This window comes from Nonomuraea recticatena (genome assembly GCF_039533245.1).
Classification (GTDB): domain Bacteria; phylum Actinomycetota; class Actinomycetes; order Streptosporangiales; family Streptosporangiaceae; genus Nonomuraea; species Nonomuraea roseola.
In genome coordinates this window covers 1-41392 of sequence record NZ_BAAATE010000009.1, presented here as the reverse complement: position 1 = coordinate 41392, position 41392 = coordinate 1, and the positions used below count along the sequence as shown (strand labels likewise).

Annotated in this window: 36 protein-coding genes and 1 tRNA gene; 17 read left to right on the top strand and 20 right to left on the bottom strand. The window is 70.0% G+C overall.

All coding sequences use genetic code 11. The features are described 5' to 3' along the window. Nucleotides 1-197: 197 nt before the first annotated feature. The 3 genes from ABFX50_RS19250 to ABFX50_RS19240 all read right to left on the bottom strand — a co-directional run bounded on the left by ABFX50_RS19250 (nucleotide 198) and on the right by ABFX50_RS19240 (nucleotide 4315). Complete coding sequence (locus tag ABFX50_RS19250; RefSeq protein ID WP_346148162.1) at nucleotides 198-2168, bottom strand: chaplin family protein; 1971 nt, start codon at nucleotides 2166-2168, stop codon at nucleotides 198-200. Nucleotides 2169-2348: 180 nt separating this feature from the next. Beyond that, nucleotides 2349-2873 (bottom strand): hypothetical protein, encoded by a 525-nt coding sequence (locus ABFX50_RS19245; RefSeq protein ID WP_346148160.1) that lies wholly within the window; start codon nucleotides 2871-2873, stop codon nucleotides 2349-2351. A gap of 167 nt (nucleotides 2874-3040) precedes the next feature. Beyond that, nucleotides 3041-4315: a M20/M25/M40 family metallo-hydrolase gene (locus ABFX50_RS19240; protein ID WP_346148158.1), complete on the bottom strand. Its 1275-nt coding sequence runs from the start codon at nucleotides 4313-4315 to the stop codon at nucleotides 3041-3043. A 108-nt stretch (nucleotides 4316-4423) separates the two neighbouring features. Between ABFX50_RS19240 and ABFX50_RS19235 the strand changes: the two genes are divergently transcribed. Beyond that, nucleotides 4424-4509, top strand: a tRNA-Leu gene (locus ABFX50_RS19235). A gap of 364 nt (nucleotides 4510-4873) precedes the next feature. Here ABFX50_RS19235 and ABFX50_RS19230 read toward each other — a convergent pair. From ABFX50_RS19230 to ABFX50_RS19220, 3 genes are all read right to left on the bottom strand, one after another. After that, a complete protein-coding gene (locus tag ABFX50_RS19230) occupies nucleotides 4874-5050 on the bottom strand; it encodes a hypothetical protein (protein ID WP_346148156.1) in 177 nt (58 codons plus the stop codon). A gap of 79 nt (nucleotides 5051-5129) precedes the next feature. Beyond that, nucleotides 5130-6242 (bottom strand): hypothetical protein, encoded by a 1113-nt coding sequence (locus ABFX50_RS19225; RefSeq protein WP_346148154.1) that lies wholly within the window; start codon nucleotides 6240-6242, stop codon nucleotides 5130-5132. Nucleotides 6243-6549: 307 nt separating this feature from the next. Next, nucleotides 6550-7017, bottom strand: coding sequence for a DUF6010 family protein (locus ABFX50_RS19220; protein WP_346148152.1), 468 nt, complete (start codon nucleotides 7015-7017; stop codon nucleotides 6550-6552). 322 nt (nucleotides 7018-7339) lie between these two features. Between ABFX50_RS19220 and ABFX50_RS19215 the strand changes: the two genes are divergently transcribed. After that, on the top strand, nucleotides 7340-8311 hold the full coding sequence (locus ABFX50_RS19215; protein ID WP_346148150.1) for a GlxA family transcriptional regulator: 972 nt from the start codon (nucleotides 7340-7342) through the stop codon (nucleotides 8309-8311). Nucleotides 8312-9141: 830 nt separating this feature from the next. Here the strand turns inward: ABFX50_RS19215 and ABFX50_RS19210 are convergent. Next, nucleotides 9142-10305 carry an ice-binding family protein gene (locus tag ABFX50_RS19210; RefSeq protein ID WP_346148148.1) on the bottom strand — a complete coding sequence of 388 codons (1164 nt, stop codon included), beginning with the start codon at nucleotides 10303-10305 and terminating at the stop codon, nucleotides 9142-9144. Nucleotides 10306-12922: 2617 nt separating this feature from the next. On the opposite strand from ABFX50_RS19210, the gene ABFX50_RS19205 reads away from it, so the two are divergent. The 3 genes from ABFX50_RS19205 (at nucleotide 12923) to ABFX50_RS19195 (ending at nucleotide 16779) form a co-directional block, all read left to right on the top strand. After that, on the top strand, nucleotides 12923-14380 hold the full coding sequence (locus ABFX50_RS19205; protein ID WP_346148146.1) for an MDR family MFS transporter: 1458 nt from the start codon (nucleotides 12923-12925) through the stop codon (nucleotides 14378-14380). A gap of 313 nt (nucleotides 14381-14693) precedes the next feature. Beyond that, nucleotides 14694-15263 carry a hypothetical protein gene (locus tag ABFX50_RS19200; protein WP_346148144.1) on the top strand — a complete coding sequence of 190 codons (570 nt, stop codon included), beginning with the start codon at nucleotides 14694-14696 and terminating at the stop codon, nucleotides 15261-15263. Nucleotides 15264-15402: 139 nt separating this feature from the next. Further along, nucleotides 15403-16779 (top strand): PepSY-associated TM helix domain-containing protein, encoded by a 1377-nt coding sequence (locus ABFX50_RS19195; protein WP_346148142.1) that lies wholly within the window; start codon nucleotides 15403-15405, stop codon nucleotides 16777-16779. A gap of 21 nt (nucleotides 16780-16800) precedes the next feature. Here ABFX50_RS19195 and ABFX50_RS19190 read toward each other — a convergent pair whose 3' ends face one another. Beyond that, complete coding sequence (locus tag ABFX50_RS19190) at nucleotides 16801-17205, bottom strand: hypothetical protein (RefSeq protein ID WP_346148140.1); 405 nt, start codon at nucleotides 17203-17205, stop codon at nucleotides 16801-16803. A 99-nt stretch (nucleotides 17206-17304) separates the two neighbouring features. On the opposite strand from ABFX50_RS19190, the gene ABFX50_RS19185 reads away from it, so the two are divergent. Then, on the top strand, nucleotides 17305-18297 hold the full coding sequence (locus ABFX50_RS19185; RefSeq protein ID WP_346148138.1) for a GlxA family transcriptional regulator: 993 nt from the start codon (nucleotides 17305-17307) through the stop codon (nucleotides 18295-18297). Here ABFX50_RS19185 and ABFX50_RS19180 read toward each other — a convergent pair. Beyond that, nucleotides 18294-18788 (bottom strand): MarR family winged helix-turn-helix transcriptional regulator, encoded by a 495-nt coding sequence (locus ABFX50_RS19180; RefSeq protein WP_346148136.1) that lies wholly within the window; start codon nucleotides 18786-18788, stop codon nucleotides 18294-18296. The genes ABFX50_RS19185 and ABFX50_RS19180 overlap by 4 nt on opposite strands. A gap of 100 nt (nucleotides 18789-18888) precedes the next feature. Here ABFX50_RS19180 and ABFX50_RS19175 point away from each other — a divergent pair, with 100 nt between their 5' ends. After that, nucleotides 18889-20484 (top strand): DHA2 family efflux MFS transporter permease subunit, encoded by a 1596-nt coding sequence (locus ABFX50_RS19175; RefSeq protein WP_346148133.1) that lies wholly within the window; start codon nucleotides 18889-18891, stop codon nucleotides 20482-20484. 14 nt (nucleotides 20485-20498) lie between these two features. Next, on the top strand, nucleotides 20499-21644 hold the full coding sequence (locus ABFX50_RS19170; RefSeq protein WP_346148131.1) for a cytochrome P450 family protein: 1146 nt from the start codon (nucleotides 20499-20501) through the stop codon (nucleotides 21642-21644). 15 nt (nucleotides 21645-21659) lie between these two features. Here ABFX50_RS19170 and ABFX50_RS19165 read toward each other — a convergent pair whose 3' ends face one another. Further along, entirely contained in the window at nucleotides 21660-22322 is a 663-nt protein-coding gene (locus ABFX50_RS19165) for a response regulator (protein WP_346148129.1), read from the bottom strand. Continuing rightward, entirely contained in the window at nucleotides 22319-23455 is a 1137-nt protein-coding gene (locus ABFX50_RS19160; protein ID WP_346148127.1) for a sensor histidine kinase, read from the bottom strand. Before ABFX50_RS19160 ends, ABFX50_RS19165 begins: the two co-directional genes overlap by 4 nt. 176 nt (nucleotides 23456-23631) lie before the next feature. Here ABFX50_RS19160 and ABFX50_RS19155 point away from each other — a divergent pair, with 176 nt between their 5' ends. Together ABFX50_RS19155 and ABFX50_RS19150 are read left to right on the top strand one after the other, a co-directional pair. Beyond that, the gene (locus tag ABFX50_RS19155; RefSeq protein ID WP_346148125.1) at nucleotides 23632-23997 is read left to right on the top strand and encodes a hypothetical protein; all 366 of its coding nucleotides are present in this window, start codon (nucleotides 23632-23634) and stop codon (nucleotides 23995-23997) included. Next, nucleotides 23994-25514 carry a multicopper oxidase family protein gene (locus tag ABFX50_RS19150; protein ID WP_346148123.1) on the top strand — a complete coding sequence of 507 codons (1521 nt, stop codon included), beginning with the start codon at nucleotides 23994-23996 and terminating at the stop codon, nucleotides 25512-25514. Before ABFX50_RS19155 ends, ABFX50_RS19150 begins: the two co-directional genes overlap by 4 nt. Here the strand turns inward: ABFX50_RS19150 and ABFX50_RS19145 are convergent. The 3 genes from ABFX50_RS19145 to ABFX50_RS19135 all read right to left on the bottom strand — a co-directional run bounded on the left by ABFX50_RS19145 (nucleotide 25511) and on the right by ABFX50_RS19135 (nucleotide 29517). Beyond that, complete coding sequence (locus tag ABFX50_RS19145; RefSeq protein WP_346148121.1) at nucleotides 25511-27706, bottom strand: polysaccharide lyase 8 family protein; 2196 nt, start codon at nucleotides 27704-27706, stop codon at nucleotides 25511-25513. The two genes, ABFX50_RS19150 and ABFX50_RS19145, sit on opposite strands and share 4 nt — an antisense overlap. Before the next feature lie 159 nt (nucleotides 27707-27865). Then, nucleotides 27866-28486: an NAD(P)H:quinone oxidoreductase gene (gene wrbA, locus ABFX50_RS19140; protein WP_346148119.1), complete on the bottom strand. Its 621-nt coding sequence runs from the start codon at nucleotides 28484-28486 to the stop codon at nucleotides 27866-27868. A 107-nt stretch (nucleotides 28487-28593) separates the two neighbouring features. After that, entirely contained in the window at nucleotides 28594-29517 is a 924-nt protein-coding gene (locus tag ABFX50_RS19135) for a DUF5996 family protein (RefSeq protein ID WP_346148117.1), read from the bottom strand. A 229-nt stretch (nucleotides 29518-29746) separates the two neighbouring features. On the opposite strand from ABFX50_RS19135, the gene ABFX50_RS19130 reads away from it, so the two are divergent. Beyond that, complete coding sequence (locus ABFX50_RS19130) at nucleotides 29747-31504, top strand: DoxX family membrane protein (RefSeq protein WP_346148115.1); 1758 nt, start codon at nucleotides 29747-29749, stop codon at nucleotides 31502-31504. Between the two features lie 14 nt (nucleotides 31505-31518). Here ABFX50_RS19130 and ABFX50_RS19125 read toward each other — a convergent pair whose 3' ends face one another. Together ABFX50_RS19125 and ABFX50_RS19120 are read right to left on the bottom strand one after the other, a co-directional pair. Then, complete coding sequence (locus ABFX50_RS19125; protein ID WP_346148113.1) at nucleotides 31519-31728, bottom strand: hypothetical protein; 210 nt, start codon at nucleotides 31726-31728, stop codon at nucleotides 31519-31521. Between the two features lie 193 nt (nucleotides 31729-31921). Next, a complete protein-coding gene (locus tag ABFX50_RS19120) occupies nucleotides 31922-32491 on the bottom strand; it encodes a TIGR03086 family metal-binding protein (protein WP_346148111.1) in 570 nt (189 codons plus the stop codon). Nucleotides 32492-32550: 59 nt separating this feature from the next. Here ABFX50_RS19120 and ABFX50_RS19115 point away from each other — a divergent pair, with 59 nt between their 5' ends. Genes ABFX50_RS19115 through ABFX50_RS19105 form a run of 3 tightly spaced genes read left to right on the top strand, consistent with a single transcriptional unit; the run spans nucleotide 32551 to nucleotide 37478 of the window. Beyond that, complete coding sequence (locus ABFX50_RS19115; protein ID WP_346148109.1) at nucleotides 32551-35187, top strand: helix-turn-helix transcriptional regulator; 2637 nt, start codon at nucleotides 32551-32553, stop codon at nucleotides 35185-35187. Between the two features lie 3 nt (nucleotides 35188-35190). Then, on the top strand, nucleotides 35191-36075 hold the full coding sequence (locus ABFX50_RS19110) for an alpha/beta fold hydrolase (RefSeq protein WP_346148107.1): 885 nt from the start codon (nucleotides 35191-35193) through the stop codon (nucleotides 36073-36075). Next, nucleotides 36072-37478: an MFS transporter gene (locus ABFX50_RS19105; RefSeq protein ID WP_346148105.1), complete on the top strand. Its 1407-nt coding sequence runs from the start codon at nucleotides 36072-36074 to the stop codon at nucleotides 37476-37478. The genes ABFX50_RS19110 and ABFX50_RS19105 overlap by 4 nt, the downstream gene beginning before the upstream one ends. On the opposite strand, the gene ABFX50_RS19100 is transcribed toward ABFX50_RS19105, so the two are convergent. The 3 genes from ABFX50_RS19100 to ABFX50_RS19090 all read right to left on the bottom strand — a co-directional run bounded on the left by ABFX50_RS19100 (nucleotide 37399) and on the right by ABFX50_RS19090 (nucleotide 38331). Then, complete coding sequence (locus ABFX50_RS19100; protein WP_346148581.1) at nucleotides 37399-37869, bottom strand: MFS transporter; 471 nt, start codon at nucleotides 37867-37869, stop codon at nucleotides 37399-37401. The genes ABFX50_RS19105 and ABFX50_RS19100 overlap by 80 nt on opposite strands. A gap of 96 nt (nucleotides 37870-37965) precedes the next feature. Beyond that, nucleotides 37966-38112 carry a hypothetical protein gene (locus tag ABFX50_RS19095; RefSeq protein WP_346148102.1) on the bottom strand — a complete coding sequence of 49 codons (147 nt, stop codon included), beginning with the start codon at nucleotides 38110-38112 and terminating at the stop codon, nucleotides 37966-37968. Nucleotides 38113-38157: 45 nt separating this feature from the next. Then, nucleotides 38158-38331 (bottom strand): DUF3073 domain-containing protein, encoded by a 174-nt coding sequence (locus tag ABFX50_RS19090; protein WP_183653512.1) that lies wholly within the window; start codon nucleotides 38329-38331, stop codon nucleotides 38158-38160. A 76-nt stretch (nucleotides 38332-38407) separates the two neighbouring features. Here ABFX50_RS19090 and ABFX50_RS19085 point away from each other — a divergent pair, with 76 nt between their 5' ends. The 3 genes from ABFX50_RS19085 to ABFX50_RS19075 all read left to right on the top strand — a co-directional run bounded on the left by ABFX50_RS19085 (nucleotide 38408) and on the right by ABFX50_RS19075 (nucleotide 40714). Further along, nucleotides 38408-38749, top strand: coding sequence for an ArsR/SmtB family transcription factor (locus ABFX50_RS19085; protein WP_183653509.1), 342 nt, complete (start codon nucleotides 38408-38410; stop codon nucleotides 38747-38749). Nucleotides 38750-38918: 169 nt separating this feature from the next. Beyond that, entirely contained in the window at nucleotides 38919-39797 is an 879-nt protein-coding gene (locus ABFX50_RS19080; protein WP_346148099.1) for a 1,4-dihydroxy-2-naphthoyl-CoA synthase, read from the top strand. Next, a complete protein-coding gene (locus ABFX50_RS19075) occupies nucleotides 39797-40714 on the top strand; it encodes an aminoglycoside phosphotransferase family protein (RefSeq protein WP_346148097.1) in 918 nt (305 codons plus the stop codon). The genes ABFX50_RS19080 and ABFX50_RS19075 overlap by 1 nt, the downstream gene beginning before the upstream one ends. Nucleotides 40715-40789: 75 nt before the next feature. Here the strand turns inward: ABFX50_RS19075 and ABFX50_RS19070 are convergent, their stop codons facing one another. After that, complete coding sequence (locus ABFX50_RS19070; RefSeq protein ID WP_346148095.1) at nucleotides 40790-41248, bottom strand: rhodanese-like domain-containing protein; 459 nt, start codon at nucleotides 41246-41248, stop codon at nucleotides 40790-40792. Nucleotides 41249-41392 lie beyond the last annotated feature (144 nt).

Below are 41392 nucleotides of genomic sequence, written 5' to 3'. Positions count from 1 at the left end.
AAGCATCCACCTCCACCCGCACGGCGGAGTCAGGGTCAGGGCCGCGACGAGTCGCTGGGTGCGGGCGGAACGTCTGTGCTCCCTTTGCGGGAAACGGGCTTTGCCCGCCCCCTGGATGGGAGCGGGCAGAGGGTCCTCGGCTACTCACCCGCCGGCTGCGGGCGGTGCCGTACCGTGGTCAACCGATGCCGCGCCGCCTACTTCTTGCCGAAACGCAGACGGCGGGTCGTCGCGAACAGCGTCGCGGAAGCAGCGAACATGGCGCCCATGACCAGCGCGAACAGCGAGTTGGAGTTCATCCCCGTGACGCCGGCCGGCTGAGCGGCGCTCATCAGGCCGAGGTCACCGACGGGCAGGGCGCCGGTGGCGGAGCCGACCGCCCCGCCGACCGGGGTCGAGGAAACGAGGTCGGTGGCGGGGCCGAGGGCCGAGACGGGGCTGTTCGAGGCGGGAGTCGCCTTGCCCTGACGCTCGGTCGGCGTGGCGGGCTGGCCGGGCAGACCGGGCAGACCGGGCAGGCCAGGCAGTGCGGGCAGGCCGAGCGTGCTGGTGAGGTCACCGACGACGGGCAGCGCGGGCAGCCCCGAGCCGCGCATCTGCTGGGTGACGTTGCCCACATCCTTCAGCCCTGCCATGGCGGGGACGACAGGAAGAGCGGGGAGCAGACCGCTGGCCTTGGAGTTGGCGACCTTGCCGCTGGAACGCGTCCAGTGGTCGTACCCGTGGTCGTGCTCGTCGACCGGCTTGCCGACCCGGGCGCCACCGAGGCACCCAGCGGCGGCGTCACCCAGGACGGCCACCGCGTTGCCGCAGACGTTGACGGGAGCGGTGATCGGCGCGACCACCTGGTTGCCCGCGAGGACACCGGACCTGCCTGAGGTGGTGTTGCCGCCACCGCCCACGCCGTGCTTCGGAGAGACGCTCGCCCCGCCCTTGCAGTGGGCCTCGGCCAGGCCCAGCGCCGCCACGGCGTTGCCGCAGGCGTTGATCGGAGCGGTGATCGGCGCGATCACCTGGTTGCCCGAGCCGACGCCCGACTGGCCGGAGGTCCTGTTGCCGCCCGCGCCCTTGCCGCCGTTCTTGACCGAGACGCCGCCCTTGCACCCGGCGAAGGCCTGGCCGGCGAGCGCGACCGCGTTGCCGCAGACGTTGACAGGGGCGGTGATCGGCGCGATCACCTGGTTGCCCGACAGGACGCCCGAGCGGCCCGAGGTGGTGTTGCCACCGGCGCCGCTGCCCGCGGCGGTGTTCTCGACCGTGCTGCCGCCCTTACACCCGGCGGGGGCGTTGCCCACGGCGTTGCCGCAGGCGGTGATCGGCAGGCTGATCGGCGCGATCACCTGGTTGCCGCTGCCGGCGCCGAAGCGGCCGTCGGTGTCGTTGCCCGAGGAGGCGAGGCGCCCCGGGCCGCGGTGATAGCCGTGACCCGGCCTGTCGCCGCCGTTGGTGACGCTGGAGCCGCCCTTGCACCCGGCGAAGGCCTGGCCGAAGACCGCGATCGCGTTGCCGCAGATGTTGATCGGGCCGCTGATCGGCGCGATCACCTGGTTGCCGCCCAGGACGGAGTTCCGGCCCGAGGTGGTGTTGCCGCCGGCGCCCACGCCGGTGTTCTTGACGGCGGAGCCGCCCTTGCACCCTGCCGTGGCGTCCCCGAAGATCGCCAGCGCGTTGCCGCAGGCGTTGATCGGCGCGCTGATCGGCGCGGTGACCTGGTTGCCGCCCAGGACGCTGCTGTCGCCGGAGGTCCTGTTGCCTCCCGCGCCGCCCTTGCCGGTGTTCTTGACGGTGGCGCCGCCCTTGCAGCCCGCCTCGGAGCTGCCGAACAGCGACAGCGCGTTGCCACAGGCGTTGATCGGAGCGCTGATCGGCGCGTTGACCTGGTTGCCGCCCAGGACGCTGCTGTTGCCAGAGGTCTTGTTCGGGATGCCGCCGCTCTGGCCGACGTTCTCGACCGAGGCGCCGCCCTCCGAGTTGGCGGTGGACTCGCCGGCCGCGGCGACGGAGTTGCCGCTGATGTCGACGGGAAGTGAGATCGGCAGGTTGACCTGGTTGCCGCCGCCGATGGAGGAGTCTCCAGAGGTGTCGGCGACAGCGGTGCCGCTGCCGAAGGACATGACCGCTACCGCGAGCAGAGCCGCAGGGGTCGATGCCTTAGCCCACGTACGCATGATGAATGCTCCTAGTGGTTCTTGGGGGGAATACCTGACCTGGTCGCGGGCAGCCGAGGCCGAGCGAGGTCCTCTGACGACCACGCACAGCGGGGAACTCGGATACGCGAACCAGCAATGACTGATGTGTCACACGCTCTGCGGAGGGGACTCAGCCCACGCTCCTGCTCTTGAGCGGAATCAGTCAGGTGAGAAAGAAGGGTCGTCCGCTGCTGTGCGGAAGACCGGGGGCAGCACGCACGCCAGGGGGGCGCGCTGAGCCGTCTCACGCGGGTCGATGACGGACCTCGCGATGTCCCCCATGCCAGGCCCGAACGGGCCGTTGCCTCCGCCGTTCGGCGCCAAGCCCTTGGCGCCCATGCTCTTGCCGACGGAGGAAGGTGCGGGGAAGCCGGGCTTCGACTGGCTGGTGAGCCCGTCCACTTCAGCCCCGGCCATTGCCTCGGTGTTGTCCAGCACCAGGGCGGCGCCGTCTGCCGTGGGGAAACCGGCGACGGATTGAGAGGTGTCGGCTCCTGTGGCCGCGGTGGTCTCCGCGGCTGCCGGAGCTGCTGCGAGCAGCCCGAAGAGCATGGCGAGCAGCCAACCGGCGACCAGCAGGCCGCCTACCGTGAGTGCTCGTGCGATGACCGGGCGGGCGCCGGCCGCGAACCGCGCCATCCGGGCGGCCCGATCGGTGGTCGCACGCTCTTCGAAGACAGCCACGGGCACGCGCCGAGCAGGGAGGGACTTCGCCCTCCACCGCTGCACCGGCATGCGTGCCACGTGACCTCCCGAGCTCCAGAACCGACCTCACATGTGAGGCCAGTCCGTGGACTCACCCCTCAACGCTCGGTAACCGTAGCAGTACTCAAGGTGGTCGCAAGGGCTTTTCAGGAGAGAGCTAGGAATCGGTCAAGCACCCTGACCCCGAACCGGAGCGAATCGACCGGCACCCGCTCGTCCACCCCATGAAACATCCCTGAGAAGTCCAGGTCGGCAGGGAGCTTGAGCGGCGCGAAGCCGTACCCGGTGATTCCCAGCCTGCTGAACGCCTTGAGGTCCGTCCCCCCTGAGAGGGTGTACGGCACGGCGAGCCCGTCGGGGTCCTCCTCGGTGAGCGCCTGCGCCATCGCCCGCACCAGCGGCCCCTCGAAGGCGAACTCCAGCGCCACCTGATGCTGCACGAACTCCCTGGTGACGTTCGGACCGAGCAGCTCGTCGATCGTGGCGAAGAACTCCTCCTCGTAGCCCGGCAGGAACCGCCCGTCCACCACGGCCTCGGCGCTCTGCGGGATGACGTTGGCCTTGTAGCCGCCCTGGAGCATCGTGGGGTTGGCGGTGTTGCGGAGCACCGCGCCGATCATGCGGGCCAGCGGGCCGAGCCTGTCGATCTCGTCAGGGCCTATCTCCAGCTCGTCCAGCAGGCGCTTGACCGTGGGCGTCAGCCGTACGGGCCATTCGTGACGGCCGATGCGGGCGACTGCGTCAGCGAGCTCGGTGACGGCGTTGTCGGCGTTCAGCATCGAGCCGTGGCCCGCGCGGCCCTTCGCCCTCAGCCGCATCCACGCCATGCCCTTCTCCGCCGCCTCGATGAGGTAGAGCCTCCTGTCGCCGAGGGAGACGCTGAAGCCGCCGACCTCGCCGATGGCCTCGGTGACCCCCTCGAACAGCTCCTTGTGGTTGTCGACCAGGAAGTTGGCCCCGTAGGCGCCGCCCGCCTCCTCGTCGGCGGTGAACATCAGCACCACGTCGCGCGGAGGCCGCCTGCCCGAGCTCGCCCACTGCCTGGCGACGGCCAGGATCATCGCGTCCATGTCCTTCATGTCCACGGCGCCCCTGCCCCAGACGCACCCATCGGCGATCTCTCCGGACAGCGGATGGTGCCGCCAGTCGCCGGCGTCGAACGGCACGACGTCCAGATGGCCGTGCAGGAGCAGCGCCCCTCTGCTCGAGTCCTCGCCCTCGATGCGGGCGATCACGTTGGCCCTGCGGTCGTCGCTCTCGAGAATGCGTGCCTCCAGGCCCACCTCTTCGAGCTTCTCGGCCACGTACTCCGCAGCCTGCCTCTCGCCGGGGCCTGCGTTGTCTCCCGCGTTCGTCGAGTCGATGCGAATGAGGTCTCGGCAGAGGTCGACGACCTCGTCCTCGCCGGTGCGCCGGGTCATGCGGACTCCTTCGATCGGGTCTTGAGGAATCACGGTATGACGCACCCCGCAGAGTTTGCTAACCTTACTGAGCCGACGCGGGATGACGGTCTCGCGTGCAGGCACCAAGTCCGGGTGGCGGAATAGGCAGACGCGCTAGCTTGAGGTGCTAGTGCCCTTTGCGGGGCATGGGGGTTCAAGTCCCCCCTCGGACACAAACCGGTAGCCTATGGGGTCCTGGTCGCACGAAGTTGCGACCAGGACTTTGTGCTTTCCGGGGTGGTAGACGAGCTTCAGTCCCAGTTCTGCGTAGACCTTGGCCTTCCGTACTGGGTCGGCGCTGGAGAGCACTCGCACCATGCTTCCCAGCCGGATGATTAGCCGCGAGTTCGTCTCACCGCAGCTTCGGCTGACGCGGAGCACGCGAACGGCTGAGTTGACTCTGCGCCGCAGTCTTCCGAGCCTGTTCCTCCTGGATCCATCCAGCGATCAGTTCCGCGTCAGCACCGGCCTCCAACGCCGCGCGATGCTGGGCGAGCAGCGCTGTGTTCTTCTGCCGAGACAGTTCGCTTCTCCGGCCTACCAGTGGAAGGCCCTGACACGGGCTGCCGCCGGGATCGCCCAGGTGTGCAGGTGTCCGGCGATCCGCAGCAACGGTCCGGCCATCAGATAGGCGCCCACAGCGAGGCCGTAACCGAGGTAGATCCACTGGCCAACGGTCAGGAGCTTGATACCCGCGACGAATGGATACCACAATGCGCTGAACTCCGGCGTGTAGAAGCAGATCGGAGCCTCATAGTGGCCGGCCCCGTCAGGCCAGCAAACCTTGGGAACGTCAACGTCTCCGAAAACCGCCCCGTTGAGTCCAACCCAAATCGACAGTCCGAGGACCACGACCGTGACGAGGTCGGACAGGGCCGAGGCATCCGACTGGTAGCAGCGTACGGCTAGCGCGAACGCCGCGGGAATCGCCGCGAACAGCAGATACCGCGGTCCCCAGAACGATGCACCGCTCCATGCCCAGTACATCCCGTAGAGCAGGAGCAGACCGATCACGAACGCCAGCCATAGATCGTAGAGCTGCCGTCCGGCGGCCAGGCGGCGCAGGCGCTGCCTGACGGGCAGGAACAGTCCGGGCGCGAAGAAGAGGAGGCCTTTGCCAAAGGAAGATGAGCGACAAAGCCCCGAAGAAGATCGGATAGCTGAGGCCTGGTAGGCCTGAGTACGGCATGATCGTGCGGCGCCCGTGGTTGTCGGCCTCATATCCGGTCGCGAGCGGACTGCCACGCCTCAGCCACGACTCCGCCATCACCAGCGCGACCGCCGCGCACACCGCCAGTACCCAGCGCAGTCGTCTGACGTCCCAGATCCACTTGGCGGTCATCAGGGCCATCGCGGGCAGAGCGGCGGGGGTGCTGGCGACCCCCACGGCGACCGTGAGCCATCCCGACCGCGTTCTGCCCCTGAGGAGCGCAACTGTTCCGATGAGAACGAGGATCGCGGTGAAGACCTCGCCGTTGTATCCCAGCTGGTGGTGGGCGAACATCGACGCGAAGACCAGCAGCAGGATGAACCGTCGTAGGAGCGGCCGGGGCAGCCGGTCACGCAGCGCGAACCAGACGAACGCCACTCCCCCCATGAGCAGAAGGGGGTTGTAGCGCAGTGTCCACCAACTCGGCGCCTCTACGAGCTTGCCGATCAGCCAAAGCGGCGTCGAGAACAACGGTCCGATCATCGAGTATTTCTCTTCCGGCACGGTCCCCTGCGTGAGCAGATCCGTCAGCTGGAAGTAGCGGATCGAGCCGTCACCCCACTCCAGACGCGGCAGGAGGAAGAGCATGCCGACGAACCCTGCGATGATCAAGCCTGTCTCGACCCTGGCGGCCAGGCGATTGTCTTCCTTGGCAGGCTCGTGGACTTCTGGACGCTCTTCAACTCTGATGCTCACGCTTCAGACCATGGCTGGTGGCCGCTCAAGAGAAGCCCAAAGACACGGCCCGGCATCATCACAAGGCGGCTGGTAACCGGCTGGAGCGGGCAGGCGCGGCACACCAAGCCGGACAAGCGCTTGTGCCTGCCGTGCGCCCGCTCGCAAGGCGATCAGCAGGACGTCACGGGGACACTCGGTCACTTGACCCACCGGCTCATGCCACATGATCTCGAAAGAGTTTCCAAGCTGACTGTGTGCACCAACGGGTCGTGGTCACTCCAGGTCCAGCCACGGATTGCCCTGCTCAAGCAGATAGGCGAACGGTTCAACACGCCCCGCCGGACGTGGCATTCGTACCGGAGGTGGCCTGAGTACCGGAGGTGGCTGAGGTCGCGGGTTCGCGGGAGAAGCGGGCGCGGATCCAGCCGATGACGGAGGGCCCGCCCGCGAAGCACCACAGCGCGATCACCGGGTCGCAGATGGCGCAGCCGAACGAGGAGTGCTCGGCGAAGGGAAGGATCGGGGCGCCCTTGAGGTGGTGGATGACGTCCCACACGGTGTGCAGCAGCCAGCCGACGCCGATCCAGGCATAGCTGGTCAGTCCCCGGTAGGCGACGTACGTCATGATGATCGGCAGCACGAACTCCGCGTAACCGAGCCCGCCGCCGCTGAGGTAGGCGGCGCCCGCGCCGGCCACGATCACGGCGTTGACCGTGCGCCGGTGCGGCTCGGGGATCAGGGAGATGAGGGTGACGGCGATCAGGCCGATCAGGATCGGCATGAGGATGGACATGAGATGCGGCGTACCGTTCTGCGAAACGTGAAGGGAAGGAGAGGGGGGCGCCGCCAGACTAGGACGACCGCCCCCGCCGCCCCATGGGCTGAATCGACAATTTCCCACGGGTTCCCGCCACCGGCCCTCTCGTAGGCGTCGGCTCTCACCTTCGGCACCGCCGGCCGGCCACGAAGGCCCGGGCGGGGCGTCCGGGCCGTCCCCCTCGACAACGCGGCTTCGGCTGGGGGCTGGCGGTCCCGACGCGCTGCTTCCGGCGGGGCGTCTGGGCGGTTCCCGACGTACTGCTTCGGGCGGGGCAGTGGCCGCTACGGTGTCCGTCATGCACACGATCGCCGTCCTGGCCCAGGACCACGTGGTGCCGGCCGACCTGGCCACGCCGGTCGAGGTGTTCGGACGGGCCGCCCTCGCCGACGGGCGCCGCCCGTACCGGGTCCGGGTGTGCGCGCGGACGCCGCAGGTGACCAGCGAGGCGTTCACGATCGTCGCCCCGTACGGGCTGGAGGCGCTGCGCGAGGCCGACACCATCATCGTGCCGGGCCGCTCGGAACCGGCCGCGCCGCCCGACCCGGAGGTGCTCGCGGCCCTGCGCGCGGCGGCGGCCGGCGGCACCAGGATCGCCTCCATCTGCGTGGGCGCCTTCACCCTCGCCGCGGCCGGCCTGCTGGACGGGCTGAGCGCCACCACCCACTGGACGGTGGCGCGGCGGCTGGCCGAGGCGTACCCGCTGATCGACGTGCGGCCGGACGTGCTGTACGTCGACAACGGCCAGATCCTCACCTCGGCCGGGGCGGCAGCGGGGCTGGACCTGTGCCTGCACCTCATCCGCCGCGACTTCGGCTCGGCCGTGGCCGCCGACTCCGCCCGGCTGTCGGTGGTGCCGCTGGAACGGGAGGGCGGGCAGGCGCAGTTCGTCACGCACGCCCTGCCGCCGGTGCCCCGAGGCTCGCTGCTGGAGCCGGTGCTGGCGTGGATCGAGGAGCACCTCGCCCAGGAGATCACGCTGGCGGATCTGGCCGCGCGCAGTGGGCTGAGCGAGCGTACGTTCAGCCGCCGCTTCCGCGAGCAGACCGGCACCACGCCGCTGCAGTGGCTGCTGCGGGCCAGGGTGCGCCGGGCGCAGTTCCTGCTGGAGAGCACCGACCACGGCGTGGAACGGGTCGCGGCGCAGTCTGGGTTCGGCTCGGCCACCGCCTTCCGCGAGCGCTTCAAGCGTGTCGTCGGGGTCACGCCGCAGTCCTACCGCGCCTCCTTCAGATCCGCCGGTCCTCGTGCGGGCGGCGCCCGGAACTGAGGGAGGGGCAGACCGACACGTTCATTGTCGCGGTCTCCCCAGTAGAACCAGCGGAACGACAGCTGCACGAAACTCGGCGAGGGCGGAACCCACGATCCATCACGTCCAGCGCGTTTGGGCGGTCTGCTGGCCGCACTGCGGGTCTCCGGCCGGTCGCGGCCAGCACCGCCCACGCGCCGATCGCCGCGACGGATCACCTGAGCCGGTCGAAGTCACTACGGAGAACGGCAAGCCAACCGACGTACGGGCCGCAGTCAGTGACCGTCAGATCTTGCCTTCGGCGGGGACGTCCGGCCCCGAGATGGTCATCTCGCTTTGGGCGGCCTGGTGGGGTGGCCGAGTGGAATCCTGATCACCTTGTACGCCATTGACCCAGGCAAGCGCAGCAGACCGACTCCGCGGGTCGACAGCAAACGAGGCGACCAGGATTTTGCGAGAGCTCTGGATCGAGAACGACCTGGACGAACTTTGGTCGCGCGGACCTTCGACCTCCCTGCACGTGTGGGCTGCCCAAGAAGGCGATGGAGTGGACTACGCGGCGGAAGATCGCCGAAGTCCGCCGAGTGGATGGGAAATTCGGAAGCGGTACAAGAGCGTCCGATGTGATGAGAGCCGCACGTTCGGTGGAGGACGGCGGTTCAGCAACACGAACCAGCGGCACCCTCGGCAGCGCGCCCTGAGCCGACCGCACGGTGCCAGTTCACGAAGAGATGCCGTTCTTCTTGCCGTCCGGATCCAAACGCCGAACGGCGCAAGGCCCCGCCTCCGGTTCCAGAGGCGGGGCCTTGCGTGATTCTCAGTCCGGCAAACGGGCCGGAACACCTAGCCGGTTAATCATCGGTATTCCATGATCCGGCCGGGATCGGAGCCCACCATGGGCGTAGCTGCTCGAGGCCGGGAATCTGAGGGCCGGTCGGGAACGGGCGCCACCATGGGCGACCCGGCTCGAGGCCGGGCATGTGATAGCCGGGCTCGTCATCGGGCTCGTCATCACCAGACGTCGGATAGCAGGGCTCGTGATGGTCGGCCTTGTGATCATCGTGCTTCGGATAGCCAGGCTTGTGATGGTCGGCCTTGTCATCATCATGCTTCGGATAGCCAGGCTTGTGATGGTCGGCCTTGTCATCATCATGCTTCGGATAGCCAGGCTTGTGATGGCCGGGCTTGCAAGGCTTGGTGGGCTTCGGAGTCGGTGTGATCGTGGGCGAAGCCGTGGGCGAAGCCGTCACCGTGGGCGAAGCCGTCACCGTGGGCGAAGCCGTCACCGTGGGCGAAGCCGTCACCGTGGGCGAAGCCGTCACCGTGGGCGAAGCCGTCACCGTGGGCGACGGACTCACCGTCGGCGTGTCGCATTCAGAGACGGTGAAGACGTTGCTATCGAGGGTGACTGAGCCGTTACGGGCCAGTGCTCGGCCGTCGACAGTGGTGTCTGTTGTCACCGTAATCGATGTCAGAGCAAGGATGTTGCCCACGAAGTGGGAGCCCGTTCCCAGCGTCGCGGAGCTGCCCACTTGCCAGAAGACGTTGCACGCTTGAGCGCCGTTGATCAGATTGACATTGCTGGCTGATGCGGTGATGAGCGTCGAGGCGATCTGGAAGATGAAGACGGCGTTGGGATTGCCCTGGGCGTCGAGGGTGAGCGTGCCGCTCAGTGCCAAAGGCCCTGAGGACTGGTAAACGCCTTCAGTGAGTGTCTGACCGACGAGGTCGCCGGAGACGGTGGCGGTCGGAGCTCGGCCGGCGGCGTCGTTGTATGCGATGACCAAGTCGGATTGTGCTTGGGCTGCGTGGGCATCGTTTTGGTGCACCGTCCCGAGCACTATGCCGGGAGGGAACCCGGTTATTGCGGTACCCGGACTCACGCCCAGGTCTCTCCCGAGGATGGTGGGCCCGGTGTTGGTGACCGATTGCCCACCCAGAACCGAGTAGCTTTCCGTAGTTCCCAGGTCGACTGGGGCTACTTGTGCGGCACTCTCCCTGGATTGCGCAACCATAAGCACACCTAGGACGAGGAGAATCGCGAGTCCCGCTGCCACGCGGGAGAATCCAGGCCGGCTAAGAATGGTGTGCATAGAGATAGCTTTCATTCAGCACGTCAGTCTCCTATGTAAGGGCATCGGATACATCCGGCCCGTCACGCCCGCAGAGGGCGAAGACGTCCGACTGCGCGAGTCATCACCAACCGAACATGCCCCCCGTAGAGCGATTGGTGGTTCGGAAGCCCGAGAGCCTTACCTCGCGATTCGCCACACTATCCAGAGAAGTCCACAATTGCGGAATGCCGACCGCTAAAACGGCATATAGTAATCGCCAAATTCTTGCCTGTCGCCCTTAGGACACTTATGGGCGATTTCAGATACTTCGCCCTCTTCGGATGTTCGCAACACTACCAAAAGGGGCGTTTGCCACTTTAGGTTTAAAAGCCATCAAATGCCCCCATTAAGCCGGGCACGCTGATGTCGATGAGAGAATGGACGTGTCATTGACGTCCTGCCGGGAGCCACGCCCACGCGTGTAGCCATCCGCTGGAGTCACCGGATGGCCGCCAGGCATAGTTGGCAAACCCACCAGCAAAGGGGTCGTTTCCCCCTACCTGAAGGCGCAGCAGGCGCTAATCTGCCGACCGCAGAACTGCGGCATGAGCCACATGTGTGGTCACCGTGGCGAACCGATGCCAACGCGGACAGCTTTTGACCGTCTCCTGCGGCGATCATCCTGACAAGAGAGATCGACCCTGCCAGGTCGTCTCCACTGCTCCTCCGCCTGAGCAGCGGGACCGCCTCTCAGGACTGATCGGCGCTGAGGTTGCCTGCCAGGGCACTGATGAGCAGATGGTCCGCACTCCCCGGGGAGCGACGGGTGCCAAGTTCAGCGAGACGAGGTCGCGGACCATGGTGAGAGTGCCGGTGGCTTCGCCACGGCAGGGGTCAACCGCGGCGGAAGCGGGGCTTCCGGCGAGCAATGGCAGCGACACGTGCGACGGTAGCTGCGGCCAGCGCGATTGGGCGGTGCATGCGACGCATGCGTTGGCTGGTTCCTTCCGGTGGTAGCTACCGCCGACTTTGTCTCTGATCATTGACCGTTACTCAACACATCTCACCGAAATCCGGAACGAAGTCACTTGACGAACGCCCTGCGAGAATGGCAGCAGCGCAGATCTGTTCGGGGTTCAGCTCACGTCGGCCCCCGCAGCACACCGGCGACGACCTTTCAAGCTAGAACAAACACATGAACCTGCACCGCGCGGCGTGCGACTCCGTGGCCCGACAGACGCGTAGATGCCGTGTACCGATCAAGACTTCTACCGGGCCAAAAGCGGCTCTATACCAGTTGAATGCCTCTATCGCTTCGAATCATCCGTAATACCTGGTCCAATACATCAATTACGCCGTCCCCCTGATATTGTTGATAACTCAAGTCGAGTCCAGGATCGTCGAACAGTACAAAGCCTCCGCTGATGCATCTTCACATCACGATGAGGACGAGCCGATAGCGATCCTGTAGTACTTCAAATCTCTTCTCAAAGCTTCTGACCTGCCTGCACTGATTCCATCGGTAGGTTCTGACCTCGTGATTGGGGCGGACCGGCAGTCAAGTGCGGCGCATGAAGCCGGACCAGCGCTTGTGCACGTTAGTGCGCCCGTTCGCAAGGCGATCAGCAGGACATCACGGGAGCTCGTGGTCACTTGACCCGCCGGCTCATATGGCATGATCTTGAAGGAGTTTCCAAGCTGACTGCGCGAAGCAACGAGTCGGGGTTACTCCAGGTCCAGCCATGGATTGTCCTGCTCAAGCAGGTGGGCGAACGGTTCAACCCACCCCTCCGACACCAACCTACGAAGTCCCGGGTCGCATGAACTCGCGATTAGGACTTCGTGTTGTGAGGGATGAGAGACGGCCTTCAGACCGAGCTGCACGTAGATCTTGGCTGGCGGATCGGGCAGGCCCACCCCAGAACGGACTCCCCGTTCGCGCAGAGACGCGGCCAGGCGCTCACGGTCGATGGGCCGGCGTCGGTTCTCCACGGCCGCGCGGCGGCGGGCGGGGTTCCGATCGCTTTCGGCCGTCTGCGGTCCCGTGGCCTCGCACTCATACATCGCGGGAGGGGCGCTTCGTGCGCCGTGGTCGCTGGTCGCCGGTCGCCGGTGGCCGGTGGCCGGTGGCCGGTGGTCGGTCGCCAAGGGATGGTCGGTCGTCCAGCCTTTCAACGGGGTTCGCTCCAGCGTCGATGACCTATGCCAAGCGCTGTTCCGCCTGGCTACCCGCACCGAATGGATGTGACGGACAGCGACGGCGAACGAACTCCGCCCAGCCCCCGACGTCGGCGCCAGGGATCAGTCGCCAACCTGTTCGGGTCGTCCGGGCGTGTGCTGTGCGAGGTGTTCGCCCAGGCCGTGGAGCGGAATGGGCCCTGCTGCGCGATCTGAAGATCGTCTCTGCCGCGGGTGAAAACCGGGTGACATCTCACCTCACTTGCCGCAAGGTGGACGCGGTCGTCGCGTTTTTGTCGGTGGCGCCAGTCAGTATGTGCATGGCCATGACCGATCGTGCGATTGAAGGCTGGGACACCAGCCACGACCACGTTGTACCAACAACCCGGATCGAGGTTCCGTGTCCAGCCCCCTGCTCGACTCACCTGCCACCCCCACGGCGACCGTTTCAGGGCGCACCCCGCCCGTGATCTGGCTGCTGGTGCTCGCCACGTTCGTGGTCATCCTCAATGAGACGATCATGATCAACGCGATCCCCCAGCTGATGGTCGCGCTGCACATCACCGAGCAGACCGCGCAGTGGCTCTCGACCGCCTTCATGCTGACCATGGCCGCGGTCATCCCGATCACCGGGTGGTTCCTGCAGCGGGTGTCCACCCGCCGCGCGTACGCCACCGCGATGAGTCTGTTCCTGATCGGCACGGCGTTGGCCGCCGCCGCGCCGACGTTCGAGGTGCTGCTGGGCGCCCGCATCATCCAGGCGTCGGGGACCGCTGTGATGATGCCGCTGCTGATGACCACCCTGATGCAGGTGGTGCCCGAGTCGGACAGGGGCCGGGTGATGGGTAACGTCTCCCTGGCCATCTCGGTGGCGCCCGCGATGGGTCCGGCGATCTCCGGGGTGATCCTCCAGTTCGGGCCCTGGCGTCTGCTGTTCGCCCTGGTGCTCCCCATCGCCGCCGTGATCACTTGGAGTGGCCTGCGGCAGCTCAAGAACGTCGGCGAGCCCCGGATCAGCACCATCGACTGGTTCAGCGCGGCGACCGCCGCGGCCGGCTTCGGCGGCCTGGTCTACGGGCTCAGCCACTTCGAGAGCGGCGACGTCCGCGTGGCCGCCGCGATCGTTGCGGCCGGCCTGATCACCATCGCCGTCTTCGTCTTCCGCCAACTGAGGTTGCAGAAGCGCGGCGCACCGCTGATGGACCTGCGCACCCTGCGCCACCGCACCTACACGGTCGCGCTGATCCTGATGTCGGTCTCCTTCATGGCGATGCTCGGTTCGATGATCCTGCTACCGCTCTACCTGCAGAACGTCCGCGGGCTCAGCGCCCTGCAGACCGGGCTCCTCGTGATGCCGGGCGCCCTCGCGATGGGGCTGCTCGGTCCGACCGTCGGCCGCCTGTTCGACCGGTTCGGCGGCAGGGTCCTGGTCATCCCGGGCGCGATCGGGATCACGCTCGCGCTCACGGGCTTCACCCAGGTCACGATGACCATGCCGTTCTGGCAGCTCCTCGGACTGCACGCGCTGCTGATGGTGAGCCTGGCCGCGACCTTCACCCCGGTCTTCACCCTCGGGCTCGGAGCGGTTCCCCCGCACCTCTACTCTCACGGCAGCTCGATCCTGAGCACCCTGCAGCAGGTCGCCGCGGCCTTCGGCACCGCGCTCGTGATCACCGTGATGAGCGCGCGCGCCGATGCACTGAAGTCCTCGGGAGTCACCGACGCGCTGGCCAACCTCGAGGGCATGCGACTGGCCTTCATCATCGGCGCGGTTCTGTCCGTGGCTGTGGTCATCACCGCCCTGCTCCTGCCGGCCCGGGCGGACAACGCCGGCGAACTCAAGGGAGCCGCTCACTGAAGTCGGCGTGACGGCAGCGCTTGTCCGTCACGCCCGGTCGAGGAAGTCCGGCTGACGGCAGCGCTTGGCCCCGTCACGCTGGTCGATGAAGTCGGTGTGACGGCAGCGCTTGTCCGTCACGCCGGTCGATGACGTTCGGGGTGACGGCAGCGGTTGTCCGTAACCCCGCACAACGTCACCCCCACAACGTCACTCCGTCCCGCACAACGTCATCCGGCTTCGGCTCGCAGCGGGTGAGCACGGCCCGTCCCCCTCATGACCTGGCGTGAATCGCACGTGGTGACAGGGGCGTGGGAAGTGGCACCATGTGCGGGTGCATGTCGGTCGGCCTGTTCTGCGCGCCATACGCGCCACGGTGTTCGCCGTGGTCTGCGTGCTGGTGTCGGCGGCTCTGCACGTGCTGGCGGGCGGCGTCGCCGTACGACCGAGCACCCTGGCCGGTGCCGTGGCGCTGACCTGGGCCGGAGCTTTCCTCCTCGGCCGTCGCCAACGAGGCGTGGGTGTGCTGCTCGTCGCGTGCTTCGCCGCGCAGTACGGCATGCACCATCTGTTCACCGCCGGTGTGGCGGCCCCACCGCCCGCCGCGCCGGTCCACGCTCACGGCACCAGCGGCCTGGGCATGCTGCTCGTCCACGTCGTGATCGCCGTCATGTCGTCCTGGTGGCTGGAGCGGGGCGAGTCGACCCTGGCCACCATCCTCCACCTGGCGGTCACGTCGCTGGGTGCGCTGTGGACAGGACTGCTCATCCTCGCGGGTGGTCTGGTCACGCCGCGCGTGCCGCGCCGTCCTCGGGCAGATCACGAGGCGGACCGGCTGCGGCGCATCCTGCTCGCCACCGGTGTCCGCCGGCGCGGACCTCCCACGCTTCTCTCCGTTCTCTGACCGGGCTGTAGCCCGGTCCGCGGGCCGTGGCAGGCCGCTGCCGCCGCGCCCGTGTCCCGCCACGCCGGTGCGTGGCTGAACCCCCACCCGAGGTGAGGCGTACCTGTCGATGTGCGCGTCCCCGTGAACGGAGATCCCCATGACTTCTACCGACGTGCGCCCCGCCGCCGAGCCTGAGCAGTCCCCCGGACGAGGAACCGCGTGGACCGCCCTCAAGCCTCTGGTCCTGCGGCTGCACTTCTACGCCGGCATACTCATCGCCCCCTTCCTCCTCGTCGCCGCCTCCACCGGGCTCCTGTACGCGGCGTCCTACCAGATCGAGCAGATCGTCTACCGGCACGAACTGACCGCGCCCGCGGGCGAGTCCCGGCTGCCGCTCACCCGGCAGGTCGCCGCCGCGCAGACGGCACACCCGGACGGCAAGGTCACCGCAGTACGGCCGGCGGACGAGCCCGACGCCACCACGCGGGTACTGATGGACGTGCCCGGCCTGCCGGAGAGTACCCAGCTGGCGGTCTTCGTCGACCCGTACACCGCTCAGGTACGCGGCGTCCTGGACAGCTACGGCAGTTCAGGCGCGTTCCCGGTCCGCGCCTGGATCTCCCAGCTGCACCGGCACCTGCATCTGGGCGAACCGGGGAGGGTCTACAGCGAGCTGGCAGCCAGCTGGCTGTGGATCGTCGCCCTGGGCGGGCTGGTGCTGTGGATCTCCAGGCGTCGCAGGAAGCGCGGCCTGCGCGGCCTCATCGCTCCTGACCGCTCGCTTTCGGGAGCGCGCCGCGCCCTCTCCTGGCACGGATCAGTGGGGCTGTGGGCAGTGGTGGGCCTGCTCTTCCTGTCCGCCACCGGGTTGACGTGGTCGAAGTACGCAGGTGAGAACGTCGACGAGCTTCGCGCCGCGCTCGGCTGGACCACTCCGGCGATCTCCACCTCGTCCGGCGAGCACGCCGCCCACTCAGGTGGCAGCGGCCACCAGCACGGCGGGGCGAGCGCAGATGTGGACCGCGTCGTCCAGGCCGCGGCCGGCAAGGGGCTGTCGGGTCCGCTGGAGATCGTCTGGCCTGGTGAGGCAGGCGCCCCCTATCTGGTCAAGGAGATCGACAAGAGCGTCCCCCAACGCCTTGACCAGGTGGCTGTGGACGCCAACGGCAAGGTCACCGCCGAGCTGCGCTTCGCGGACTATCCGCTGGCCGCCAAAGTCACCAGGTGGGGCATCGACGGTCACATGGGGCTGCTGTTCGGCCTGGCCAACCAGGTCCTGCTGGCCCTCCTGGCAAGCGGCGTGATCACGCTCATCGTGCTCGGCTACCGGATGTGGTGGCAGCGCCGTCCGACCCGCGGCTTCGGCAGGCCGTACCCGCGTGGTGGCCGGCGGAGGGCGCACTGGGCCGTCCTCGCTCCCCTGAGCGTGATCGCCGTGGCGGTCGGCTGGTTCCTGCCCCTGATGGGCATCTCACTGGCCGCCTTCCTGGTCATCGACGTCCTGCTCGGGCTTCGCGCCAGGGTGACCCGCTAGACGTTGTTCGCCGGACGGGTCTCAGCCCGCGCAGTGGGTGTACTCCGTGCGGCGCAGCAGCATCGCGCCGAGCATGAGGGGGAACATGGCCACGTGCGCGAGGAGCATCAGCCCGCCGGCGTCGATGACGCCCAGCCAGAGCAGGGGGAAGAGGGGGACGACGGGGGCGAACATCGCGGCGCACATCTCAAGGGTGGGCTGCCAGGCGTGGCCGCGGAACCTCATCCAGGCGGCCATCCCGACGGACATGTTGAAGGCCATCACCAGGTAGCCGAGCTCGGGGTGCTGCGTGTGGGAGAAGCCGAGGCCGACGGCGGACTGGAGGAAGCCCAGGGCGAACATCCCGACGAACATCGCGATGATCATCTCGATGTAGTGGAGGGTGAACCGGCGCCATCCGCGCGCTGTCGTCGCTGTCTGCGTCATGGTTCGACTATGCGATCGGGGCCGGGCGCGCCCAAGGTAAGGCGATCGGGGTGGTCCGGAATCTTGGGTACCCGGTCAGTCCGGCCTAGAGTCGGGGCCATGAGCGAGCGGCATTTCGTGATCGTCGGGTACGACGCCGCAGAGCTGCTCGACATCGCCTGCGTGGTTTCGACGCTGGAGTGCGCCAACTGGTACGGCGCGGCCCCGTACTACAAGGTCCGCCTGGCCACGCCGGGAGGCCGTCCCATCGAGTGCAATCCCACCGTGACCCTCCATGCCGGCGAGACCCTCGAACGGGTCACAGGACCGATCGACACCCTGCTCGTGTCGGGAGGGATCGGGAGCCAGGACGCGGCGGCCAACCGGCTGGTCCTGGCGCACGTCCGCCGGTTGGCGCGGGAGAGCCGCCGCGTGGGGTCGGTGTGCACGGGGACGTGGATCCTGGCCGCCGCCGGTCTCCTCGACGGCAGGCGGGCCACCACCCACTGGCGGTGGGCGGACGAGCTCGCCGCGCGCCACCCCGAGGTGCACGTCGATCCCGACCCCATCTTCGTCCAGGACGGCAACGTCTACACTTCGGCAGGCGTCACCAGCGCCCTGGACCTGACCCTCGCCCTCATCGAGGAGGACAACGGCGCCGACCTGGCCAGGCTCGTGGCCAGGCAGCAGGTGACCTACCTGCAGCGGCCGGGCAACCAGGCGCAGATGAGCATGTTCACCGCCGCGCCGCCGCCGTCCGACAGCCTGATCAAGCGAGTGGTCGACCACATCACCGGGCATCCGGACGCCGACCTGACCGCGGCGACGCTGGCCGCCGACGCGGGCGTGAGCGAGCGCCACCTGACCAGGCTGTTCCTCAAGCATCTCGGGCAGACCCCCGGCAAGTTCGTCCGGCTGGCGCGTACGGAGGCCGCAGCCCACCTGCTGACCTCCACCTCCCTGCCCATGGCCGCCGTGGCCGCCCGCTGCGGATTCGGCACCGCCGAGACCCTGCGCCAGGCCTTCCTCGACTGTTACGGCGTCCCGCCCTCGCACTACAGGCTCACCCAGTCACGCACCACCCCACAGGCCGCGACCGGATCGAGCACCTAGCGGGGAGGTGGCGCCTGCTCGGCGAGCAGGGCGGTCATGCTCGCGCGCAGGTCGCCGAGGAAGTTCTCGAACTGCTCGAGCTGCTCGGGCGGGTACTGGGCCACCAGAGCCTCCAGGCGCTCCCCGAAGGGGCCGAAGAACTCGCGCGCGGGCTCCTCGATGAGCGAGCTGCTGCGCAGGGTCACCACGCGGCGGTCGGCGTGTTCGCGGGTGCGCACGATATGCCCGAGACGCTCGAGGCGGTTCAGCAGGTTCGTGGTGGCGCCCGACGTCAGTGAGAGGCGCTCGCTGAGGCGGGTCGGCGACAGGGGCGCGCCCTGGTCCTCGGCGTACAGGATCTCCACGAGGGCGGTGGCGTCGGTCGAGTGCAGTCCGAGCCAGGCGGCGAAGCGGCCGGTGAACTCGGTGTAGTTCGCGCCGAAGGCTCGTAGTCCGTCGAGGAGCCGGGCGGTGTGCTCGGCGACGTCGCTGGACTGCCGCGCCTCCTCCATCGGCTGATCATCTCCTTGTCGTCGTGGTCGTGCGCGTTGACAATCTACTCTGCTCCTAAGATACCTTCATGATGAAGAAGCTTTCTCATGAAGGAGATACATGACTGCTCAGTCTCCGCCTCGCCGGTGGCTCGGCTTGATCGCGGTCACCCTCGGAGTGGCACTGATCGTGGTGGACGCCACGATCGTCAACGTCATCGTTCCCTCGATCGTCGGCGACCTCGGCGTCAGCTCCGGCGAGGTCCAGTGGGTGCAGGAGTCCTACGCCATCGTGCTGGCGGCGCTGCTGTTGCTGGTCGGCCGCCTGGCCGACCTCCTCGGCGCCAGGCGCGTCTTCCTCGCCGGTGTCGTCATGTTCGGCGTTACCAGCGTGTTCGCCGCGCTCGCGCCCACCGGAGGGCTGCTCATCCTCGCGCGCTTCCTGCAGGGGGTGGCCGCCGCGATGATCCTGCCGACCTCGCTGGCGCTGGTGAACGCCACCTTCACCGGCAGGGAACGCGGCAGGGCCTTCGCCGTCTGGGGCTCGACGATCGGCGCCGCCGCGGCCGTCGGCCCGCTGCTGGGCGGTGCGCTCGCGGAGATCTCGTGGCGCTGGGCCTTCGGCATCAACATCCCCCTGGTCGTACTGATCTTCCTGGGCGTGCGGACGCTGCTCGCGCCGTCGCCCCGCACCAGCGGACGGATCGACCTCCCCGGCGCCGTGCTGTCCGTCGTAGGGCTCGGCCTGCTCGCCTTCGCCCTGGTCGAAGGCCGCACCTACGGATGGGTCACGACCGTCCACCCGCTCGACGTCGCCGGCCTGTCCTGGGACCGCGGGCCCTCCCCTGTGCTGGTCTCCCTGCTGGTGTCGGCCGTGGCTCTCCTCATGTTCGTACGGCGCCAGGCCGCGCTGGGGCGAGGCGGCGGCACGCAGCCGCTGATGGACGTGCGCCTGTTCTCCATCGGCTCCTTCCGCAACGGCAACGTCGCCACGGTGCTCATCGGGCTGGGCGAGTTCGGCATCATGGCGGTGCTTCCGCTGTGGCTGCAGTTCACCCTCGGATACAGCGCGCTGCAGGCCGGCCTCGCCCTGGTGCCGCTCGCCCTGGGCAGCTTCGTCGCCAGCGGCGCCAGCTTCGGGATGGCCTCCGCCCTCTCCCCTCTCACCCTGGTCCGCCTCGGGCTCGCCCTGGAGGTCGTCGGCCTGGCCGGCCTGGGGCTGATCGCCACCTCCGACAGCGCGTGGTGGCCCATCTCCCTGGCGCTGCTCGTGTACGGCGTCGGCGTGGGGTTCGCCTCCGCCCAGGTCACCAACGTCGTCCTCGCCGACGTACCCGCCGACAGCGCGGGCCAGGGCGCCGGCATCCAGAGCGCCGCCCGCGAACTCGGCTTCGCTCTCGGCATCGCGGTGCTCACCACGGCGTTCTTCAGCGTGCTCGGTACGGCGCTGCACCAGCGCCTCGTCGCCTCCGGCATGCGGGAGTCGCTGTCGGACCAGCACACCGCCGCCGTCACCGACAGCGCGGGGGCGGCCATCGCCCCGCTCGCCGCCGATCCACGCACCGCCGCGGTCGCCGAGGCGGCACAGGCGGCGATGAGCCAGGGCCTGTCCATGGCGGCCTGGCTCGCCGTCGGCCTGCTCGTCCTCGCGCTTGCCGCCACCGCCGCCGTCCGCCCCTCCACGGCGACGACCGGCCCCACCCTGACCCACGCCTGAGATCTGGAGCCCCCATGCACGACGCGCCCCGCCTCGACGACATCGACCCGTTCGCCGCGACCACCCGAGGCATCACCGAGCCCGACCCCGCCCGCACCGCCCTGCGCGCGGCCGGCCCCATCGTGCGGATGGAGGCGCCCGCGGGAGGACCGGTGTGGATCGTGACGGAGGAGGCGCTGGCGCGGCAGGTCTTCGCCGATCCCCGCATCGTGAAGGACCCCGCGTTCGCGCCCCCCGCATGGGACCACACCGCGGGGCTCGAAAGGACCGCAGCCGAGCAGCCTTCCCTCACCACCCTCGACGGCCCCGACCACACCGCGCTGCGCCGCGCCCACGCCCCGCTGCTCAACGCCAGACGCATCCGCGCGCAGTCCGACCGTGTCCACGCCATCGCCAGGGAACTGCTCACCGAGCTGGCCGCCGAGGGCCCGGTCGTCGACGTGATGGACGGCTTCACCGTCCGCTACCCACTCACCGTCCTGTTCGACCTGCTCGGCCTGCCGCTCGACCTCGTCGGCGAAGCCATGGACGCCTGCCGCCGGATGTCGGCCGACGACCCCGCCGACCAGGGCAGGGCGATCGCCGACCTCGCCGACCTCGCCGCCGCGGGGCTCGCCGACGGCGTCCAGGGCCTGGCCGCCGAGCTGCGCGACCGGGTTCCTCCGGAGACCACCAGGCAGCAGCTGCAGTACCACCTTTTCGCCCTGATCTTCGCGGGTCAGCTCACCACCGACGCCTCCCTGGGCTTCCTGATCGCGCGCGTGCTCGCGGACGACTCCGACCTCCCGTCGGACGACCTCGTCCGCGAGACGCTGCGGCTGAACCCGCCCGCTCCCTTCACCCTCTGGCGATTCACCACCACCGAGATCGAGCTGGCGGGTGCGCGCCTTCCCGCCCGCGCGCCCGTCCTCGTCGACATCCAGGGCATCAACACCGACCCCGCCCGCTCGCCGGGCCCCGACCTGACCTTCGGGGCGGGCCCGCACTTCTGCGTCGGGGCGCAGCTCGCCCAGCTCGAACTGCAGGCGGTGGCCACGGTGCTGCGAACCGACTTCCCCGACGCCCGGCTCACGGTCCCCTTCGCCGACCTCCGGCAGACCTGCCCAGGCAACATCCTCGGCACCAGGCTCACCACTCTCCCCGTGGCCCTGCGCGGCTGACCGCGGACAGGGAGATCAGCGGGCGCCCGGGGTGACCAGGCCTGACTCGTAGGCGTGGACGACCAGTTGGGCGCGGTCTCTGGCGCCCAACTTGGACATCGTCCTGCTGACGTGGGTCTTCGCGGTGGCGTGGCTGATGGTCAGATGGCTGGCGATCTCCTCGTTGGACAAGCCGGACGCGACCAGGGTCAGGACCTCGCGCTCCCTGTCGGTCAGCCGGTCCAGGCCTGGGCCTGGCACCGGTCTGGGAGGCGTCGAGACGTACTCCTCGATCAGCCGCCTGGTGACCGCGGGTGACAGCAGCGCCTCGCCCCTGGCGGCCACCCGCACCGACTGCAGGAGGTCGGCCGGTTCGATGTCCTTGACCAGGAAGCCGCTGGCCCCCGCCCTGAGCGCGGCGAAAACGTACTCGTCGAGGGCGTAGTTGGTGAGGATCACCACGCGTACGGCGTCGAGCTCGGGGTCGGCGCCGATCCTCCTGGTGGCCTGGATGCCGTCGAGCAGGGGCATCCTGACGTCCAGGAGCGCCACGTCGGGCAGCAGCTCGCGGCACAGCTGGACGGCCTCGCCTCCGTTGCCCGCCTCGCCCACGACGGTGACGTCGTCGGCCAGCTCCAGCAGGGCTCTGAACCCCGCCCTGATCAGCGGCTGGTCGTCGGCCAGGAGGACCCGGATCACGGCCGACCCCCCACCGGCAGCTCGGCGCGCACCGCGAAACCCTCGAAGGCGCCCTGCGACTTCACAGGGCCGGCCGTGAGCGTGCCGCCTGCCGCGACCGCGCGCTCCCTCATCCCGATCAGCCCCATCCCGTGCTCCGCCGTGCCCGCGTCGGACTTCCCGTCGTCCTCGACCAGCAGCTTGATCATGTCGGTTCCGTACTCGATGGTCAGTGTGATGGTCGCGGGGCCCGCGTGCCGCAGCACGTTGGTGAACGCCTCCTGCACGATGCGGTAGGCCGCCCTGTCCACCTCAGCCGAGAGCTCCACAGGGGCGCCGACGACGACCGTCTTCACCGGCAGCCCCGCCGCCGCGGCCCTGTCGACGAGCCTCGGCAGCCTGGCGAGCCCGGCCTCCGGCCCGTCGGCCTGCCGCAGGACGCCCAGGGTGGCGCGCAGCTCGTGCATCGCCTCCTGCCCCGATTCCTTGACCGCGAGCAGCGCCGCGCGCGTACGGGCCTGATCGTGCTCCAGCAACTGCAGCGCGACCGAGGTCTGGACGTTCATGACAGAGATGGTGTGGGTGAGCGTGTCGTGCAGCTCCTGCGCGATCCACAGCCGTTCCTCGCCCGCCCTGCGCAGAGCCGCCTCCTCCCTGGTGCGCTCGGCCTCGGCCGCCCGCCGTTCGACCTCGTCCAGGTAGGCGCGACGGTTCCTGACCACCTCGCCGCAGACCACCACCGCCACGAGCCAGCCGCTGAGCAGGCTGAGGCCGCCCGGCTCGGGGTCGACGTCGGAGAGCGCGACCAGGCCTCCCACTCCGACGGCCAGCGCCACGGCGAGCCCGATCGCCAGGCGGCGCCGTCCGAGGCTCGCGGCCGTGTAGATGGCGATCAGGGCAGGCGCGGCGGCGAAGACACCCGGATAGCGGGCGCCGTAGTAGACGACGCCGCAGCCGACCGTGATCGCGCCGACCCACACGGGCGAGCTCCGCCGCCAGATGAGGGCGAGTGACGAGAGGGTGATCAGCGTGAGGCCGAACGGATCCAGCGGACACTCCACCAGGCCGGAGCGGGACAGCCTCGCGTACGTGCCGGTGACGCCCAGCGTCAGCACACCGACCGCGATCGCCGCGTCGGTCCTCCAGAGCTTCACGCCTGACACGCTAGGTCATCCGGCCTGCCGCGCCGACGGCCGGGCGGAGGAGACGCGGCGTACGTCCCCGGTCGCACGCGGGCGCCGCGCGGGCCTGCCGTACATCCTGGGATGTACGGCGAAGCGTCGCCGCAGGCCCGACGATCTTTCGAGTGCGGCGGGCCAGCATGGCCTCCATGAAACCCTGGATCACCTGGTCGCTGCGGTCGGCCGCCGCGCTGCACCTGCTCGGCGTGCTCGCGCAGGCGGCGTTGGCAGGACTGTTCGTCACCGGCGAGGTGGACATGCTCGCCTGGCACCGCGACAACGCCGGCTTCACCCACGCCGCGCTCTACCTCCAGTTGGTCGCCGCGATCCTGCTGTGGCGGCCGGGCCGGGGCCCCGCGTGGCCGGCATGGGCAACGGCCGCCCTCGTGGCCGCCGAGACCGCACAGGTCGCGTTGGGACACGACCGGGTCCTGTCCGTGCACTTCCCGCTCGGCGTGGCCGTCTTCGGCGCCTCCGCCGTGCTGACCGTCATGGTGTGGCGGGTGACGCGGTGATCTCCCGTCGTGGCTTTCTGGGCCTGCTCGGCGGCGCCGGCCTCGCGGCAGCCGGATGCGGCGCCCTGACGGCGGAGGTCGCGGGCGAAGGGCTGTTGAGCGCGCTGCCGCTGCCCCGGCGGTTCAGCGTGCCGCTGCCGATCCCGAAGACCGCCGCCGCCGTACGGCCAGGCCACTACGAGGTGGCGCAGCGCGCCGCCAGGATGGAGATCATTCCTGGCACCACCACCGAGGTGTGGGGATACGACGGCACGTTCCCCGGGCCGACCTTCGACCTGCGGCGCGGGAGCCGTACCGTCATCAGGGTCCGCAACGAGCTGCCCGTGCCCACCTCGACGCACCTGCACGGAGGGGTGACGCCGCCAGGCTCCGACGGCTATGCGACCGACCTCGTGGTGGCGGAGGGCAGGGGTTTCCGGCCCCCTCAGGGCGAGCACGGCCACCACGACCTGTCGCAGTGGACCTTCCACCAGGGGGCGAAGGACTACGACTACCCGCTGGAGCAGCGGGCCGCCACGCTCTGGTACCACGACCACCGGATGGACTTCACCGCACCGCAGGTCTGGCGAGGGCTGGCCGGTTTCCTGCTGGTCCGCGACGACGAGGACGACGCGCTGCCGCTGCCCAAGGGTGAGCGGGACCTCCCGCTGATGATCTGCGACAGGGCCTTCGAGGAGGACGGCTCGTTCCGATACCCGTCGAGGGACCCGAGCCTGCTGGTGCGCGCGGGAGTGGAGGACGACTTCATGGAGGGCGTCGAGGGCGATGTGATCCTGGTCAACGGCGCCCCCTGGCCGTTCCTCGAGGTGGACGCGGCCCGCTACCGGCTGCGGCTGCTCAACGCCTCCAACGCCCGCCGCTACCGGTTGGAGCTCACTCCTGGAGGCAGGTTCGTCCAGGTCGGCAGCGACCAGGGCCTGCTTGCCGCCCCCGTGGCCCACGACGCGATCACCATCGCGCCCGGCGAGCGCTTCGACGTGGTCGTGGACTTCTCCCTATACCCGGTCGGGGCCGAGGTGAGCATGGTCAACACCCTCGGCACCGGCGCGGTCAGGGACGTGATGTGCTTCCGCGTGGCGCGCAGGGCGACCGACGACAGCGTGGTCCCGAAACGGCTGTCGGCGGTCGAGCCTGCCGAGGGGGCCGTCGCCACGCGCGTCTTCGACTTCCGCCGCACAGGTCAGGGCGGCGGCGGCTCATGGACGATCAACGGCAGGCCGTACCGGCCAGGGCGCCCGCTGGCCACGCCGCGTCTCGGCACCACCGAGATCTGGCGGTTCACCAGCGACTTCCACCATCCCGTGCACGTCCATCTGGCCTGCTTCCAGGTGCTGACGCGCAACGGCGGACCGCCCCTGCCGACCGACGCGGGCTGGAAGGACACCGTGGACGTGCGCCCCTACGAGGTCGTGGAGGTGGCGGTCCGGTTCGAGGGCTTCAGGGGGCGCTACATGCTGCACTGCCACAACCTCGAGCACGAGGACATGGCGATGATGGCCGACTTCGAGGTGGTCTAGCCGAGCCGTACGGTCACCGTCGCCGAGCCGCCGCTCAGGTCGGCGGGCCGGGCGAAGCTCAGCGTGAACCCTCTGCCCGTCGCGGAGCCTGTCAGGGAAGGGTGGGAGCCGAGCACCTCGGCCACGGGCCGGTCCCAGGTCACGGTCAGCTCGCTCAGGTCGCAGCGAGGGTCTGACACCGTCAGCGTGGCCGTGCCGTCGCCGCCCTCCCTGACCAGGACCGCGCAGGGGCCGGAGGCGGTCAGGCCGCCGACGGCTCCGCCGTTCCAGAAGTTGACGGCGGTGAGACCCAGCGAAGGGACGTGGACGCCCTGCCTGTCCGCGGTGTTGGCCAGCACGCGCGCCCAGAGGGGGTCGGCGGCGCGGGCCCTGGTCCGCTCCAGGGTGGCGCCCGGCATGAGCAGGTAGACGTAGTCGGCCGAGCGGGGATCGACGCCGTGGTCCAGCCAGAGGGTCACATAGCCCCTGCTCGCCGAGCCGCCCGAGCGGTGTTCGCGCAGGGTGCGCAGGTCGGCGCCGGTGGGCAGGACGTAGCCGCCGTGTCCCTCGAGGTGGGCCAGACCGGCTTCGAGGGTGAGGTGGGCGTCGGTCCTGCGGTTGTCGACGACGGTCTCGACGGGCACGCCGTCGCGGGCGGTGATGCCCGCCCCCATGCAGACCACCGCGTCGTCGAGGAAGAACCACGACTTGAAGGCCTCCATCGTGCTCTCGAGGCCGTAGAGGTGCTGACCGACGGTCGCGTACCAGCCGTCGGTGGCGCCGCCCACCCAGCGGGCGGGTGGGCAGGTGTCGCCCCATCCCCTGCCCGCGCCGTCGGGCAGCCGCCGCGTGGAGACGGTGGTGCCGGGCAGCCGGTAGGGGTCGACGGTCTGCCAGAAGGAGTCGGAGTACTGCTCGCCGTGGCCCTCGGCCCACCAGTAGAGCATCCCGGAGCCGGTGTGCCAGCCGCGCTCGTTCTCCCCGTTGCCGTGCTCGTAGTGGCCGATCCTGTGGGAGGCCATGCTGAGTCCCGCGCACCAGGCCCGCCTGCGATGGACGGCGCGGGCGCTCATCGGCAGCAGCCGGTGCCCTTCGGGCTCGGGAAGGGCGGGGACCGTGTCGTCGTCGAGGAGTTCGGCGAATCGGCCGTCGGTGCGGGCACTGCGCAGCGCCCATCCCTTGACCATGCCCCGCCAGCGGGCCCCTTCGGTGGCGGAGGCCGACTCGCTCAGCAGCAGGACGGCCGAGCCGATGGCGTCTCCCCTCCTGTGGTCGCCGTACGCGCTTCTGCCGATGCCTCTGCCGTTGACCAGGTCCATGCAGAAGCCGTCGTGGACGAAGGGGGCGAACGACCTTTCGACGCTGTCGAGGACGACCCTGCTGGTGACCTCCCACGGGGAGCCGCGCAGCACCGCGAACAGGCACGCGACGCCCGACAGCAGCACCATGCCGTACCCGCCCTGGTAGGGGATGGAGGTGTGCTGGATGAACGAGCCGTCCCTGTAGAACCCGTCGCCCTCGCTGACGTAGGAGAAGACGGGCGACAGCGCCGAGACGGCCTGCGTGGCCTTCACCGGATCGCCCCTGAGGATGGCGAGCAGCAGCCTCACCGTGCACAGGTCCACCCGGTTGGCCCCCGTGCTGTTCCCGCTGTAGTCGGCGAGGAGGCGCTCGGGCACGAAGTGGTCCACCGCGTCGCGCAGCGCCCTGCTTCTGGCCTCCGTCAGGTGCGGCGCGATCAGCACCGCCGCGTCGAGCAGTCGTTTCGGGACGCCGATCTGCCAGTTCCACCAGTTGCCCACAGGGTCGGCGCCCGCCGTGTACACCCTGCGCCGGTAGTGGTCGATGCCGGTGGCGACGGCCTGCGCGAGGCTCGCGTCGCCGGTCAGGCCTGTGCCCGCCATGGCGTACGCGCGGGCCATCGTCTGCAGCCGCTCGGGTGTGTCGTCGAAGGATGGGAAGGCCAGCCCTGGCCAGAGCGACGTGCGGGCGGGCGCCATGGTGTCCAGGTATCCGGCCGCCTTGGCCCCCAGCCTGTCGGGCCTGCTCCTGAAAGGGGCGGCCGTCACGTCCCGCCACTGGCGGCGCAGCAGCGCGAACGACTCGGGCCAGGTGTGCTCGGCGGACGCGCGGGCGCCGCTCGCGGGAAGCGCCGTTCCCACCGCGGCGATGCCGCCCAGCTGGAGAACCGATCGCCTGGAGTATCCGCCCACGCCTGGGATTATCGAGCATCACCGGAGGCGGTCAGGTCGCCTCGCGTTGCGGAGGCGCCGGCCCGGAGGTGGGCGAAAGCCCGGGACCCCGCCACGGAGCCCGGCGTGTCGCCGGGGGCCGCGGCGGGGTGAGGGCCGGCGCGTGTGACCAAGGGGAGGTCACGCGGCGGAGGAGAGAGCCTTCGTGGCGCGGGCGAACCTCAGCACCCGCTCGGTCTGCACGCGGGCCGCGGCGCGGGTGACCTCGTCCACGGCGTGCGTGCCGCCCTTGTCGCAGTGGGAGGTGCCGTACGGGTTGCCGTCGGCCCACTTGTCGGGGTGGGTGTAGCCCGGCGGGACGATGACGCCGCCGAGGTGGATGAAGGTGTTGTACAGGGCGAGCAGGGTGGACTCGTGCCCGCCGTGCGCGGTGCCGGTGGAGGTGAAGCCGCTGTAGACCTTGTCGGCGAGCAGGCCCTGGCTCCACGGTCCGCTCAGGGTGTCGAGGAACTGCTTGAGCTGCGAGGAGATGTTGCCGAACCTCGTGGGCGAGCCCATGAGCACCGCGTCGGCCCACACCAGGTCGTCGGCCGTGACGAGGGGGACGTCGGCGGTCGCCGCGGCATGGGCGGCCCAGGCGGGGTTGGAGTCGATGGCGGACTGCGGGGCGAGCTCGGCCACCCTGCGCAGCCGCACCTCGGCACCCGCCTTCTCCGCGATCTCGGCCATCTCCTGGGCGATCGCGGCGATCGTCCCCGTGGCGGAGTAGTAGACGACGGACAGGTTCACGGGCGTGTTCACGATGACTCCTGAGATGAGGACCAAGCGAGAACACAGACGATATAGTCAGAATCCTTTACTGTCAAAGATAGTGACTACTTTATGGATGGCAGCGGCACCCGCAGAGGTCATGACTCCTCGAGGTAGGGGTCGGTGACGCCCTCGATCCTGGGCACCAGCGCCTCGTCGCAGCCGGTCAGCGCGGCGCCGGCCCGGTAGGCGCTCTCCAGGAAGCCGAGCACGGTGGCCACGGGGTCGTCGCTCTGCCTGGCGTCGTCGTACTTGAGTATCGCCAGGTGGCTCCCCCTGGACGGGACCCAGACCGCCCAGTCGGGCCAGAGCGGCTGCTCGTCCAGGCCCTTCGGCTCGGGCGCGGTGTAGGAGTAGAACGCGGGCCACGGCCGCTCCTCGTCGCCGAACCAGAACCCCGCGCTGATCACCTCCCAGCTGTAGGCCTCCCTGGTGACCGCGTCGCTCTCGCGCGGCACGCTGACCACCCTGCCGGTGAAGCGCGTGACCGCGAGGTCGAAGGTGTGCCAGAAATGATGGACAGGGCTGGTCTTGCCGGTGAAGTCGGCGGCGTAGCGCTCCAGCACCTGCCCGACCTGCGACAGGACCGTCCAGTAACGGGTGACGAGCGCGGGGTCGTAGGCCGCGTGCTTGGCGTCCTGCGCGAACGGGGTGCTGTCGGTCATGTCGTACGGCACCGCCAGGATCTCCACCGCCACCCCGAAGTCGTCGAGGACCTGGAAGAGGTTGGCGTAGAAGTCGGCCACCGACTGCCCGATCAGCGAGAACTCCGCGCTGCGCCCGTCGGCCTTGTCGACCACCAGCCGATGCCTGACCAGGTCGAAGTCGATGCTGAACGGCTCAGGCAGCCCCATCGGCCTGGTGGTCAGACCGCGCCCCGTGAGGTGGAAGGGCACGTTCCACCAGTGGTTGCGCCGCGTGCTCGCGGCCAGCCGTACCTTCCCCACGATCTGCGCGAATCTGTGGACGGTGTCCTTGGTCTCGAGCCAGTCCTCGTAGGGCATGGCGGGAAAGAGCTCCATGCGCACATGCTGCCCAGCTGCCATTCAAGGGGAACGTCGCATTTAGGGGTTTTTGTCGGAGTTCACGCCAAGGGCAACCGACGTTAGCCCCCACCCCCTGAGGCCCACCTGTGCCACGCCACTTTTCGCCCGATCAGGCATAGCGCAAGTCAAACCTCTCCTCGCAAATCCCGACATTCAGCGCTTTCGCCGTGCACAGGGGCATGAACGCGATGGGGGAGGGATTGGCATGTTGAAGAGGATAACCAGCGATCTTGCACTGCTCGTGGCCCGCATCGTGGTCGGCGTCATCTTCATGGCGCATGGGCTGCAGAAGTGGCAGGGCGGCCTGGAGAACACCACTGCCATGTTCTCGCAGCTCGGCGTGCCCAGCCCACAGCTGGCCGCCGTGTTCGCCACCGCTGTCGAGATCATCGGCGGGGCGATGCTCATCATCGGCCTCGGCGTACGGCTGGCGGCGGTGCTCCTGTTCGCCGACATGGTCGGCGCCGGGTATTTCGTCGAGAGCCGCAGCGGGTTCTTCAACAGCACGCCGAGGTGGGAGCTCGTCGTCGCTCTGGCCGCCGCCTGCCTGTTGCTGATGGCGCTGGGTGGCGGCAGGCTCGGCGTGGACGGCCTGCTGCACCGCTCTCGCCTCAGGCGCAGGGACCGCAGGGAGACCGAGGCAGCGGCGACCGCGGCCGCGGCGGCGACGGCGGAGCCGCGCGGCTCCGTGATCGTCTCGCACGCCTCGGACGAGCCGGGAGCGCCCCCCGCACACCCGGCCCCCGCACACCCGGCCACCACTCAGCCCGGCGCGGGCGCCACGCAGCCGACCGCCGAGAAGACGCTCACCGACACCACGGCCGAACACCACGGCCCCGCACGCGACAGCTGGGACGCCGAACGAGAGGACACCGACTTTCACACCGGCGACAGGGGCGCGCCCTCCAGCTCCTCCTCGGGGTCGGGCACCGAACCCGCGGACAACGACTCCGACACCGAACGCTCGCCCTTCGCCCCCGGCGCCGACCCTTCGAACGCCGACGCGGACACCGAGCGGCCACCCCTCGCCTCACACCCGCAACCGGGCTCCGACCCCGACAAGAAGACAGGCGAGAGAGCCGGCGAGAAGCCGGGCGAGAAGGGGGCGGGGTCAGGGTCGGGCCACAGTCCCTCCGTCATGGGCGTGGCGGGGATGGCGGGCATGGCCGCGGGCGTCATGAGCATGCCGGCGCTCTCCAGTGACGCGAACCCGGGTTCCGGCGACGCGAACCCCGAGCCCGACAACGCGAACCCCGAGCCCGGCGAGGCGAACGCCGAGCCGGGCGGCGCGAACACCGAGCCGGGCGGCGCGAACACCGAGCCGGGCGGCGCGAACGCCCGCCGCGAGCCCGACGACCGCTTCCACGACGCGGGCGACCCGGCCCACGACACCATCGGCGAGATCCCTCACACCGAGGACGACACCCCGCGGAGCACGCTCTCCGAGCAGAGCGCCTCGGGCGAGAAGGACCCCGCGCACGACACGAGCAGTCCGATCTACGACTCGCTGATGGGCTCGCCGCCCCGCATGGCGCCCGACGAAGGGCGCCCGAGCTGGCTGGACGAGCCGGGAGGTCCCGACCCCGCCATCGGAAGCGACGCCTACGCCGCGAACGACAGCGAGAACGAGACAGGGAACGCCACGAGCGGCCGCCTGGAGGGCGAGGACCTCCGGTCGGCCGACACGGAAGGGGATGAACCCGGCATGGCCGAGGACGAACGGATCTCCGAGCCCCAGCCGCTCGACGCCCTGCCCAACAACGGGCCCGAGGACGTCGCACCCGAAGGCGCGCCGGAGCCGTCGCTGGGCGGGCACTCCGTGCCGGCACAGGGCGGAGCCCCCGAGCCTGCGGACGATGAGGAGCAGGCCCGCAGGTCGGAGCTGGAGGAGCTGCGCGCGGAGGTCGACCGGCTGAAGAGCGAGCTCGCCGCGGTCAGGCGCAGGCTGGGGGTCGGCGGATAGGCGTGTCGGAGGGGTCAGCCCCCTCCGGCACACCGGAGCCGCAGCTCGTCGACGAACTCGGGGGACGGCTCGGCGGCGGGCTCCATGGGCGGGGTCTGCGCCGGGTCGTCGACGGGTTCCAGGCCAGGCAGGTCCATCGGCGGGACCGAGATCCGCCTGCCCGCCCGCGCTCGCCGCTCGGTGGTGCGGGTAGGACCGGTCCTGCCCGGATGTCGCAGTCGCATGAGAGCCCTCTCCTCCTGTCAGGTTCCGCGGGGGCGCAGGAGAGAACATCCTGCTTCCCCCGGAAACGACGTCGTCGTCCCTGAGCTACCTGTCTATCGGGGCCTCGCACGGGATTACGCGCGTGCGGAGAAGATCCCGTTCGCCGCGTGTCGGGAGGAAAGGCAGGTGCTGTCGGGAGGAAGGGCGGACGGCTCAGGCGGTCCAGCGGGGGTCGCGGCCGAGGTAGCGCAGCAGAACCGCCACGTCGTCGTCGCCGTCCTCCCCCGCGACCTCAGCGGCGTAGACGCCGTAGGCCCGCAGCGGCTCGATGTGCTGCTTGGCGATGTCCAGCAGCTCACGGGCCATGGCGGGGGTCAGGGGCGACGGCTGCCCCGTGGCCATCGCGATGTCCCACGCGTGGACGGCGGCGTCGAGGGCGCAGGCGCCGATGCCCAGCGTGTAGGTCATCGTGTTCGGCGGCACGGGAACGGGCACCTCCTGCGCGTCGGGAGAGACCGTGGCCCACGCGTCGGCGGAGGCCTTCATCGCCTGCTCGGCCACGACCTCGGCGGCCTCGGACAGCGTGCCGGACGGGGCGAAGGGGTTCTCCGACGGCATCGGGCCGCCGGTGATGAAGGCGGCGTAGCCGATCTGGTCTCCTGCCGCGTGCTGGAGCACCTGGGTGACGTTCCACTCGGCGCAGGGGGTGCGCAGCTCCCAGCCGTCGGCGGGGACGTTGCGGACGACGGTGCGAAGAGCCTCGTGTGCCTCGTTCAGGATCATGTCTCCACTATAGCAGAACGGAACACTCCATTCCAGTGTTTGCCTCTAGGCTCGGTCGCGTGCGTCAGAAAGACAACCTGTACGGCAGAGCCGACGAACAGACGACCATCTCCGCCACCCTGGCCGACGCGGCCAGGGGCGAAGGCCGGGCGCTGGTCGTCAGGGGCGAGGCGGGCATCGGCAAGTCGGCCCTCCTGGAGCGCGCGGCCTCAGCGGCCAAGCCGATGCGGGTGCTGCGCGCCACGGGAACAGAGAGCGAGTCGGGGCTGGCCTTCGCCGCGCTCCACCAGCTGCTGTGGCCGGTCACCGGCCGCCTCGACGCCCTCCCCGAGCCGCAGCGCGACGCGGTGGCGGGCGCGCTGGGCCTGGCCGCGACCAGGAGCGACGACAGGTTCCTCGTCTCGGCGGGCGTGCTCTCCCTGCTGATCGAGGCGGCGGCCGACCACGGCCTGCTGGTCGTCGCCGACGACTTCCAGTGGATCGACAGGGCCTCGGCCGACGCCCTGCTCTTCGCCGCCAGGCGGCTGGGCAGCGAGCGCATCGCGATGCTGCTTGCCGTACGGGGTGAGGCGCCTACCCCCGGCCTGCCCGAGCTGTCGCTGAAGGGGCTCGACCAGGACAGCGCCACCGCGCTGCTCGCCGAGCGCGCGGCGCCTGCGCAGGAGGTCGGCGCGCGGCTGGTGGAGCTGACCGGAGGCAACCCGCTGGCGCTGAGGGAGACGGTGGAGCTGCTCACCCCCGACCAGCTGGCGGGCAGGGCCGCGCTGCCCGAGCCGCTGCCGGTGGGCGCGGGCATCTTCGGCGAGCAGGTGCGGAAGCTGCCCGGCGACACCAGACGGGCGCTCCTGGTGGCCGCGCTCGAGAACGGGGGCGACCTCGAGCTGGTGCTCGACATCGCGGGCGCCGAGGTGCACGCACTGCGTCCCGCCGAGAACGCGGAGCTGGTCACGGTCGGCTCGGCGATCAGGTTCAGGCATCCGCTGGTGCGCTCGGCCGTCCACGCGGCGGCGAGCGCCGCGGACCGGCGCGAGGCGCACCTGGCGCTCGCCGCGCGCGTGCGCGACCCCGACAGGCGCGCCTGGCACAGGGCGGCGGCCACCGTCGGGCAGGACGAGGAGGTCGCCGCCGAGCTGACCGCCTCGGCCGAGCGAGCCAGGGAGCGCGGGGGTTACGCCGACGCGTCCGCCGCGCTGGTGCGGGCGGCTGAGCTGACGCCCGACCCCGAGGCCCGCGCCGTACGGCTGGCGGCGGCGGCCACGTCGGCCTGGCTCGGCGGCCGTCCTGGCCAGGCGGAGAGCTGCCTGGCCGAGGCGAGGTCACTCGCCGAACGCCCCGAGTTCGCGCAGCTCAGGGGCAGGTTCGAGCTCAACTCGGGAGACGCGGCCGAGGCGCTCAGGATCCTGCGCACCGGAGAGAGCCTCGAGATGCTGGCCGACGCCTGCGAGGCGGCCTCCTACGTGGGCGACGTCGAGGCGCTCGTGGAGCTCGGCCGCCGCGCCGAGGCCTTTCCCGAGAGCTTCCTCCGCGACGTGGTCGCCGGCATCGGCGCGATGCTGGGCGGCGACAGGGACAGAGCCGCGGTGATGCTGCGCAGGGCGCTGGAGCGCAAGGGAGAGCTGCGCGAGGCGGCCCAGTTCCTGTGGGCCTGTGCGGCGGCCTCCTACCTGGGCGAGTCCGACTCCGCCGCCGAGCTGGTCGCCATGGCGGGCCGCGCGGCCAGGGTCTCAGGCATGGTGGGACAGCTGCCCGTCGTGCTGGAGTTCGTGGCGACGGCCGAGCGCATCGAGGGCAGGTTCGCCGACAGCGCCGCGATCGCCGAGGAGGGCCTGGAGCTGGCCCGCGAGGCCGGATATACCAACTCCGTCGCCGCCCACCTGGCCAACCTCGCGGCGGTCGCGGCGATCCAGGGCAGGGAGGACGACTGCGCGCGCCACGCCCACGACGCGCTGGCGATCGCCATCCCCCACCGCCTCGGCCTGAGGGCCGGCACCGCCCGCTACGCGCTGGGCCTGCTCGACCTGGGCATGGGCCGCTACGCGGCGGCCCACGACCGGTTCGCCTCCATGGTCGCGGCGGGGCCTCCGCCGACGGTGTGGCGCTCGACGCCCGACAGGGTGGAGGCGGCCGTGGGCTGCGGCGACCTCGACACGGCCCGCGCGGCCTTGGCCGCCTACGAACGCTGGTCGGCCACGGCGGGCACGCCCCAGGCGAGGGCGCTGGTCGCCAGGTGCAGGGCGCTGACCGGCGACGACACCGCCTTCGAGGAGGCCATGGCGCTGCATCCCGAGGGCTTCGAACGCGCCAGGACCGCCCTGCTGTACGGCGAGCGCCTGCGCAGGCTGCACCGTCCTGGAGAGGCCAGGTCGCAACTGCGCTACGCCGCGGAGACGTTCGAGCGGGCGGGAGCCGAGCCATGGGCGCGCAGGGCGCACGACGAGCTGCGAGCGGCGGGCGAGGCCAGAACCAGTCCGGACAGGGACGTGTTCGCCGCTCTGACCCCGCAGGAGCTGCGCATCGCCAAGCTCGTGGCAGGCGGCGCGTCCAGCAAGGAGGTGGCCGCCCAGCTCTTCCTCAGCCCGCGCACGGTCGAGTACCACCTCTACAAGATCTATCCGAAGCTGGGCGTCACCTCACGTACTGAACTGGCACTAGTAGTCCTACGGATGGCGGGCGAGTCCGCCCACGGCATGCTCTGACTCATGCAAAACGACATCTTCACCGAAGAGTTCGGCGACAGCGCCCACCAGCCCATCCTGCTCATCGCCGGCTCCATGTCCCAGGGACCCGCCAGCTGGCCCGACGCGTTCGTCGGCCGCCTGGCGGCGGGTGGACGCAGGGTGATCCGCTACGACCACCGCGACACCGGCCGCTCCGCGACGATCGACTTCGCGACCGACCCCTACACCTGGCACGACATCAAGAACGACGCGCTGGCCGTCCTCGACGCGCACGGGATCGACTCCGCGCACGTGGTCGGCCACTCGGCGGGCGGCGTGCTGGCCCAGTGGATCGCCGTCGAGCACCCCGAGCGGGTCATGACGCTGACCACGATCGGCTCCTCGCCGCTCGGCAGGCAGGAGGGGCTCACCGTCATGCGAGCCCTGATGGGCGAGGAGCAGCCCGAGGGCAGTCTGCCTCCGCCCACCAAGGAGTTCGTGGAGTTCTACCGGAAGCTGATCACCTCTCCCCCGCCCTCGACCAGGAAGGAGCAGATCGACTTCCAGCTCGCCGAGGCCAGGGTGCTGGCGGGCGGGCTGCCGATCGACGAGGAGGAGGAACGCCGCCAGGCCGAACGGCTCCACGACAGGGCGCGTGACCTGTCGGCCCTGGCCAACCACCGCCTCGCCGCGGCGGCGGACATGACCTTCGAGCCGGTGGGCGTGCTGCACACCGTCAAGGCCCCCACGCTGGTCGTGGAGGGTACCCACGAGCCCGCCAAGCCGGGCCACGGCGCGCTCATCGCCGAGGCCATCCCCGGGGCGGAGCTGCTGATCGTCGAGGGCATGGGGCACATGCTGACCCCTCAGGTGCACCAAACCCTGGCCGATGCCGTGCTGAGGCACACGGCTACTGTGCGAGGGTGACCTATCGCCGCCGGATGTTGGTGCTGGCGATCTGCTGCATGAGCCTGCTGATCGTCAGCCTCGACAACACGGTGCTCAACGTCGCGCTGCCGGCCATGCGCCGCGAGTTCGACGCCTCGGTCTCGGGCCTGCAGTGGACGATCGACGCCTACACCCTCGTCCTGGCCTCGCTGCTGATGCTCTCGGGCTCCACGGCCGACAGGTTCGGCCGCCGCATGGTCTTCCAGCTCGGCCTGGTGCTGTTCACGCTCGGCTCGCTCCTGTGCAGCCTCGCCCCCAGCCTCGGCTGGCTGGTGGTCTTCAGGATGATCCAGGCCGTGGGCGGCTCCATGCTGAACCCGGTGGCGATGTCGATCATCACCAACGTCTTCACCGATCCGCGCGAGCGCGCCAGGGCCATCGGCGTCTGGGGCGGCGTGGTCGGCATCAGCATGGCGGCCGGCCCGCTGGCCGGCGGCCTGCTGGTGGACACGCTCGGATGGCGCGCCATCTTCTGGCTCAACCTGCCGCTCGGCATCGCCGCGCTGGTGCTGACCATGCTGTTCGTGCCGGAGTCGAAGGCGCCCACGGCCCGCAGGTTCGACCCCGTGGGGCAGTTGCTGGTGATCGTGCTGCTGGGCTCGCTCACGTACGGGATCATCGAGGCGCCATCCGCGGGCTGGACCTCTCCCCTGATCCTCTGCTGCCTCGCGCTGGCGGGCGGCTCGCTCGCCGCCCTGCTGCTGTACGAGCCCAGGCGCGCCGAGCCGCTCATCGACCTGCGCTTCTTCCGCAGCGCGCCGTTCAGCGGCGCCACGATCATCGCGGTGTGCGCGTTCGCGGCGCTGGGCGGGTTCCTGTTCATCAACACGCTCTACCTGCAGGACGTGCGCGGCCTGTCGGCGCTGCACGCGGGCATGTACATGCTGCCCATGGCGGGAGTGACGCTGGTCGTCGCGCCGCTGTCGGGACGCGTCGTCGGCAGCCGAGGGCCCAGGCTGCCCCTGCTGCTGGCGGGGATCGCCATGCTGGCAAGCGGGGTGCTGGCCGCCGGGTTCGGGGCCGAGCGCTCCGACCCGCTGCTGTTCACCTCCTACGTCCTGTTCGGCATCGGCTTCGGGATGGTCAACGCTCCGGTCACCAACACCGCCGTCTCCGGCATGCCCCGCGAGCAGGCGGGAGTCGCCGCGGGCATCACCTCGACCAGCCGTCAGGTCGGCACCTCGCTGGGGGTCGCGGTGATCGGCTCGGTGATCGCCACCACCGGTCATCCCGAGGCCGCGGGCGACCCCGCGTGGTGGATCATCGCGGGCTGCGGCGCGGCGGTGCTGATCGTCGGCCGGCTCACCACAGGCGCGTGGGCCACGAGGACCGCCGAGCGTACGGCGGCCCGCATCGCGGGCGCTCAGACCGTGCGCTCGTAGCCGACCAGGCAGCACGCGCTCGCCAGGCAGGCGGCGCACACACGTAGCCGGACGACGGGCGCGTGGCCGTCCTGTTGCGCAGCGTCAGCCAGTGCAGCGGCACCGCCAGCAGGCCGTAGCCCACGCCGAGCACGACCAGGGCGGTGCGCCAGCCGTACCTGTCGACGAGCAGGCCGGTCAGCGGCAGGAAGATGCTGGAGGCGAATCCGGCCACGATCGTGACCGCCAGCAGCGCCCGCGCCCTGCTCTCGACCGGGTGCCAGGCCACGACCACGGCGAAGGCGGCCTCGTAGAGGACCATCGCCGAGGACAGGCCGACGACCGCGAGGACCAGGTACAGCTGGACCAGCGTCGTGACCTGTGACCAGGCCAGCAGCGCGGCCGCCCCCAGCAGCGAGCCCCACCGTCATCAGGCCCCGGCCGCCCCTTGCGTCGAGCACTCGCCCGACCAGCGGCGCGACCAGGCCTGACACCAGGACGGCGAGCGTCAAAGCGCCCGCCACCTGAGTGATGCTCGCTCGCAGCTCCACCCGCATGGGGGGAGGAAGACCGAGTAGGCGTAGTAGAGCACGCCATATCCAGCGGTCTGGGTGACGGCCAGCGCGGCGACCATCTGCCCGGCTCGGGCGATCACACCAGGTTCCTCCCCGGCCGACCGCCCGTCATGCAGTGAAAAGCGTCACCCGGAGGACGTCGTCGCCGAATCGCGCGACGGCTCCGCGGACCCCGCGTCACTCCTCGTCGAGTCGGCGCCGAGCTCCTCGCGCAACCGCTCATAGTCGATGTGGTGGTTGGTGTACTTCAGCTCGCGAGCGACCTTCGTCTGCTTCGCCTTGGCTCTGCCTCGCCCCATGGCTCCACTCCCTCGATGCCCGCCATCATCCTATCAAGTTGAAGAATTGTGCAACTCGGTATATTACGATAGTCGCATGCCCGTTCCGCTGTACCAGGCCAAGGCAGATTTCTTCCGCACGCTCGGGCATCCCGTGCGCATCCAGGTTCTAGAGCTCCTTCGAGAGGGTCCACGACCCGTCAGGGACCTGCTCACCGAGATCGAGATCGAGGCCTCCAGTCTCTCCCAGCAACTAGCGGTGCTACGCAGAGCCGGGATCGTGAACGCCACCCGAGACGGCGCGACCGTCGTCTACGAGCTGTCGAGCCCGGACCTGGCTCACCTGCTCGTCGACGCCAGGCGCATCCTCACCGACATGCTCGCGGGCCAGGGCGAACTGCTGGCCGAGCTGCGCGCCGAGGGCCGCAAGGTGGGTTAGCCGGCGATCCCGCGCCGTGGAACCCCGCGGCGCGGTAGCCGTACGGAGGCCACCTCGTGCAGGCCGGTGGCCTCCCGCACGGCCGCGCCGGCGTGGGGCCCGCGCTGCACCGTCGCGCGGCTGGAGCGGGCCGAAGGGGCGAGCGGCAGATCCGTTAGGCTCTTGACCCATGGTCTCCGAGCTGTTCGACCCCAAGGCCTGGCAGGTCGTCGAGGGTTTCGACTTCACCGACATCACCTACCACAGGGCCGTCGACCAGGGCACCGTGCGCATCGCCTTCAACAGGCCCGAAGTGCGCAACGCCTTCAGGCCGCAGACCGTCGACGAGCTCTACCGGGCCTTCGACCACGCCAGGCAGACCACCGACGTAGGCTGCGTGCTGCTGACCGGCAACGGCCCCTCCCCCAAGGACGGCGGCTGGGCCTTCTGCTCCGGCGGCGACCAGCGCATCCGCGGCAAGGACGGCTACCAGTACGCCGACGGCACCCCTGCGACGGGCCGGCTGCACATCCTTGAGGTCCAGCGGCTCATCCGCTTCATGCCGAAGATCGTCATGTGCGTGGTGCCCGGCTGGGCCGCGGGCGGCGGGCACAGCCTGCACGTCGTCGCCGACCTCACGCTGGCCAGCGAGGAGCACGCGCGCTTCAAGCAGACCGACGCCGACGTCGCCAGCTTCGACGGCGGCTTCGGCTCGGCCTACCTGGCCCGCCAGGTGGGCCAGAAGTTCGCCCGCGAGATCTTCTTCCTCGGCGACACCTACACCGCGGCCGACGCCCACAGGATGGGCATGGTCAACGCGGTGGTGCCGCACGCCGAGCTCGAGGCGACGGCCCTGGAGTGGGCTCGCAAGATCAACGGCAAGTCGCCCACCGCGCAGCGGATGCTGAAGTACTCCTTCAACCTCATCGACGACGGCCTGGTCGGCCAGCAGGTGTTCGCGGGCGAGGCCACCCGTCTGGCCTACATGACCGACGAGGCGGCCGAGGGCCGCGACTCCTTCCTCGAGAAGCGCGAGCCCGACTGGTCCCCCTTCCCCTGGCACTTCTGATGATCGAGGTGCCCGCCGAGCTGGCCGCCTCCCACCTGAGGTACGCCGACGACGCGGGCCCCGAGTGGACCGCCGCTCTGCCCGCGCTGGCCGAGCACTTCCTCGGCAGGTGGGAGCTGCGGCCCGACGGCCCCGTCATGCACGGGGTGGTCTCGCTGGTGCTGCCCGTCGTGCGCCCCGACGGCACCCGCGCCGCGCTCAAGCTCCAGCCCGCCACCGAGGAGAACGTCGGCGAGGGCCCAGGGCTGCGCGTGTGGGCGGGCGACGGCGTCGTCCGCCTGCTCGACGAGGCGACCGTGCCCTCGCCGTCCTCTCCTCACCAGGCCAACGCCCTCCTGCTCGAACGGCTCGAAGGCAGGCGCTCCCTCGAGGAGATGCCCGACGTCACCGAGGCGCTGGAGATCCTCACCAGGCTCCTCGCCCGCCTGGTCGCCCATCCCGGTCCCGAGGGGATGCGCACGCTGGCCGACATCGCCACGGACATGCTGGAGGCGACGCCCGAGCAGGCGCGCAGGGCGCACCCCGACGACCTGCCGTGGATCGAGCGGTGCGCGGCGGCTGTCCGCGAGCTGGCGGGCGAGGCGGGAGACCGGCTGCTGCACTGGGACCTGCACTACAGCAACGTCCTGGCCGGCGGGCGCGAGCCGTGGCTGGCCATCGATCCCAAACCGCTGGTGGGCGACCCCGGCTTCGAACTGCTGCCCGCGCTGCGCAACCGCTGGCCGTCCACCGACGTGCGCGGCACCCTGCTGCGCAGGTTCGACCAGATGGTCGAGGGGCTCGGGCTCGACAGGGACAGGGCGGTGGGCTGGACCCTCGGCCGCGTCCTGCAGGACGCCCTGTGGGACCTGGAGGACGGCGAGAGCAGGATCGACCAGAACGAGGTCGCGATCGTCGAGGCCCTGCTGAGCCGGTAGGGGTTGACTCACGCCAGACGGGGTAAAACATGATCGCCCCCGGCCGCCGTGTTACAGCCGGGGGCGCCACATCGGTCAGCAGGCGCAGGCCACGCCCGACACCGGAGCGGTCAGCGGGTCGATGGAGCGCCTGGCCACGCCGCTCGCGGTCTCGACGGGGAAGCCCTCACGCGCCCAGTACTCGAAGCCGCCGATCATCTCCTTGACCCGGTAGCCGAGCCTGGCGAACTCCAGCGCCGCCTTCGTGCCGCCGTTGCATCCGGGGCCCCAGCAGTAGACCACCACCGTGGCCTCGCGCGGCACCAGGCCCTCGGCCCTGGCCGCGATCTCACGGGTGGGCAGGTGGATCGCGCCCTCGACATGCCCCTGGTTCCAGCTCTCCAGGCTGCGCGAGTCGATCACCACGACGCCCTCCGCCTTGTCGGCAAGATCGGCGGCGACGTCGGAGACGTCCGTCTCGAAGGCCAGGCGCGCCGTGAAGTGGGCGAGCGCGGCGGCGTTGTCGGCGGCGGGGACGGCGGTGACTGCGGACATCGAGGGCTTCCTTTCACGGCGGGAAGGTGACGCCCCCATCGTGACCGGGCGAATTCCAGAGGTCGTCGCAACACTGATTGATCAACTGGCTGCGGCCAGCAGCATAGCGAGACGCTCGGCTGGGGTTTCCCAGCCGAGCGTTTT

Bases quoted from the DNA above. Each gene is read 5' to 3' on its own strand.
- ABFX50_RS19250 (WP_346148162.1), bottom strand. From the start codon at position 2,168: ATGCGTACGTGGGCTAAGGCATCGACCCCTGCGGCTCTGCTCGCGGTA.
- ABFX50_RS19240 (WP_346148158.1), bottom strand. From the start codon at position 4,315: ATGACCCGGCGCACCGGCGAGGACGAGGTCGTCGACCTCTGCCGAGAC.
- ABFX50_RS19220 (WP_346148152.1), bottom strand. From the start codon at position 7,017: ATGTCCATCCTCATGCCGATCCTGATCGGCCTGATCGCCGTCACCCTC.
- ABFX50_RS19215 (WP_346148150.1), top strand. From the start codon at position 7,340: ATGCACACGATCGCCGTCCTGGCCCAGGACCACGTGGTGCCGGCCGAC.
- ABFX50_RS19210 (WP_346148148.1), bottom strand. From the start codon at position 10,305: ATGGTTGCGCAATCCAGGGAGAGTGCCGCACAAGTAGCCCCAGTCGAC.
- ABFX50_RS19195 (WP_346148142.1), top strand. From the start codon at position 15,403: ATGACTTCTACCGACGTGCGCCCCGCCGCCGAGCCTGAGCAGTCCCCC.
- ABFX50_RS19190 (WP_346148140.1), bottom strand. From the start codon at position 17,205: ATGACGCAGACAGCGACGACAGCGCGCGGATGGCGCCGGTTCACCCTC.
- ABFX50_RS19185 (WP_346148138.1), top strand. From the start codon at position 17,305: ATGAGCGAGCGGCATTTCGTGATCGTCGGGTACGACGCCGCAGAGCTG.
- ABFX50_RS19180 (WP_346148136.1), bottom strand. From the start codon at position 18,788: ATGGAGGAGGCGCGGCAGTCCAGCGACGTCGCCGAGCACACCGCCCGG.
- ABFX50_RS19175 (WP_346148133.1), top strand. From the start codon at position 18,889: ATGACTGCTCAGTCTCCGCCTCGCCGGTGGCTCGGCTTGATCGCGGTC.
- ABFX50_RS19170 (WP_346148131.1), top strand. From the start codon at position 20,499: ATGCACGACGCGCCCCGCCTCGACGACATCGACCCGTTCGCCGCGACC.
- ABFX50_RS19155 (WP_346148125.1), top strand. From the start codon at position 23,632: ATGAAACCCTGGATCACCTGGTCGCTGCGGTCGGCCGCCGCGCTGCAC.
- ABFX50_RS19135 (WP_346148117.1), bottom strand. From the start codon at position 29,517: ATGGAGCTCTTTCCCGCCATGCCCTACGAGGACTGGCTCGAGACCAAG.
- ABFX50_RS19130 (WP_346148115.1), top strand. From the start codon at position 29,747: ATGTTGAAGAGGATAACCAGCGATCTTGCACTGCTCGTGGCCCGCATC.
- ABFX50_RS19125 (WP_346148113.1), bottom strand. From the start codon at position 31,728: ATGCGACTGCGACATCCGGGCAGGACCGGTCCTACCCGCACCACCGAG.
- ABFX50_RS19120 (WP_346148111.1), bottom strand. From the start codon at position 32,491: ATGATCCTGAACGAGGCACACGAGGCTCTTCGCACCGTCGTCCGCAAC.
- ABFX50_RS19110 (WP_346148107.1), top strand. From the start codon at position 35,191: ATGCAAAACGACATCTTCACCGAAGAGTTCGGCGACAGCGCCCACCAG.
- ABFX50_RS19090 (WP_183653512.1), bottom strand. From the start codon at position 38,331: ATGGGGCGAGGCAGAGCCAAGGCGAAGCAGACGAAGGTCGCTCGCGAG.
- ABFX50_RS19085 (WP_183653509.1), top strand. From the start codon at position 38,408: ATGCCCGTTCCGCTGTACCAGGCCAAGGCAGATTTCTTCCGCACGCTC.
- ABFX50_RS19080 (WP_346148099.1), top strand. From the start codon at position 38,919: ATGGTCTCCGAGCTGTTCGACCCCAAGGCCTGGCAGGTCGTCGAGGGT.
- ABFX50_RS19075 (WP_346148097.1), top strand. From the start codon at position 39,797: ATGATCGAGGTGCCCGCCGAGCTGGCCGCCTCCCACCTGAGGTACGCC.
- ABFX50_RS19070 (WP_346148095.1), bottom strand. From the start codon at position 41,248: ATGTCCGCAGTCACCGCCGTCCCCGCCGCCGACAACGCCGCCGCGCTC.